46 protein-coding genes and 1 pseudogene are annotated in these 57,671 nt (G+C 43.8%); 22 read left to right on the top strand and 25 right to left on the bottom strand.

Going from position 1 to position 57,671, the window contains the following annotated elements:
* The first annotated feature begins 301 nt into the window (after positions 1-301).
* From L870_RS0106195 to L870_RS0106175, 5 genes are all read left to right on the top strand, one after another.
* Positions 302-3,418 (top strand): carbohydrate binding domain-containing protein, encoded by a 3,117-nt coding sequence (locus L870_RS0106195; RefSeq protein ID WP_028517410.1) that lies wholly within the window; start codon positions 302-304, stop codon positions 3,416-3,418.
* Between the two features lie 156 nt (positions 3,419-3,574).
* Positions 3,575-3,949 (top strand): bleomycin resistance protein, encoded by a 375-nt coding sequence (locus L870_RS0106190; RefSeq protein ID WP_479725128.1) that lies wholly within the window; start codon positions 3,575-3,577, stop codon positions 3,947-3,949.
* A gap of 69 nt (positions 3,950-4,018) precedes the next feature.
* Entirely contained in the window at positions 4,019-4,513 is a 495-nt protein-coding gene (locus L870_RS0106185; RefSeq protein WP_028517408.1) for a CDP-alcohol phosphatidyltransferase family protein, read from the top strand.
* Positions 4,514-4,531: 18 nt separating this feature from the next.
* On the top strand, positions 4,532-4,849 hold the full coding sequence (locus L870_RS0106180) for a TfoX/Sxy family protein (protein WP_028517407.1): 318 nt from the start codon (positions 4,532-4,534) through the stop codon (positions 4,847-4,849).
* A gap of 12 nt (positions 4,850-4,861) precedes the next feature.
* Positions 4,862-7,753 (top strand): family 43 glycosylhydrolase, encoded by a 2,892-nt coding sequence (locus L870_RS0106175; protein WP_028517406.1) that lies wholly within the window; start codon positions 4,862-4,864, stop codon positions 7,751-7,753.
* Between the two features lie 361 nt (positions 7,754-8,114).
* Here the strand turns inward: L870_RS0106175 and L870_RS0106170 are convergent, their stop codons facing one another.
* Positions 8,115-10,190, bottom strand: coding sequence for an Eco57I restriction-modification methylase domain-containing protein (locus L870_RS0106170; RefSeq protein WP_028517405.1), 2,076 nt, complete (start codon positions 10,188-10,190; stop codon positions 8,115-8,117).
* Positions 10,191-10,475: 285 nt separating this feature from the next.
* Between L870_RS0106170 and L870_RS0106165 the strand changes: the two genes are divergently transcribed.
* From L870_RS0106165 to L870_RS16805, 3 genes are all read left to right on the top strand, one after another.
* Positions 10,476-12,431, top strand: a complete 1,956-nt coding sequence (locus tag L870_RS0106165) for a bifunctional diguanylate cyclase/phosphodiesterase (protein WP_028517404.1) — start codon at positions 10,476-10,478, stop codon at positions 12,429-12,431.
* Positions 12,432-12,490: 59 nt separating this feature from the next.
* Positions 12,491-14,977, top strand: a complete 2,487-nt coding sequence (locus L870_RS0106160; protein ID WP_028517403.1) for a DUF4832 domain-containing protein — start codon at positions 12,491-12,493, stop codon at positions 14,975-14,977.
* Between the two features lie 201 nt (positions 14,978-15,178).
* Positions 15,179-16,804, top strand: a complete 1,626-nt coding sequence (locus L870_RS16805) for a cellulase family glycosylhydrolase (protein ID WP_155250150.1) — start codon at positions 15,179-15,181, stop codon at positions 16,802-16,804.
* A 53-nt stretch (positions 16,805-16,857) separates the two neighbouring features.
* Here L870_RS16805 and L870_RS0106150 read toward each other — a convergent pair whose 3' ends face one another.
* Entirely contained in the window at positions 16,858-17,739 is an 882-nt protein-coding gene (locus L870_RS0106150; RefSeq protein ID WP_162148432.1) for a tetratricopeptide repeat protein, read from the bottom strand.
* Between the two features lie 212 nt (positions 17,740-17,951).
* Entirely contained in the window at positions 17,952-19,643 is a 1,692-nt protein-coding gene (locus L870_RS0106140) for a dockerin type I repeat-containing protein (protein WP_028517401.1), read from the bottom strand.
* Between the two features lie 329 nt (positions 19,644-19,972).
* Between L870_RS0106140 and L870_RS0106135 the strand changes: the two genes are divergently transcribed.
* Positions 19,973-21,244, top strand: a complete 1,272-nt coding sequence (locus tag L870_RS0106135) for an aspartate aminotransferase type Ic (protein WP_028517400.1) — start codon at positions 19,973-19,975, stop codon at positions 21,242-21,244.
* Between the two features lie 37 nt (positions 21,245-21,281).
* Here the strand turns inward: L870_RS0106135 and L870_RS18435 are convergent, their stop codons facing one another.
* From L870_RS18435 to L870_RS0106030, 21 genes are all read right to left on the bottom strand, one after another.
* Complete coding sequence (locus tag L870_RS18435; protein WP_051411438.1) at positions 21,282-22,697, bottom strand: LCP family glycopolymer transferase; 1,416 nt, start codon at positions 22,695-22,697, stop codon at positions 21,282-21,284.
* A 68-nt stretch (positions 22,698-22,765) separates the two neighbouring features.
* Positions 22,766-25,297 carry a hypothetical protein gene (locus L870_RS0106125; protein ID WP_028517399.1) on the bottom strand — a complete coding sequence of 844 codons (2,532 nt, stop codon included), beginning with the start codon at positions 25,295-25,297 and terminating at the stop codon, positions 22,766-22,768.
* A 10-nt stretch (positions 25,298-25,307) separates the two neighbouring features.
* Complete coding sequence (gene rlmB / locus L870_RS0106120; protein WP_028517398.1) at positions 25,308-26,069, bottom strand: 23S rRNA (guanosine(2251)-2'-O)-methyltransferase RlmB; 762 nt, start codon at positions 26,067-26,069, stop codon at positions 25,308-25,310.
* A gap of 143 nt (positions 26,070-26,212) precedes the next feature.
* Complete coding sequence (locus tag L870_RS0106115; protein ID WP_051411437.1) at positions 26,213-27,073, bottom strand: metallophosphoesterase; 861 nt, start codon at positions 27,071-27,073, stop codon at positions 26,213-26,215.
* Positions 27,073-27,315 (bottom strand): acyl carrier protein, encoded by a 243-nt coding sequence (locus L870_RS0106110; protein WP_028517396.1) that lies wholly within the window; start codon positions 27,313-27,315, stop codon positions 27,073-27,075. Before L870_RS0106110 ends, L870_RS0106115 begins: the two co-directional genes overlap by 1 nt.
* Positions 27,312-29,108, bottom strand: a complete 1,797-nt coding sequence (locus tag L870_RS0106105) for an HAD-IIIC family phosphatase (RefSeq protein WP_028517395.1) — start codon at positions 29,106-29,108, stop codon at positions 27,312-27,314. The genes L870_RS0106110 and L870_RS0106105 overlap by 4 nt, the downstream gene beginning before the upstream one ends.
* Before the next feature lie 9 nt (positions 29,109-29,117).
* Positions 29,118-30,596 (bottom strand): DHHW family protein, encoded by a 1,479-nt coding sequence (locus tag L870_RS18430; RefSeq protein WP_051411436.1) that lies wholly within the window; start codon positions 30,594-30,596, stop codon positions 29,118-29,120.
* Positions 30,597-30,611: 15 nt separating this feature from the next.
* Positions 30,612-32,012 carry an MBOAT family O-acyltransferase gene (locus tag L870_RS0106095; protein WP_028517394.1) on the bottom strand — a complete coding sequence of 467 codons (1,401 nt, stop codon included), beginning with the start codon at positions 32,010-32,012 and terminating at the stop codon, positions 30,612-30,614.
* Between the two features lie 320 nt (positions 32,013-32,332).
* Positions 32,333-33,526: a hypothetical protein gene (locus L870_RS0106090; protein ID WP_028517393.1), complete on the bottom strand. Its 1,194-nt coding sequence runs from the start codon at positions 33,524-33,526 to the stop codon at positions 32,333-32,335.
* 169 nt (positions 33,527-33,695) lie between these two features.
* Positions 33,696-34,715, bottom strand: a complete 1,020-nt coding sequence (locus L870_RS16790; RefSeq protein ID WP_051411435.1) for an SPFH domain-containing protein — start codon at positions 34,713-34,715, stop codon at positions 33,696-33,698.
* Positions 34,716-34,752: 37 nt separating this feature from the next.
* Complete coding sequence (locus tag L870_RS0106080; protein WP_037271411.1) at positions 34,753-35,190, bottom strand: NfeD family protein; 438 nt, start codon at positions 35,188-35,190, stop codon at positions 34,753-34,755.
* Between the two features lie 125 nt (positions 35,191-35,315).
* On the bottom strand, positions 35,316-36,434 hold the full coding sequence (locus L870_RS0106075) for a glycoside hydrolase family 88/105 protein (protein ID WP_028517391.1): 1,119 nt from the start codon (positions 36,432-36,434) through the stop codon (positions 35,316-35,318).
* Positions 36,431-37,258, bottom strand: coding sequence for a carbohydrate ABC transporter permease (locus tag L870_RS0106070; RefSeq protein WP_028517390.1), 828 nt, complete (start codon positions 37,256-37,258; stop codon positions 36,431-36,433). Before L870_RS0106070 ends, L870_RS0106075 begins: the two co-directional genes overlap by 4 nt.
* 2 nt (positions 37,259-37,260) lie before the next feature.
* Positions 37,261-38,133: a carbohydrate ABC transporter permease gene (locus L870_RS0106065; protein ID WP_028517389.1), complete on the bottom strand. Its 873-nt coding sequence runs from the start codon at positions 38,131-38,133 to the stop codon at positions 37,261-37,263.
* A complete protein-coding gene (locus L870_RS0106060; protein ID WP_028517388.1) occupies positions 38,130-39,440 on the bottom strand; it encodes an ABC transporter substrate-binding protein in 1,311 nt (436 codons plus the stop codon). Before L870_RS0106060 ends, L870_RS0106065 begins: the two co-directional genes overlap by 4 nt.
* A 257-nt stretch (positions 39,441-39,697) precedes the next feature.
* Entirely contained in the window at positions 39,698-40,471 is a 774-nt protein-coding gene (gene sigG, locus L870_RS0106055; protein ID WP_028517387.1) for an RNA polymerase sporulation sigma factor SigG, read from the bottom strand.
* 106 nt (positions 40,472-40,577) lie between these two features.
* Complete coding sequence (locus L870_RS0106050; RefSeq protein ID WP_028517386.1) at positions 40,578-40,976, bottom strand: hypothetical protein; 399 nt, start codon at positions 40,974-40,976, stop codon at positions 40,578-40,580.
* Between the two features lie 2 nt (positions 40,977-40,978).
* The gene (locus tag L870_RS0106045) at positions 40,979-41,818 is read right to left on the bottom strand and encodes a pyridoxamine kinase (protein WP_051411434.1); all 840 of its coding nucleotides are present in this window, start codon (positions 41,816-41,818) and stop codon (positions 40,979-40,981) included.
* A gap of 111 nt (positions 41,819-41,929) precedes the next feature.
* Positions 41,930-42,727 carry a hypothetical protein gene (locus tag L870_RS0106040; protein WP_037271408.1) on the bottom strand — a complete coding sequence of 266 codons (798 nt, stop codon included), beginning with the start codon at positions 42,725-42,727 and terminating at the stop codon, positions 41,930-41,932.
* A 2-nt stretch (positions 42,728-42,729) separates the two neighbouring features.
* Positions 42,730-43,590 (bottom strand): hypothetical protein, encoded by an 861-nt coding sequence (locus tag L870_RS0106035; protein ID WP_028517383.1) that lies wholly within the window; start codon positions 43,588-43,590, stop codon positions 42,730-42,732.
* A gap of 13 nt (positions 43,591-43,603) precedes the next feature.
* Complete coding sequence (locus tag L870_RS0106030; RefSeq protein ID WP_028517382.1) at positions 43,604-44,164, bottom strand: RNA polymerase sigma factor; 561 nt, start codon at positions 44,162-44,164, stop codon at positions 43,604-43,606.
* A gap of 234 nt (positions 44,165-44,398) precedes the next feature.
* On the opposite strand from L870_RS0106030, the gene L870_RS0106025 reads away from it, so the two are divergent.
* Complete coding sequence (locus L870_RS0106025; protein WP_028517381.1) at positions 44,399-45,244, top strand: DUF3737 family protein; 846 nt, start codon at positions 44,399-44,401, stop codon at positions 45,242-45,244.
* Between the two features lie 110 nt (positions 45,245-45,354).
* Here L870_RS0106025 and L870_RS0106020 read toward each other — a convergent pair whose 3' ends face one another.
* The gene (locus L870_RS0106020; protein WP_028517380.1) at positions 45,355-46,554 is read right to left on the bottom strand and encodes an acetate/propionate family kinase; all 1,200 of its coding nucleotides are present in this window, start codon (positions 46,552-46,554) and stop codon (positions 45,355-45,357) included.
* A gap of 231 nt (positions 46,555-46,785) precedes the next feature.
* On the opposite strand from L870_RS0106020, the gene L870_RS0106015 reads away from it, so the two are divergent.
* The 12 genes and pseudogenes from L870_RS0106015 to L870_RS0105965 all read left to right on the top strand — a co-directional run.
* Positions 46,786-47,979 carry a nucleotidyltransferase gene (locus tag L870_RS0106015; RefSeq protein ID WP_028517379.1) on the top strand — a complete coding sequence of 398 codons (1,194 nt, stop codon included), beginning with the start codon at positions 46,786-46,788 and terminating at the stop codon, positions 47,977-47,979.
* 5 nt (positions 47,980-47,984) lie between these two features.
* Complete coding sequence (locus L870_RS18425) at positions 47,985-49,058, top strand: C39 family peptidase (protein WP_051411433.1); 1,074 nt, start codon at positions 47,985-47,987, stop codon at positions 49,056-49,058.
* Between the two features lies 1 nt (position 49,059).
* Positions 49,060-49,707, top strand: coding sequence for an HAD family hydrolase (locus tag L870_RS0106005; RefSeq protein WP_028517378.1), 648 nt, complete (start codon positions 49,060-49,062; stop codon positions 49,705-49,707).
* Positions 49,708-49,751: 44 nt separating this feature from the next.
* The gene (gene mnmA / locus L870_RS0106000) at positions 49,752-50,828 is read left to right on the top strand and encodes a tRNA 2-thiouridine(34) synthase MnmA (protein ID WP_028517377.1); all 1,077 of its coding nucleotides are present in this window, start codon (positions 49,752-49,754) and stop codon (positions 50,826-50,828) included.
* A pseudogene (locus tag L870_RS19240) lies at positions 50,825-51,349 on the top strand (cysteine hydrolase family protein); the annotation flags it as partial. The gene mnmA and the pseudogene L870_RS19240, both read left to right, overlap by 4 nt.
* Positions 51,326-51,835, top strand: coding sequence for a GNAT family N-acetyltransferase (locus tag L870_RS19870; RefSeq protein WP_341349464.1), 510 nt, complete (start codon positions 51,326-51,328; stop codon positions 51,833-51,835). The pseudogene L870_RS19240 and the gene L870_RS19870, both read left to right, overlap by 24 nt.
* An 11-nt stretch (positions 51,836-51,846) precedes the next feature.
* On the top strand, positions 51,847-52,569 hold the full coding sequence (locus L870_RS0105990) for a tRNA1(Val) (adenine(37)-N6)-methyltransferase (RefSeq protein WP_028517376.1): 723 nt from the start codon (positions 51,847-51,849) through the stop codon (positions 52,567-52,569).
* Positions 52,566-53,387 carry a 16S rRNA (cytidine(1402)-2'-O)-methyltransferase gene (gene rsmI / locus L870_RS0105985; RefSeq protein ID WP_028517375.1) on the top strand — a complete coding sequence of 274 codons (822 nt, stop codon included), beginning with the start codon at positions 52,566-52,568 and terminating at the stop codon, positions 53,385-53,387. Before L870_RS0105990 ends, rsmI begins: the two co-directional genes overlap by 4 nt.
* 210 nt (positions 53,388-53,597) lie before the next feature.
* Positions 53,598-54,434 carry a PHP domain-containing protein gene (locus tag L870_RS0105980; protein WP_028517374.1) on the top strand — a complete coding sequence of 279 codons (837 nt, stop codon included), beginning with the start codon at positions 53,598-53,600 and terminating at the stop codon, positions 54,432-54,434.
* Positions 54,435-54,459: 25 nt separating this feature from the next.
* The gene (locus tag L870_RS0105975; protein ID WP_028517373.1) at positions 54,460-55,221 is read left to right on the top strand and encodes a YdcF family protein; all 762 of its coding nucleotides are present in this window, start codon (positions 54,460-54,462) and stop codon (positions 55,219-55,221) included.
* 14 nt (positions 55,222-55,235) lie between these two features.
* Positions 55,236-55,433, top strand: coding sequence for a hypothetical protein (locus tag L870_RS0105970; RefSeq protein WP_028517372.1), 198 nt, complete (start codon positions 55,236-55,238; stop codon positions 55,431-55,433).
* Positions 55,434-55,455: 22 nt separating this feature from the next.
* The coding region (locus tag L870_RS0105965) for an AMP-binding protein (protein ID WP_479725127.1) at positions 55,456-57,671 on the top strand (2,216 nt) is incomplete at its 3' end.

The following is a 57,671-nucleotide window of genomic DNA, read 5'->3' as shown; positions in this document are numbered from 1 at the left end:
TAGCATAAAGGCAGTATTCTGCTCACTTGACAAATATATGTAGATAAGTTATAATAAAGATAGTGCAATATGCTGAAAAATTGTGTATATTACTTAAATTACGCGTTCCAATCGAATTAATCTCGATTTTTGTTTGATTTAAACAATATGTACCTGCACATGATGTGTAATATGCTGAAAATTCTACTTGACCGTCATAAAGTCCACCTTATATGTAAAAAATAGGTTGTTTTATTACAAGCAGTAAAGTATAATTAAATCGGTAATAATAAGTTATGTTTTTATGAAAAGGAGTGATAGCATGAAACATTCAACCTTATTAGGGAAGATGCTCTCTGTTGTGACAGCCTCGGCTTTGCTGTTCGCAGGTGTGAATATTCTTCCCGACGATTACGTAATTGAGGCTTCTGCGGCAGGTGCAGCGGTAATTGATACTACCGATGTATACCAGACTATCAGAGGTTTCGGCGGAATAAATCTTCCTGACTGGATAACACAGGGAGATATGACCGATGCACAGGTACAGAAGGCATTCGGAAACGGTGATGACGAGCTTGGATTTACAATCCTGCGTATTTATGTCAGCGATGACAGCAGCGCGTGGAGCAGAGCAGTTCCTACTGCCAAACGAGCTCAGGCACTCGGCGCTACAGTATTTGCTTCACCGTGGAATCCTCCTGCTGCTATCCGTAATACAGTAAACGGCGGACTTAACGGCGGTAAGTATCAGCTCAAGAAGGATAAGTGGGCTGAATATGCACAGCACCTCAACAGCTATTGTAAGTATATGGAAGGTCAGGGTATTGATCTTTATTCCGTATCTATCCAGAACGAGCCTGACTACGCTTCCGAGTGGACATACTGGAGCGCAAGTGATCTTGCTTCATTCATAGCTCAGTACGGCAAGACCATAAAGGAAGGCACAAATGTCAAACTCATGTCGCCTGAGAGCTTCCAGTATAAGAAGGATATCTACAACGCTATCCTCGGAAACAGTCAGGCAATGGCAAATACAGACCTTTTCGGTACTCATTTCTACGGTACACAGCGCAGCCAGATGGATTTCCCGTCACTTGAAAACTGCGGTAAGGATATCTGGATGACAGAGGTCTATGTACCAAACAGTGAGGCAGACTCAAATGACCGCTGGCCTGAGGGACTCCAGGTAGCCGAGAATATCCACAACGGCCTCGTTGTTGGCAACCTCAATGCTTACGTATGGTGGTATATCAGAAGAAACTACGGTCCTATGAAGGAAAATGGCACTATCAGCAAGCGCGGATACAGCATGGCTCAGTACTCAAAGTGGGTACGTCCCGGCGCACAGCGTATCGGCGTAACAGAGCAGCCCAACACAAACGTTCTCGTATCTGCATATAAGAACACAGACGGAAACGTTGCTGTAGTTGCTATCAATAAAAACAATTCAGCTGTCAATCAGGAATTCTCAATGGGAAGCGGCGAGAGCATACAGTACGTTGACAGCTATACAACCTCGGCTTCCGCAAATATTGCAAAGAAGGAGCTAAGCGCCAACGGAACAAGCTTCTCAGCTTCACTTCCTGCACAAAGCGTTACAACATTCGTTCTCACAACTGAGGGCGAGGCAGTAGATCCTTCCAAGAACCTTGATGAAGACGGCTATTTCTTCCACGATACATATGATTCGGGTACAAACAGCTGGTCGGGAAGAGGAGCTGCAACTGTAGAGTCAACTACATCTGAAAAGCTCAGCGGTAACGGCAGCCTTGCTGTATCGGGCAGAACAGCTACATGGAACGGTGCTGTAAAGTCACTCAGTGCAAGAACTTTCGTACCGGGCAACGCTTACAGCTTCGCTGCAAATGTAAAGTACAACAGCGGACCTTCCGAGCAGACCTTCCAGCTTTCTCTCCAGTACTCGGACGGTACTGAGACAAAGTACGATCATATCGCATCTGTTACCGTACCAAAGGGAGAATGGGTACAGCTGGCAAACAAGAGCTATACTATCCCGGCAGGTGCATCTGACCTTCAGCTCTATGTTGAGACTGACGAGAATGACAGCGACTATATCAGCTTCTTCGTTGATGACGCTGTAGGTGCTCCCGAAGGAACAGAGATAAACGGCGCAGAGCCTCCTAAGCCTGTTATCCTCGGCGATGTAAACTCCGACGGAGCTATCGACTCACTTGATATGATAGCTGCAAGAAAGGCTATTGTAGCAGGCGATTATTCAAAGGCTGCCGATGTTGACCAGAACGGCAAGTTTGAGGTAAATGACCTTGTTGCTATCCAGTCATTTATCCTGGGCAAGATCACAGCATGGCCGGAGCCTGAAACTCCTCCTGCACCACAGATCGACACATCAAAGTGGGACAACTATCAGGAGACAGCTTCTGCTCAGTACATCGACTTCTATAAGAGCTCTATCAAGCACATGGGCAACACTTACAGACTTGCTCAGAAGCTCACAGCAGCTGAAAACGGTGAGTCACTTACAGTAGCTTACCTCGGCGGTTCTATCACAGAGGGCAAGAACTATACAACTCCGTTCTCGAATTACCTCAAGAACACATTCGCTAAGGGCAGCTTTAAGGAAATAAACGCAGGTATGTCAGGTACTTCTTCAGTTGTAGGACTTGTCCGCAGCGAGAAGGATATCGTATCTCAGAATCCTGATATCATATTCCTTGAATTCTCGGTTAACGACCATGAGGATATCATGTATAAGAAGTGCTTCGAGAGCTGTATCAAGAAGTTCCTTGATATGCCTAACGAGCCTGCCGTATGTGTACTTATCACACGTGCAAAGGGCGGTTTCTCAAGCCAGTCACAGATGTATCCTATCGGCAAGAACTTCGATATCCCTGTAATCAGCATGGACGACGCACTTACAAAGGCGTTCAACAGCAAATTCCTCCAGGCAAGCGACTACTACACAGACGAGTATCACCCGCATCAGAAGGGCGGTCAGCTCGTAGCAGACTGTATGGCATACTATGTGCGTCAGGCATTAAAGTCTGAGAACCAGTCAACAGGCTATACACAGCCTACTTCATATGTTTACGGTGCAGAGTATGCATCATGCGTAAACGTTGATCCTAAGACTCTCAATAACTTCAATGCAGGTTCATGGAGAGCAGGTACAGGTTATAATTCACTTCCTTACTCCTACACCCTTAACGGTGGAAATCCTATGACCTTCAAGACTCAGGGTAAGGGACTCATAATCGTATTCAAGGCTAACAGCAGCGGAATGGGCAGCATCAATGTTACTGTAAACGGCAAGACCACAAAGGTCAACGGCAACAAGCAGTACACATGGGGCGGTCCTGATGCAGAGCTCGGCTACTACCAGGAGACTTCGGGAGATCTCGATGTTTCAATCACAGGCAGCGGCAGCTTCACTATCTGGGGCATCGGTCTTGTAAAGTAAAAACTGACGTTAAAAGCTCCGACTTCGTGTCGGAGCTTTTTGTGTCAAAGGATATGAAAAAGTACAAAAAACTATTGATTTTTTGGAGAAAATAGTATAAAATGTTTTTAGAGTCAAATTGATAATTGTGGGGTGAAGCGGTTGAGATTCAATTCCATGATACCTGAACTGACAGTTGCTGATATTGAGCGTACCATAGAGTTTTATGTGGGAGTGCTGCAATTCAGAGTAGAATACGAAAGACCCGAAGATAAATTTATTTTTCTCTCTTATGAGGATATACAGATGATGTTTGAGCAGGAAAACGGTCACTGGAGTGTGGGTGTCCTCGAATATCCATTCGGTCGCGGCATCAATTTTGAAATGACGGTTTCTGATGTGGAGGCTGTTTACAAACGGCTTTCAGACGCAGGTATCAGACCGTTCAGAGAGATGAAGGTCAGCAGCTATAGGAGCGGCAATGAGGAGATAGTTCAGAAGGAGTTTCTGGTGCAGGATCCTGATGGATATTTATTGCGTTTTACGGAATAAAGCAGGGAATAGAATCATAGGAGACGGCGTCCTCGGCGTCCCGTTATATATTATCGGAGAATTAATTAAATGGCAAATATCATAACAGGGATAAGAGTGCTTGCAAGTATTGCACTGCTGTTTTGCACGGCATTCACTCCTGCTTTTTATTTTTGGTATATGGCAGCAGGTATTTCAGATATTGCTGACGGAGCAGTTGCGAGAAAAACGAATACGGTAAGTGAATTCGGTTCAAGTCTGGATACGGCTGCTGATATGATATTTGCAACGATATGCTGTATAAAGCTTCTGCCTTTGCTGAGTATGCCCACATGGGCATATTATTTCGTCGCTATCATTGCAGTGATAAAGCTCGGTAATATCTTATCAGGGTATATGATACATAAAAAACTCACAGCAGTTCATTCTGTCATTAATAAGGCGGCAGGAGGTCTGGGTTTTATTCTTCCGTTTACAGTTTCATTTATTGACATAAGGTATAGTGCAGCTGTCGTATGCTCAGTTGCCGCTGCGGCTGCTATCCATGAAAGCTGCATTGTTTTTAGCAGACGAAACAGCACTTAAAGAAAGGAAAACATCAAAATGTCGTCATCAAAGGATTATCTTGAATTTGTACTGGAACAGCTCTCAGAGCTCAGCGATATATCCTACAGAGCTATGATGGGGGAGTACATTATCTACTATCAGGGCAGAGTTATCGGCGGTATATACGATGACAGATTTCTTGTAAAGAACACGGAAAAAGCAAGAGCACTTATGCCTGATGTCTGCCTTGAAATACCTTATGATGGCGCAAAGGCAATGCTGCTTGTTGAGGATATTGAGAATAAAGCATTTCTGAAGGAGCTTTTTGAGGCAATGGCGGACGAACTGCCGTTGCCTAAGAAAAAACGTAAATAGGAGGTTGGAAAAATGGGAAAATTTAAACGGCTGCTTGCGATCGCTGGCGCAGCTGCAATGGCTTTTACGGCTTATCCTGTTAGTTCTCATGCACAGGTAAAGGCGGACTATGCAGACAGCTACGGCGAAGTCATAAGCGGAGCTGATTACACTATCATGGTGAGGCTCAGCGGCAAGTACATAACAGCAGCAAATGACGGAAATGTTCATCAGTGGGAGAAACTGGGCGACGACTCGCAGGTATGGCATATCGAGAGTGCAGGGGACGGAAAATGCTGCATACTCTCGGGCAGGGACAGAAATCTTGCGCTTACTGTTGAGAACGGCGACTCCACCAACGGAAACAACATCTACCTCTCGGAGTACAAGGACACAGCGGCTCAGCATTTCATACTCCACCGTACAGATGATGCATACTATATCACAGGTGAGTGTTCGGGAAATGCCGCACTTGACGTATACGATATCAGTCACGAAAACGGAGCTAATATCGACCAGTGGGACTACTGGGCAGGTGAAGGACAAAAGTTCTATATCCGACCTGTAGGCGGCGATTTTAAATTTGTCCGCGGCGACCTTAACTTTGACGGTGCAGTTGATATATTCGACCGTATCATCATGCAGAAAGGCGTTATCAGCGGCTTTGACGATACAATGTCGGCAGTTGCCGATATTGACAATAACGGAACTGTGAATACAGCCGATCTTGTACTGCTCACAAGCTTTATTGCAGGAAAAGAAGTGAATATGGAGACTTACAGCACGATTTCCACTGAAAAGCCTGACGTAGCGTATTTGTTTGCATACTTCCTCGGTAACTCTCCCGAGCAGGAACGTCTTTCCTATGCAGTAAGTACTGACGGCTACAATTTCAAGGCACTCAACGGCGGCGGTGCTGTGTGGAAATCAAGCGTAGGTACTGAGTGTCTCCGTGACCCGTATATTTTTAAGGGCGAGGACGGACTGTATTATATGCTGGCTACGGATATGAAGTCCTCACTGGGCTGGAACAGCAACCGAAATCTCCTCAGTGCCAAGTCTACAGACCTTGTTCACTGGTTCGACGAGACAAGCATCGAGATAGCAAATAAGTATCCTATAATGCAGGGGGCAGACCGTGCGTGGGCACCTCAGGCTATCTACGATCCCGAGAAGCAGTCCTATATGATATATTTTGCAGCGAGAGTTCCGGGACGAGACGACAGAACTATCATGTATTACGCGTACAGCAAGGACATGAAACGCCTTGATACAGAGCCGCAGCTGCTGTTTGCTCCTAAGAATGGCAACGACGCTATCGACTCTGATATAATCCATGTTGGAAACAAGTATTATATGTACTACAAGAACGAGACTAACAAGCGTATTTATCTTGCTACAGCCGACCATGCAAGCGGCCCCTACAGCGAGATAAAACAGGTGTCCGAGGGAAATATCGGCGTTGAAGGACCTAATATCTACAAGCTGATCGGTCAGGACAAGTGGCTGATGATGTCAGATGCTTACGGTGACGGTTACTACGTAATGCAGGAGACAAGCGACCTTGTGAACTTCACAACAGTAAGCCGAAACAGCTACAGCTTCAACTTCACGCCTCGTCACGGATATGTTATCCCTATAAATGCAGACCAGTACACAGCTCTGATAAACGCTTATCCCTCAGCAGGGCTTGCTCCAATAAATACGGGAGTAAAGCCTGTGTCAGTAAATGTGGGACTTGGTCAGAGACTTGAAATGCCGAAAACCGTTACTGCTGAGTATACAGGCGGCGGAAATGGCGAGCTTAGTGTTGAGTGGAACAGCTCAGATATTGCTAAAGTTGACACCGCAAAGGCTGGTACTTACAAGGTCAGCGGCACAGTAAAGTCCAGCTCGGAGCTTTATGATAACCCTTTTATAAAGGAAAGAGCCGACCCCTATGTAGTTGACGGCGAGGACGGCTACTACTATTTTACAGCTTCTTATCCTGCATATGGCAGCGTTGACAAGGGCTATGACCGCATAATCCTCAGACGCAGCAACACTGTGGGCGGACTTGCTTCCGCAGAAGAAAAAACTATCTGGAAAGCACACTCAAGCGGCATACTTTCAAAGCATATCTGGGCACCCGAAATGCACAAGATAGGCAATTCGTGGTACATTTTCTTTGCCGCAGGCGCAAGTGACGATATATGGGCTATAAGACCTTATGTGCTGAAATGTGACGGTGATCCGTTCACGGGCAGCTGGACAGAGTGCGGACAGATGCAGGCGTCATCTGGCGATACATCGTCATTTGCGAATTTCTCGCTGGATATGACATATTTCGAGAACAACGGAAAGCACTATGTGATATGGGCTGAAATAAAAGGCGACTCCTCGCTGTTTATGGCGGAGATAGACCCGTCACAGCCGTGGAAGCTCACTTCAAAGCCAATAATGCTCACAAAGCCCGAATACAACTGGGAAAAGGTGAATAACCGCGTAAATGAGGGTGCGGCGGTACTTAAAACTGATAAGAAAGTGTATGTTTTCTTCTCAGCATCGGGTACAGGCTCGGAGTATTGTGTGGGCAGGCTTGAAGCTGATATAAATTCCGACCTTATGGATATTAGCAGCTGGAAAAAGCTGAGCAGTCCTGTACTCCAGACCTCAGACCTGAAAGACCAGTCGGGACCGGGACATAACAGCTTTGTTACCGATGAAAAGGGCAATCTGCTTATCGTGTATCATGCCCGTCCTGCAAGTCATGCATCACAGGGCTGCGGAACATACAATAAAGACCCGCTCTATGACCCTTGCAGACATACCCGTATAAAGCGCGTGTGCTTTGACGGAAACGGTACACCTGTACTCAATCTCAGCGATGATGCAGAGATATCACCGACAAATAAGACTGTAACAGCTACAGTTACGGTAGGATAATGAAAGGGCGGATATTTCCGCCCTTTTTTAAGTGATATAAAGATGATAGTTATGGAAGATGGCATAATAAACTCATGCCATCTTGCTTCCTTGCTATCTTGAACAGTTTAAATTGCTAAAGTATATTGCATAGAATAAAGGTCAAGAAAGCAACCAACCAAGCAAGCAAGCAACCAACCAAGCAACCGAGCAAGAGTTTATGCGTGATTGACGGGCGCACACCAAACGGGCGCACACTGTTCGCCCCTACAGTGTGCCATTTATAGTTTATGTATGATAGGCGGACGACCAATGGTCGTCCCTACAATTCATAATTCCGCATTCCAAATTCCGAATTAAATCCGCGGCTAAAGGCTAACGGCTAAACAAGTGGGTGGCGTTTGAAATCGCGGCTTGTCTCGAAGCTGTCGTACTCGGATTTTGAAATAGCTGTACATTCCTCGGCAAGCTTGTCAACAGCAGCCGATTTTTTGAAAACGAAGGGGAACTTTGCAACTTCACCCGACTGAAAATTCAGCGTAGGGTTGAGCTGACCGAATATATATGCAAAAACCTTTGAATTGAGCAGTGCGCATATGTAGTTCTTTTTATCGCCGAGCTCAAAGATACAGCAGCCGCCGTTATCGAAAATATAGCCTTCACCGAACTGCCTTATGCTGAATTTGCCGCTTGTTAGCGTAGACCATGTAAGCCCGGGCATGGTGAAATACTTATAATTTGCAATGACAGCGGTAGGTATGCTTCTCATCTCCGAGGCATCGTCATACCAGTCGATGAGATAGTCGTTAAAGCCGTACCACTTACGGTAGCCGCCGCCCTTATTGTACGGGAACCAGCGCTTTTCGCGTGTCTCGGCGCGGTCGATATGTTGGCAGTTAAGGTTCATCTTGCTTTTATCCACTTCGTGCCAAAGTCTGAGAAAACGCTCGTTGTCAGAGGTGGAATTGCCCTTGCGCGGAGCAGCTATACTTCCGAGGGGAGGATATTTTGCGTAAAGCTCTGATATCCGAGGACTAAGCCAGTAAGCAGCAGGACAGGAAGGGATATTCTCAAAGGTTTTGGAGTCCGTTTTGTAAACGTAGCCGCAGCTGCGGTCATTAAGAGCATTTAAGAACATCTCACGCTGAACTTCAAGTCCGCCTCTGAAATCTGTCAGGCGGAAGAAGGTACTCTTTTCCTCTGACGGCGAATTCTTAAAAGTGAAAGCGCACAAGGGGACGGTAGCGTCATAGAATGCGGAATATTCATACTGTATCAGGTCATTGATATGCTTCTGAGTAAACAGAAGCTTTCGCAGTTCTTCGTAGCTTTTGATGAACAGCCACACATAAGGTGTAAGCAAGCCGATATAACCGTCCTTTTCTGTCAGCTCGGTACAGCGGACTATGAATGCAGAAAAAAGGTCAGCGGAATAATCTGCATAGTTTGTTTTTATGAAACTGAGCAGGCTGCTGTTCATATTCCTTGTACTCATATAAGGCGGATTAGTGACTACAGCTGAATATTTCCTTGTGAGCAGCTCATAAAGCTTCATAGCTTTTGCATTTTTTTGATCAGGAGAAGAAACTGGTCTGATAAGACTGCCGAAAAGGTCGCTGTTAAAGAACGGGTCATGCTCATCTGTAGTAATATTCTCCATTTCGAAAAGCTGAGGCTTTATACCGGAGCTTATAATTTCGGGACAGTATTCACAAGCCTTCATAAGCAGTGAGAAATGAGCAAGCCTGCGGGCACGGCTGTCGATATCTATCCCGTAAAGATTTTTTGTAAGTATGAGCCTGCAAGCATGTATTTCGGTATATCCCTTTGAGATGTACAGTTTCATAAAAAGCTCGAAGGCGTATAAAAGGATATTGCCGCTGCCCATGCAGGGGTCGATTAAGGATATCTCCTCAGGGGATATATTTTTTTTGCACTTTATTTTTTCCTGAACAAGATATTTGTACTCAGATATATCATATTCGCAGCCTTCGGCGAATATCCTGCCGAGGGTATTTTCGGTCATATAGCGGACTATCCAGTCGGGAGTGAATATCTGTGTAGCCGCAGGAAGGTCGTCTGAGCTTATTTTTATATTTTTTTTCAGTTCATTGAATATCCGGTCTTTCCGTTCACTGTTGAAGTATTGATAGAGCTGGCCGATGAGCTGAGCATTGTTCAGCCATTCTTCATGTGGGATAGCGGAAAGCATATCAAATATCTTTTGTACAATGCATACTTCGTTGCTGTCTGAAAGCGTCCCGAATATATCGGGCATGAGTTTGTTCAGCTCAGAAGGAGATACAGTATCGCCGAACCCGTTTTCGTACATATAACGTGCTGAAACGGCGCAGAAAAAAACTTCAAAAGAGCGTCTGTCGGTATCATCGGAAATGATGCCGTAATTAACAGCGCTTCTTATTGATGCAGCAATATTTTTCAAAATAGTTTTTTTCAATTATCTCCCTCCTTTTCATGATGAAGTATATCACGTATCATGTTTTATTATACTATAAAATCTAAGTTAAAGCAATATCACAGTAAGTTTATTTCGTGCTGCATTATACTTTGAGGAAGAAAAGTTTAACTTGAAACAGGCTTGAATACTAATTTTTATCTGATTTTGTGTACAAAAACGCCAAATTAATATAACTTCTATTGACATGATACGGTTATTATGTTATAATGTCTTAGAATTAAATATTTATTTATTTTTGTGAATTACTTTAAGGGGGGATAATTCATGAAAGTATTGCTGCAGGGACTTGGCTTTGAAAAGCAAAGTAAATATGTCCGTGACTATTTTTACAGGACGAATATGCGTGCGAGCATATATATGTCCATAGTAGTCATTGTTCTTGAGGTATGGATGCTTATCCGAATGACAAGAACCATATTTGAAAAGCATCTTCAGAGTAATTTTGGGCATTATTTTGAAAAGTATTACTCAAATTATCTTGTTCTTCTTGCTTCGGGAATAATAATGCTTGTTTATGCAGTGAGGTATATGAAGGGAAAGAAAACTGACAGAGCAGTTGGCTTTCTCATCAAATGGGTATTTACGTTTGTGTGTATTTCCTTTGGAATAAAAATATCTGTCAACGATTACGCAAAGGGTGAGCAGATACTTACCTTCCTTACTATGGAGCTCTTTTCACTTTGTCTCCTTACATGGAAGCCATGTGCTGCTTTTATCATATCAGGGGCATCATATCTGTATTTCTTTAACAAGATGGACAATATGGCGGCTGTAAATACAGGGCAGTTAGGCGCAACAGATGCTACACGGATCAATTTCTTTATCATGTGGATATCTACCATGATGGTATGTATCGCCAACTATAACAATACCCGTGTGCAGGCACTTAAAGACCAGAATCTTGAAGAGGTGAATACATATCTGTCGAAGATATCTGTTGAGGACGAGCTTACGGGAATACATAATATGGTTTATTTCCGTACAGAAGCAGAAAAGCTACTTAACTACGTTACCACAGACAGAGATAGTATCATTTTCCTGTTCTTTGATATCGAGAATTTCAAGTCATACAATGAAAAATACGGTTTTCATGCAGGCAACGACCTGTTAAAGCGTATCGCTCATATGATATACGCTGCTTTCAGCAGTTCTCTTGTATCAAGATTTTCAGACGATCACTTTGTCGTACTTACCCGTGAGGACGGAGTACAGAATGTTATTGGTGAAATTTCGGGAGAGGTCAAAAAACTTCAGAGGGAAGTACACCTTGAACTGAAATGCGGAGCATACAAGCCCGTAGGCGATGAGGCAGATGTGAGCCTTGCCTGTGACCGCGCCCGTTTTGCCTGCAACAGTATCAAGAAGCATTACGACAGGACTATCCAGCTCTACGATAAATCCCTTGAGGATAAATTCCGCCTTAAACAGTATATTGTCAATAACATTGATACTGCTATTGAGAACGATTATATCAAGGTGTATTATCAGCCTATAGTCTCAACGAAAACAGGCTGTATATGCGGCCTTGAAGCTCTTGCAAGGTGGCAGGATCCGAATTACGGACTTCTTTCACCGGGAATTTTTATCGAGATACTGGAGGAGTACCGCCAGATCTACAAGCTGGATAAGTACATAATAGAGGCGGTATGCAAGGATTATCGTGATTCGGTAGATAACAACAAGCCTTTTGCACCTGTATCCCTCAATTTTTCAAGGCTGGATTTCGAGCTTTGCGATATAGTCGGATATCTTTGTGAAATGGTTGAGAAGTACGATGTACCTAAGGAATTTATCGACATAGAGATAACTGAAAGCGCACTTACGGTACAGCAGGACTTTCTGCCGAATGCTATCAAGGCACTCAGAAATTACGGCTATAAGATATGGCTTGACGATTTCGGAAGCGGTTATTCTTCGCTGAATGTTCTGAAGGATTATCAGTTTGATGTCCTGAAGATAGATATGAAGTTCCTTTCAGGCTTTAAGGATAATAAAAAGACTCGCCCAATACTTGAAAATATCGTTGATCTTACGAAACAGCTCAAAATGGTATCGCTTACAGAGGGAGTTGAGACTATGGAGCAGTTCGATTTTCTCGGTAATATAGGCTGTGAACGTGCACAGGGCTATCTGTTCAGCAAGCCTGTGCCGCTGGAAGAACTAAGAAAGCGTATCGACTCGGGCGAACTTAACGTGTGCAAGGAAATAAAATCAGCTTAAATATATGGTGCTTCTGTTTTTCGGGAGCACCATTGTTATATACGAAGGGAGAGGGAAAGATGTTAAAAAAGACAGCTTCAATAATATTTGCTTCAGTACTGGCACTCGGCACTGTTCAGAGCGGAGCATATGCGGAGGCGGCAGATGAACTTAAAGACAGCGGTATAAATTATACTGAAACTACGGAAACTATTCAGAATCCGGGAGCAGGCTATACCACCACCGTCTGGGCTAACTGTGCCCCCGGCGAAACGAAGGTTTACGATCCTGAAGGCAGTTTAGTTCTTTTCTTTATAAATATAGGACAGTTTTCATCGGGAATAAACGGCACTGCCGACTATGATCTTGATGAGACATTTTTTGATGCATGGCGCAGAACATTTGAAAACTGCCGTAAAAACGGCTGTATGATAGCTGTAAGGTTCAGATATGACGATAAGGGCACGGCTGATCCCGAGCCTGCGACGTTTCAGAAAGTGCTTGATCATGTAAGGCAGATAAAGGAAAGTAATATATTATCCGATAATGAGGATATACTTGCTTTTGTAGAGTGCGGATTTGTTGGTAAATGGGGGGAGCAGCACGGCGGAAAGTATACAGATAATGTTCAAGACAAAGCAAAGCTCCTTGATGCAGTGCTCGATGCAGTCCCCGAAAGTGTGCCTGTATCTGTAAGGACTCCCGATATATTTGCGGAATGGGCAGGTATTGACCGTTCGCAGCTTTATGATAGAGATATTCATCTGCTCAAAGTGCCTGATCTGGATTATTCAAAGATATTTTCACACCGTGTCGGACTTTATGATGACGGATATATGGGGAGTGATACGGATCTCGGTACATATAAAAATCGTGAGATAGAAACAAGCTGGATCGGTGATGAAGAATCGGTGTATTTCGGCGGCGAATTTTCGGGAAATATTGAATACGCCAAGGAGTTTGACACATATCTGCCGCAGAATGCAATACCTGAGATGTACAAAACTCATCTCAGCTACATAAACGGCAATATCTTTAAGCTTTACGAGGATTATACCTTCGGTAAGGAATATGATGTTGATGGTGTTGATAACTCCGCGTATTACGGCGAAAGCGTATTTAAATTCATAAGAGATCATATCGGTTACCGATTTGTTCTGCGCAAATCCGAGTTTTCACCAAAGGTAAAGCAGGGCGGAGTGCTTGATCTGAATTTTGATATTGAAAATACAGGTTTTGCAAATCCCATATTTTATCCAAAATCATATCTTATACTTGAAAAAGACGGTATATTCTATCAGTCAAAAATAGATATCCAACCTCATACATGGAGTTCATGCGAGGTAAATAAAACTGAACTTGAAATGCAGCTCCCTGACTGTATGGAAGAAGGAAAATGGAATATTTATCTGAGGCTTTCCGCAATTGATGACCAATTCGGCGGCGCTTCCTATGACAAAGCGCCGCTACACCCGAAATACGGAATAAAATTTGCAAACGACGGTATCTGGAATCCGACCTATGGTGCAAATTACCTCGGAAACTTTGAGATAACGAAAACAGATAATCACGTTACAAACAATACTCTATATCATAAGTACACAGATATGCGGTATAATAATCTGCCGCTTACGTTTAACGGCTTTATAAATACTGACGGCAAAAGAACCAATGAATATGAATGGAAGGAAAAGGATATCATAGCCGAAAAAGGCAATGATAAGGTTTATTTAAAGGCTGATGACAAGAACCTTTATATAATGACTGAGATGCCTGATACTGCCAAAGCTCCCGTGTACAACATAGAGCTGAACAATAACGGCGAAAAGTACTGGATATATTTTGCCTCAAACGGCTATATATACTTCAATCATGATTCATACGGTGACAGTCAGTGCAAGTGGAGCGGTAAAATGGCAGAGGTAATGATACCTTTTGAGGTAATGGGACTAAAATCAGGCGGCGAGATATCTTCACTCAGGGTATTCTTGCAGGACAGCAGTGACAGCTGGAAGCTACTCAGTGATATTACAGTGAAAAATGCAGTAATACCTTCTGATTTTTCGGTATATTCCGCAAGCTGCAATATGAGGCTCAAAGAGGGAAGTACCCATGATCTTTACGTGAAGACCGATCTTCCCGATCTGAAATTCCAGTGGTATCATAATAATGAGGCTATAGAAAATGCTACAGATCAGAAATTTACCATAGAAAATGCTCAGCAGTCGACTGTGGGACAGTATTCGGTGAGAATAACTACTGCCGAAGGCATAGAGAAAACCTTTGATATAGCTAATGTTCTGGCTGTGACAAACGAAAATGACGCCAATGAAAAGCTGCGCGGTGACGTTAACCTCGACGGAACAGTTGATATGGCAGATGTGGTGCTTATAATGCAGTCATTATCGAATCCGAATAAATACGGTGTAAACGGAAGCGACAGCAGTCATATAACAGCACAGGGCATTAAAAACGGAGATGTTTATAATAATAGAGATGGTATCACAGTAAACGATGCACTTGAGATACAGAAGTATCTTCTCGGTACTATAGAAAATTTTGAATAAAAAATATAGCGGCACAGATCATTTGTGCCGCTGATTTTATGACTTAAGGTGAAAAAAATGAAGATTAGGTGTATTTTATAGTAATATTAATACATAAAACTTTGAAAAATATCAATATTATGTTGCAATGCGTAAAAAAAGGTGTTATAATACAAATGGGTAAAAGGTCTGATCGGGATATTAAGATCTAAGGAGGAAATAATGATGAGAACAAAAAAGTGCAGTTTTGTACTTGCGGCTGTGGTAGTGGCTTCTTATTTCGGAGGCTTTCCGCAGTCAGACGGAAAAGCATATGCTGCTGATAACAGTATGCGCGACATGACGACTATGGAAATAGTCAAGGATATGGGAATAGGAATAAACCTCGGTAATACTATGGAAGCCTGCGGAGACTGGATCGCCGATGTTGATGCACAGTGGGGCGACGGGATCCTTACCGTTAAGGACTATGAGACAGCTTGGGGAAGTCCTGTTATAACAAAAGCCATGATACAGGGAATGGCTGATGAGGGCTTTGGAGTTGTCCGCGTTCCAGTTGCATGGTCAAACCTTATGGGAGAAAATTACAAGATCAGCGATGAACTTGATGCGCGTGTACACGAGATAGTTGACTGGGTAATAGATGCTGATATGTACTGTATCATCAATATCCACTGGGATAACGGCTGGGTAAATACATTCCCTGATAATAAGGACGAGTGCATGAAGCGTTACAAGATAATGTGGGAGCAGATATCTGACAGCTTTAAGGATTACGGTGACAAGCTCATGTTTGAGTCACAGAATGAGGAGCTTGGCTGGGAGAGCGTATGGAATCCGTGGGGAAGTACCGACGGAAAGGCTGAATCCTATGGACTTGTAAACGAGATAAATCAGAAGTTTGTAGATGTTGTAAGGAATTCAGGGGGCAACAATCCTAAGCGTCATTTGCTTATATCAGGCTATAACACCGGCTTTGACCGCACCTGTGATCCGCTTTTCAAAATGCCTGACGATCCCGCAAACCGTATGGCAGTATCCGTGCATTACTATACTCCCGCTGGGTTTGCTATCCTCGAAGATAAGGATGAAACATGGGCAAAGGCTCGTTCTACATGGGGAACAGCTGATGACTACAAGGAACTCAATGACAATATGGAAATGATGAAAAAGGGATACATAGATAAGGGTATACCTGTAATTGTCGGCGAATACGGCTGTCCTACAAAGGGAAAAGATCCTGAGTCTGTAAGACTTTTCCTTAGCTCTGTCTGCAAATCAGCATACGAACACGGACTTTGTCCCGTACTCTGGTCAACTCCGGATTCGACTACAGATGACGGAACTGTTATCAAGGGACATTATGACAGATCTGTCTGCAAGCTTGTAGATCAGGAATTAAAGAAGCTTTTTAACGAGATATCTGGCTTCAAGCCAAAGGAAACAACAACAACAACTACTACTACTACTTCAACGACTACAACAACTGTTACTACCACTACCATAACTTCGACAACTACAGTAACTTCTACACTTGTTACATCAACATCTGAAACGACTGCTTCAACAGTTACAACTTCAGCCGCACCTGAAGCTAAGGCAAATACATGGGGCGATGTCAACTGTGACGGCGATATTGATATGTCAGATATAGTTCTTATCATGCAGAGCCTTGCTAATCCGAACAAATACGGGATCGGCGGAACAGATGCCAACGCCATCACGGCACAGGGTCAGGCAAACGGAGATGTTGATACCGCAAGCAAGGGTATAACATCAAACGATGCTGTCCGTATCCAGGAATTCCTTCTCCATAAGATAGCAACACTTGAGCCTGTAAAATCATAAATACTCCATTCAAAATATAAAAATGAAAGCTCCTGATAATTCAGGAGCTTTCATTATATATTACGTTCAATATCAACTGTTTTTCTGCGCCAGTCGTTTGTAGCCTGTTCATATGCTCTGTCGAAGAAAGCAGCTGCTTCGTCGAGCCTGCCCATTTTTTTCAGGCATCGTGCTTTATCAAGGAAAACACCGAATGAGAGCTGTTCATCTTTAGCATACTTGTTAAGCAGCTTCAAAGCATTGTCATACTGCTCATGTATCATTAGAGATTCAAAATAAGCTGTATCCATAAAATAGTCGGTGATCTCGTTCATTCCACGGTATTTAGCGAAATATCGCTCGCTGTTCCTGAGCTGATCCTCCACCTTTTTCTTATCGTTCCGACCTGCGTAAAGCTGTACCCACAGAACGCAAAGCATTACGATATTATGCTGTGCAGGCAGAGATTCAGGATTTTTAGCCTGTACCTGCATGAAGTCGATATCAGCTATTTCAAGCTTTGCCTCAGCCTTTTCAAACTGTCTCAGAGACATGTAGGCTTCCGCAAGAAACATGGCATACTGATTAGTATAAGCAGTGTATTTCCGCGGCTCAGCTCTGCAAAATGTGAGCTGATCCTCCATTTTGGATATGACCTCGTCAGAGTATCCGCACTCAGCGATCTTCTGGAGTATTTTGCGGAATACCATATACTGTCTGTTAAGACGCGGTAAAATAAACAGTCTTGCAACAAGGTTTGCGATAACGGAACCGATAGCTGCAAAAATAACACGGAAAGTCATAGAATTTGCAGTCTGCCGTCCGCTGAGACCTGATGAAAAAAGGTCGATAAAAGATATAAGGGAGAAGATGATAATAAACATCATCGCCCACCGCATGAAAACAGCGGTAAAGATCATTATGAACTTATTACGCTTTGAATATGGTTCTTTCATATTTTTCATGCTCCCGGAAACGGAGCCCTTTCTTAATGGTCGGTATCGGCATACAGCCGAAAGCATAAACGAATATCTTTATGATGTACACGGCAAGGAACGTACTTATCTTGATATAATACCACAAAGCATGATATTTGTAAAGCTGCATTAACGTACAGAGGCTCCGATATAAGTTCGGAGCCTCTGACGTTTTGAAAATGGAAGAACAATTAATGATTAATAAGCAGTTTTCTTAAGAATATAAGGTCAAAAACATCAGCAAGCCCGTCCTCGTTGCAGTCGCACATAGAACGCAGCCTAACCTTGCCGAGCAGTGAATTCTGCAAGTAAACAAGATCCGCAACATTTACTTCGCCGTCGCGATTGACATCTCCTATAAGCTTTTCGTGGATAACAGTGGTGGTTGTGGTGGTCGTGGTCTGTGATGTGGTAGAGGTCGTGGACGAAGTAGTAGTTGTGGATGTGAAAGGTGCTGCAGTAGTAGTTGTAGTCGTTTTTGTAGTAGTGGTGATAGTCGGTTTTGATGTTGTTGTAGTTGTTTTTGTAGTTGTCGTGGTAGTCGGTTTTGATGTTGTTGTAGTTGTTTTTGTAGTTGTCGTGGTGGTCGGCTTTGATGTAGTCGTTGTTGTTTTTGTAGTTGTCGTAGTGGTTGGTTTTGATGTAGTCGTTGTTGTTTTTGTAGTTGTCGTAGTAGTCGGCTTTGATGTAGTCGTTGTTGTTTTTGTAGTTGTCGTAGTAGTTGGCTTTGATGTTGTCGTTGTTGTGGTGGTAGTCGTAGTAGTAGTGGTGGATGTTGTTGTTACCGGTTTCGTGTATACGTAATCGTTTTCGGATATCTCGGGATAATTCAGCGGAGTAATGGTATAGGCATTTTCAGGAGTATGATTTGTGAAGAAGCGCTTTGAACCCTTCAGGAAATAATCATACTTTACCTGACGACCGCCATTTCCGTCAGTATCGTCCCATGTTACGTCCATAGCGTACCAGTTTCCGTCCTCCATCATTACATAATTCCACATATGTGCAGAATTGTCTTCTTCATTGAGGTTGCCGAAAACACATACACAGGGAATATCAAGTCTGTCACAGATGAGCTTGAAAGCCTCGGAATATCCTTCACATACAACTCCCGGTTCAACAAGAGCACCAAGTGAAGAGCTGCTGAATTTTGCATCCGTATCATAAAATGTAAACTTAGCTATGTAATCATGGATACTTTTCAGCTGTTCATATCTTGTTTCTCCTGAAATGTCAACACTTTCGAGAGCATCTTCAAGCTTTTTGCCATAATCCGCAGCCTCATCGACTGATTCAAAGCAGCTCAGATAAGCAGGATATATGGTAATACTGTATATATATGCAGTATATCCGCTTGATAAAGGCCAGTTTGAAGTAAAAGACGTATCCTTTCCGATGGCAATAGCCCAGTTTGATGGTTCTACCCAGTAAAGCTCAGGCATATCAAAGAATGCGCAGTCCAGTCCGGGTTTACAGTTTTCAATAAATGCGTTCTGAAGCTTTTCAGCGTCTTCGTCCTTGAAGCCTCTTGATGAATAAGGAGAAGATGAAAGCTTTACGCTTACAGGATTCGGGAGTGTTACAGTAAATGCCTGGTCTGTCGGTCCTGTAAAAGCTTTTACGGCATTGTATACTGCAAGATTGTTTTCATCAAGCATATCACCGTAATTATATGAACCGATATTGTAGTTTGAAGCAATTTCAGGATTGTTAAGAGTCTGAGGCGAAAATATATCAATATCCCCGAGATATACCTCGCTCTCCATTTGTTCCGATCCTTGCGATGTCGTATTGCCCTCAGCAAATGCCGAACCTAAGCAGCCGCCGGCGAGCATAGCCATAGATGTCACAACAGAGATCGTCGATGAGATTAATTTTTTCATAAAGATACCTCCTACTGAAGCAATTAATTCCCATCCCCTATGTACTTTTTCTATATACTTATATTATATACAAAATCGCCATAAAAGTCAATAACTTTCGCCTATTTTTCATCAAACATTTACATTTGAAATATATGGAGTTATTGCCATTCCAAAAGAGAATATCGCTATATACAGGCATAATTGCGAAAACAACAAAAAAAAAAGTTTTCCTGCATTATAATTTGTTATATTGTCACTTGAAAATGTCCGAATGCTGTGATATACTTTTATTTGGAGATTTTGTGCTGTTATGCACTTATAAATATTTGAAAGGTGAGATCCTTATAATGAATTTATCCCAGATGACAAAAGATGAGATCGCTTCGTTCAAGAGCGAGAACGAGAAGCTCTATAATGACTTCAAGGGTCAGGGGCTTTGTCTCAATATGGCAAGAGGTAATCCGTGTAAGGAACAGCTTGAGCTGAGTGTAGATATGCTCAGGGTTTTCGATGACGGAAACTTTATGAGCGAGTGCGGAAACGATGTCCGCAATTATGGTATACTTGACGGTATTCCCGAGGCAAAGAAGCTGTTTTCGGATATGCTGGGCGTTGCTTCTGATGAAGTCATCATTTACGGTAATTCAAGTCTTAATGCCATGTTCTTTACAGTACAGTGCGCATTCAATAAGGGCATACTCGGAAGCAAGCCGTGGTCACAGTGCGGAAAGATCAAGTTCCTGTGTCCTGTACCCGGTTATGACAGACATTTCAAGGTAACTGAGTTTTTCGGCGTAGAGATGATAAATGTTCCTATGACTCCTACAGGTCCTGACATGGATATGGTAGAGGAGCTTGTAAAGGACGAAGCTGTAAAGGGTATCTGGTGTGTACCGCAGTATTCAAATCCTGACGGTATCTCATACAGCGACGAGACAGTAAAGCGTTTTGCTGCACTCAAGCCCGCTGCAAAGGACTTCAGAATATTCTGGGATAATGCTTACTGCATACATCATCTTACAGATAAGCCCAAGTATATACTTAATATACTTGACGAGGCTAAGAAGGCAGGCAACGAGAACATTGTTTATATGTTCGGTTCAACATCAAAGGTAACATTCCCCGGTGCAGGCGTTGCAGTAATGGGCGCAAGCAAGGAGAATATCGAAGAGCTTAAAAAGTATCTCGGCATCAGCATAATTGGTTACGATAAAATGAACCAGATGCGCCATGTCAAGTATTTTGGTACATATGAAAATATGGTTGAGCATATGAAGAAGCACATGGCTATCATTGCTCCAAAGTTCAGTCTTGTATGTGAAAAGCTCCAGAGTGAGATCGCACCGCTCGGTATCGGTACATGGACAACACCTGAGGGAGGATACTTCATCTCATTCAATGCTCCGAACGGCTGTGCAAAGAGAATAGTTCAGCTCTGCAAGGACGCAGGCGTAACACTTACAGGTGCAGGCGCTACTTTCCCATACGGAGTTGATCCAGAGGACAAGAACATCAGACTTGCTCCTACATATCCTCCGATAGAGGATCTCGCAAAGGCAATGGAGCTGTTTGTGATATGCGTAAAGATAGCAGCTGCTGAAAAGCTTCTTGCTGAATAAAAAATCAAGCCTCCTGAATATCAGGAGGCTTTTTATGTTATTTTGCAAATACTTCTCTTTCGATAACGTCCATATTTGCGTTAAAGTCTACTTGCAGAACATTTCCCACATCAACATCTGCGCCATAGAATGTACCGTCGTAAGGTATCTGTATCTGCTTCATTTTATATCTTGCTGCGAAAGGCAGTCTAAGAGAGAGCAGATAAGCATCGAGTGTTGACATATTCGTTGAAACATCTGGAATAACGTCAGATGCAAGGTGTTTGAACATTGAAGGTCTGAACGACTTGAGTTTTGCAATGATAAGGGACATAACTCTGCGCTGACGCTCTGTACGTTCAAAGTCGCTGTTGCCGACCTTACGGATACGAGAGTAGGAGAGTGCCTGCTTGCCGTTGAGGTGGAGCTTTCCGCCGTGTTCCAGAAGGTCGGACATTCTGTCATCGCCCATAAGTTCATTTACCTCAGATATGAGGATAACGTTTATTTCTTCTGCTTCTTCGTCACTCACTTCTATATCAATTCCGCCGACAGAGTCAACAACGGATACGAATGAAGCAAAATCAACAGAAACATAATCGTCTATACGTACATCGAAATTATACTCGATAGTATCCATGAGAAGCTCAGGACCGCCGAATGCATAGGCAGCGTTTAGCTTGTTCCAGCCGTTGTTGGGGATCTCAACATAGCAGTCACGCATGAATGAAGTCATAATAAGCTCATTGGTCTTGCTGTTAAGTGAGACGAGTATCATAGAGTCCGAACGTCCGCGGTCATCATTGGTTCTACCGTCAGTACCGATTACAAGCACACTGCGTACATGACCTCTGCCGACATTATCTGAATAGTGAGTACGGTTTCCTGTTTCAACATGGTTCATCTTGTTTATAAGGCTTATGGAAGTACACGAGTATACTCCGAAAAGCACAAGGAATATACCTAAAAGAGACTTTATTATCCTGCCGATTATCTTTCCAGCAAGAGATTTATGCCTGCGCTTTTTCTTTTTGGGCTGATATTCAGGCTCGGGAGCCTGCGAAGTTCTTTTCTGAGAAGCAGGACGCTGGGGCGGCGGTGGAGGCGGTGCTGTCGGAGCAGTCTGCGGAGCCTGTGTATAGCCGCTGTAGTTCTGAGGCGGCTGCTGATTATAGTCGTAATACTGTCCGTCCTGCTGCTGATGCATCGGCGGAGGTGGAGCAGAGCTGTGAGGGAACTGAGGCGGCTGTCCCGACTGGGGGAACTGGGGCGGATCGTTTGAAGTATACACTCTCTCGCCGTTTTTCTGCTGTGGACGGGGGGCATTGCTGCCGACTCTCCTCAGGTGTGGGAGCTCCTGATTTGGCTGCCGATATGCCCTGTAATCATTAAGATCATCAGGGAGCAGCATTGTATCCTCATCGTCAGTATTTTTTATTTCGTCATGGTCTTTGCCATTATATCTGTTTGGCATGGTTGTGTCCTTTCTATGCTTTAAGAACCTGTATCAGCGCTTTCGGAAGATACAGGTTCTTTGATTATTTATGTTTTTTTGATGCTTACGGCTATATATGTAACAGCAGCCCACACTACATTATAAACTATCAGTGCAGTAGCTGACATATATACATAATTGGAGCGGAATGCCTTTGAAAGTAACAGAAGCATACACAGTCCGAAGCCGAGAAGTATTGATGCTGTCTGTAGGATAAGCCCGATAATAGCTGATGCGTGGACTACCTTAGTGCCGATAAGAAGCTCGGCGAGTGATGCAAATTTACCTGTAGTAGCCATTGAAGAGCTTAGGCGGACAGCTTTTTTAGTCTCCTCATAGAAGTCCTCATGGAGCTTTTTGGGAAGTATCCTTGCCATATCCTCGGGTATACCGAAGAGTCTGTTGAGCTTTTTAACTGTGATACATGGATCGATACTCTTTACGAATAAGCATATCTTATTTTTACAGAGCTTCTTTGACCACTTCTTAACATAGCGGTCTGCAACTATATCAACTACGAACATTGCAGCAAGATTGCCCGATATAGAAAGGTACATTGCGTCCTTATTTCCGTCGATCATCTCAGCTTCCTGAGTTTTTGTAGGAACTCCTTCGATATTGTGGCTTGTCATGAGCTCACGGTTTCCGAAGAGGACTCTCTTGTTGTTTATCCATCCACACATACCCATACCTTCCTCGTATGAGTAATTCTCGATAGGGTAAAGTACGCCGTTTCTGCCTGCGATGACATCAGTGAAAAGCTGAGACATTATGCTTCCTGCTGTAGCCGTAAGGCTTGCAGCTTCAAGGAGAGCTTCATCGAGCTTTGTATTTGAGAATACCTTTATACCGTCGAGTCTTACAGTACCCTCAGGGAAAAGAGAGCCTGCATCAACGAGTATTGAATTAGTGTCATAAAAGTCATCAACGCTCTGATATCCAAGCATTATGCCCTTGTTCCTGATAGCGCTGTTTGATACATTTTCCAGCGGTATATTGACTACAAACGGCATAGCGATGCAGGAAGTAGCGCATATGATCATACTGAATATGGAGAAGCCGAATGCAGCTGAGTCAAGGTTGAAGAAAGTGCCCTTACAGAAGAATGTAAGGAAGAATGAAACTATAATTGAAGCAATAAAGCATATTGGAGTAGCCTTTTTGCAGAATTCATCAGTCATATCAGATGAATAGGTATATCTCAGGAAGTCTGTGAGAAAGTCCGTTTTTCTCATGGAAACGAGGATAGGAAAGTCTCCGAGAGTACCTCTTGTTATACGTTCAGCACGTTCCTCATCGGTAACATAGGTCACACCGTGTCTGTCGAAATTCTTTGAAACGAATTTGAAATTCCTTGCCGCACGCCTTATGATAAGGAGTTTGCCAACGGAATTGATAAACAGTGCGAGTATACCTACAGGCATATATATATGTATGTTTTCGGCTGTTACAAGATCAGGTCTGAGAAATGCAGGGATTATGGCAATGAGGCAGGATAATGCTGTCACAGCCGTCATTGAATCGCCGTCTGCTTTAAGAGTGACAAGCTTTTTCACACCCTTTGTGATGACAGCCATTGACGAAAGTATCGAGATAACGCCAAGCAGCAGGTGTGTAGTAAGATATGTCTTTATATGAGACATACTAAGGAAGTCCAGCAGCGGGAGCTGGAACTGGTTTGATACAGTGATGAATAAGCTCAGAAAAGCCGTCATAGCGAGAATTACGACTCTGACGGAAATAGTGCTTTTCAGTTCATATATATCTCGTCCTACATCTTCGACATCGCCGTAGTAATTGAAATCGACGATACGCTTTGTCCTTTTCTGCTTTGAATGGACTGACATATATTCGTCAGCTTCCTGAGTAATGTGGACATCGAGCTGACCTGCGTCTATCTGAGCTTTTTCGCTGAGATTAATACTTGTGAGCTCTGCTCTCGGGGCAGGCTCAACAGGTCTTGCAGCTTCAACAGCAGCAGGGGAAGGAACGATATCGGTTATCTGCTTTCGCCCCTCAGGGCTTTCGGCAGCCTGTATTATCTGTATCCTGCTTCGCTTTTTCTTTTTGAACTCAGGCGGAGAATACATATACTCTCCCTCTGGAGTCTCCTTAGCGTAGGTATAATCGTTATCCTTTCTGCCCTTGCGCTTCTTTTTATATTTTTTTTCGTCAGCTTCCTTGGCGCGTGTTGATTCGCTCATACGCCTTATTTTGGGAGCTTCATCGGGATTCATCTGTACAGGGGTGACTACACCTGACGGTATGACCTTTCGCTGAGGATTTGTACGTATTTCGCTCATTGCATCCGAGCTTACAACGGCTATCTTATGCCTTGAAAGGTCGGCAGGCTTGACAGCGTCCGCAGGCTGTTCGTTGCGGAGTGCGTTATCAAAGAGAGCGGATTTCTCGTGAGAAACGGGAGGTCTCGATTTTGCTTTCTGAACGATGTCGGGTGAGTCTACAGTTGAATTTATGATCTTCTGGGCATCTACTCTGCCCACTTTAGTCTTAGGTTCGTGGTTATCGGGAGAGTACTCGTCCAGAATAGCCTCCAGCGATGGTTTCTGTTCCGACATAATTATCTCCTTAGTTATTGCCTCTGCGCTGACGCAGTACCTCATACATAAAGATACCGGCTGCTACGGAAGCATTGAGTGAATTGATCTTTCCCAGCATGGGGAGTTTTATCATAAAGTCGCATTTTTTCTGGATAAGCTTGCTCATGCCGAAGCCCTCAGAGCCTATAATAAGAGCAACTCCGCCCGTAAAGTCGGTCTCGGAGTAATCAGTGCCCGAGGCATCGGTGCCGTATATCCAAACACCGTTTTCCTTGAGGGTGTCGATACAGCTTGCAAGGTTTGAGACTCTGGCAACAGGTACATAATTTGCTGCACCTGCCGAGGTCTTGAAAACAGTAGCGTTAAGAGAAGCGCTTCTGCGCTTAGGTATGATAACGCCGTCAGCTCCAGATGTTTCGGCAGTACGGATAATAGCACCGAGATTATGAGGGTCTTCGATCTCATCACAGATGATGATGAAAGGCTTGGTGCCCTTTTTCTGTGAAACAGCAAGGATATCCTCAACTGAGACATATTCGCCGCAGGCTCCTTCGGCAACAACGCCCTGATGAGAAGCGCCGCCTGAAAGTCTTGAGAGCTTTTTATCATCGGCATCTTTTACGACGATGCCATTATCTTTTGCAAGTCGGCGGATAACACCGAGGCTTCCGCCGTTACCGTTGATATATATAGTATCAAGGTTAGCACCTGATTTAAGTGCTTCGATAACGGGATTGCGTCCGCATATTATATTTTCGGACGCTTCTGTAATATTTTTCTCTTTTTCCATATCTTACAGAGGGCACAAAAGCTGCCCATGCTCCTTTTGTTCTGTGTTTGTGATAACTGCTTCAAGCGAAATATCATTCCTATTATATCATTAATCGCCTGAAATTACAAGTGTTTTTTATTTTTGTGGAAATACAGCTGTTTTTATCTGTTTATATCTATGATTGAAAGCTCCGGACGATTGAATATTCTTGGTATGAATATCATTCTCAGGGGTCTTGCAAGTCCGCGGCTTATGATGTGGACTGTATCGCCGTACTCATACATACCCGTGGTGTATTTCGGGAACAATCCCTGCTGTGGTGCATATAGTCCCTGATCGAGTATCTTAGGTATTCTCCACTGACCGCCGTGAGCGTGTCCCGAAAGGATAAGGTCAAAAGACTTATCAGTATTGAAGCCCTTGCCGAGGTATGAGTCGATGTCCTCGGGCTGATGAGCGACAAGGATATTGTAGTGGTCGTCATCGAGATTATCGAAGCATTCCTGAAGCTGAGTTGAATACTTATGGCATGCTTCAGCGTTTTCAGCTCCGAAAAGTCGGATATTCTGTCCGTTTACAGTGTAATCGGCATAGTCCTCGCCAATGAGTATAGGACCAAAGGCTTTGGCTTTTTCGTAGAATTCGTCAATATCGCTTCGCATCTCCTCGTGATTTCCTGGGGAGTAAAAGCAGGGATACTCGATATACAGCGCTTTCATAAGTGTGAGAGCGTTTTCGGTGCCGCCCCACATATCAACGATATCTCCGCCGAAAATAACGATATCCGGATCAGCTTTGTGTACTGCGTCCATGATGCGTGACTGATTTTTGTCACCGTAAAAGCAGTTGTGCAGATCGGAGATAAATACAATCCTGAGCCCCTTGTCAAGCTTATCAGATTTTACCTTGTATTTTACAGTCTGCATCATAAATCCCCATGCACTGAGGATAATCAATATAACCAGCAGTATCAGCATGATCTTTAATCTTTTTTTAGCTTTGGGCGATAATTTCTTACCCATTATTTACCTCTTTCTGCGATAATGTTTATCATTTCTCCCACATTCTTCATGCCTGAGACTTCGCGCATCTTGAAGCGCATACCGAATTCTGATTCAACAGCACCGATAAGATTTATATGTTCGATGCTGTCCCAGTCCTCAATGTCGTCAGCTGTAGTGGAAGCTGTTACTGAAATTGAGGAGTCACCGAAAACATCGCGGAAAACCTCGTTAAGTCTTGGGATAATTTCGTTTGTGTTCATTTTATAAGCTCCTTTTCTTTTGTTTTTATGACTTTGTTTTTTTGTTTATAGTCAGTGATATCAAGATGCCATACCGAGTCGCCGTTTTCGTCTTTTTTGATCAGAGTGAAGCCGAAATCACCGTACAGCTCCGATACCATATTGTTCTTTGCAGTTTTATAGTAATAGCCGTTAAGTTCTGTGATATTCTTACTTTTAGCCTGCTTCACAAGCTCGTCCAGCATAGCAAGCTCCATATCACGTTTGAGAACGCGGCAGCTCATGAGCCACAGCTCGATATCCAGCTCATTGCCTTTTATTTTTCCGATAACTACCGAGACTATGCCGTTATCGCCGAATTTGTCACTGAGCTGACCGCAGAGACATATATGGTCACTGCTGGTACTGAGCTGCTGTATCTCGTTTTCGGTATAGCGTCTTGTGGTCAGGTTGAACTGATTGCTCTTGTTGGTGAGCTGAGTCACGCGCTGAATGTATACAGGCTCAAAGCCGCTTATTTCAGCCGTCATATCAAGACTGAGCAGGTAATCGGTATAGTTTACAAACTGCTTCTGCTGAGAGGCTCTTCTGGCATTTGCCGCATACATCTCCGAGCGGTGCATATCATCGGCGGAAAGGGAAGTTATCTCGAAATATCCGCTTCTTGAAAGTGCATACATTGCATCGTGTACGCTTGTCATGGGAACTGTCTGCACCGCAGGCAGCTGTCCCTCTACTATAGCGCATTCCGCAGGATTATCGTCAATAAAGACGAAAGAGTCTATGCCAAGAGACAGCTCATCAGCCGACTCGGCAATATTCTGATCCTTTGGCTGCCAGTTTGCTTTTATGGACACGAAATCATCTGGAGCAAGTATACTGCTTGGGTGCTTTAATCCCAGAAGAGTATTTTCCTCTTCGTTTTTTGAGCATACAGCAAGAAGCACACCGTAGTCCTTATAGCCCTTGAGAAAAGACTGGAACTCACTGAATGACTGGCCTGTGGCAGTTTCGGGACCTATCTCTATGCCCTCCTGACCGTCATCACCGATAACTCCGCCCCATAGTGTATTATCAAGGTCAAGGTCAATGACCTTTTTGTTTTTACCGTATACCGACTTGATGATACAAGCGATGCTGTAGGCAAGCTCGGGGATAACCTCGGTGCTCATAGCGTATTTATATAGATACCAGTCATCGGCATTATGCCATTTTGTAAGTCCGAGGACCGATGAAAGGTAGTTTATATCATTCACGAAAAATCCCTTGTGTGTACGCGCCCAGTCCGACACAAAAACGTTCATGCGCTGTATAAAAGCAGCCTGCCCGCAGGTACTCCAGCCGTCGAAGCTGCCTGAGCGGCGGAACAGCGGAAGCTCAAAATTATTCTGTATAACAGGGCAGTGGAAACGCTTTTCAAGGCTTTCCCATACCTGTTTGAATATATCTTTCTGCTCATTGAGCCTTGACTTAACGCTTTCGGCAGTTTCTGAAGGGCTTTCAGGGGTACAGGTCAGATTTCTCGAAGTTGTATGGATAAAGATCATATCAGGGGAGAAGCTGTCAAGCTCTGGATTGCCGAAAACAGCATCTTCATAGAATTTATTGTATTCAGACTGATAGAATACAGGTTCAATTCCGAAATTCAGGAGAAAAAGCTCAAGCACAGAAACGATATGATCGGTTGTTGAACCGCCGAGTACGGCGATCTTTTTCTTTATGCGGACGCTGCCGTCGCTGAGGAGTTCTTTGCGCAGACCGCGTTTTTTTCTCATTATATATGCAGAGTCAAAAGGAAAAACAAGCTCTTTCATTATGTCTCCTTATCTGATAAGATTGTTGTATATACTGTTTCTGTTCACACCCACAGCCGAGAAGGAACACATTGAGAACAGCAGGTCTGTAGCACCGACATCACGTATGAAATCTATTGCATTAAGCTCAAAATAGCGGATATCGCAGAGGTAGATGTTCTCAAAGGAGCTTGTCAGCATAGGCAGGAGCGCATTTCCGTAGCTGTCCTTGAAGATAACGAGAGTTCTTCCGTTCTTGCATTCTGTATTAACATGGACTATTCTCTCGTCAGAGCCGAATACCATATAATATCCCGAATTCGGCATACCCGAAGGGTCAAACAGCAGATTAGCCACAACAGGGTTCTGAAAACGTGTATCGTACTGAGTTACTGTTACGGGAGTCTTTGGTTTGTAGTATACAAAATCTTCGGGGTTATTGAGGAGAGTTGCGCTCTGGGTGTACATATAAAGCGTACCCACATAGCCGGGAAGTGTGACGGTCTCGTATTCGGAAAGGTCTGCAAAAGGCACACCTGCGGTAAGTGCGAAGATCTGAGCAGCATAATAAGCACCAAGAGGCTGCCAATGATGATCTGTACGGGAGTAGATAGCCTCGTCCTTATGGGCGTTGAGAGCCGAGTATGCGTCAACAGACATAACATTCTGCAAAGCTCCGTTTATATTGTCGAAATCTTCCTTCTCACTATGAGCAAGGTCTTTATAGTTGTCGGGCAGATAGAATGAGCTTGAAGTCGGGAGCACCATAGAATATACATTGACATTCCCGAGCTTTTCCTTGTACTCATTAAGGTAGGAAGCGTATTCATACTCAGTGCCCCATCCGCCGCCGTAAAGCGTAATGCCGCGCTTGTTGACGATGAGGATATTGTTTGTGAGCTCTCCCTCAGCAGGAGCAGGTTCTTCCGTAGCAGGCTCTGTTGTAGCCTGTACAGCAGTAGTCTCGGTGGTAACGATAATCTCGGGCTTTGATGTTGTAGTAACACTGAGAGCCTTCTTTTTTTCAAAACCGCTTCCGTAAAGCTCTGCTCCGTCATCGCCGTTGCCGTATTTTCTGCCTTTGAGCGGCATGAGATTATCTGCGATGAACTCCTTTATATCGGCTCTGTTGTGAACGGTATCATCAAAAAAATCGGCAATGCCTTCGGTAAACTGACCGTTTGCATATGTTTTTGCGGTAAATTTCGGGAATTTTGTGAGCATACGGTTCTCGTCGTCGGCTTTTGTTTCGTGAGGGAGCATTGTCATGTATGCGAAGCCGCCTGCAAGAACAGTGCCCACAAGAATTATATTTGAAAGTGCGATAGCGTTAAGAGTCTTTTTCCTGCGTTCACGGCGGAGCTTTTTAGACTTCACGGGTATATCTATCTCTGTATTTTCACGATCCGAAGCTGCAATTGAGATCACAGGTTCAGGACGTGCGGTGTTTTTTTCAGCGTCCTTTTTTGTATCTTTTTCGGACGATGTATTCTTTTTATTTTCACTCATTTGTTGTTATCCTCTTTAAAATCTGAAGTAAAGGAAGGGATTTGTCGTAGCATCGACGAGCATAACGCTTGTAACTATAAGTATCAGAGCAGAAGCTATAGCAGCGGCAGAAGTAACAGTCGCCTTTGTTACGAAATGCTTGTCCGATACCTTCTTTATGCTGCTGATTATAGGGAAACAGCATATTACAGCCACGATCACAAGGTACATATTGTTCATAAGGGATATCTTATCCTGTACGGCAATGAATCCGTTTTTGCCGAAGCCGAAAGCAGTTTTGAAGAAAGTGCCAAGCTTGTCAAGCTTCTCAAAATAGAATATGCCGAAGCCTACGAATATAACGAATTTGCTGTAGATATGACGAATAACCACAGGTATCTTTTTCATATTTTTCTTGCCTATCTTCATTTCGATGAAAATGAAGATACCGTAATAAAGTCCCCATATTATGAAGTTCCAGCTTGCGCCGTGCCATATACCAGTACAGAGCCATACGAGGAAGAGTCCGCCGTACTTTCTGCGCTTGCCGAAAATAGGGATATAGAGCACATAGTCGCGGAAAAACGTACTGAGAGATATATGCCAGCGCTGCCAGAATTCGGTAATATCCTTACATATGAACGGGTGCTTGAAGTTTTCGTCAAAGTGGAAGCCGAAAACTCTTCCGAGACCGATGGCAATGTCGGAATATCCCGAAAAATCAAAGTATATCTGTAAGCCGTAAGCAATAACACCGTACCATGCTCCAAGCATTGTTGAGCTTCCGATGTTTCCGAGGAAACTGTCTGCAATAATGCTGAGCTGATTTGCCAGCAGTACCTTTTTGCCGAGACCGAGAGCAACTCTGTTAAGACCGTATGAAACATCGCTGAGAGTAATGGTGCGTTCTTCGATCTCTTTTTCGATGGTGCTGTATCTTACGATAGGACCTGCTACAAGCTGCGGGAACAGTGTAAGGAAGAGCAGAAAGTTCTTGAAGCTTTTCTGCGGCTTGACCTTTTCCCAGTGACAGTCTATGATATATGATATGGTCTGGAAGGTATAAAAGCTTATACCTATAGGCAGCCTGATGTTTGGAACAGGTATTGAGGACGAAAAAAGGGCGTTGATATTTTCCACGATAAAACCGCTGTACTTGAAAACTCCAAGCATGAGGAGATCATAGACAACAGCAGACACAGTTGCCGCAGTATCGCCCTTTTGCCCCTGATATTTCCCTATGAGCAGACCTGCTGTATAGTTGACCACAGCAGTTATGAGCATAAGGAAGATATACACGGGTTCTCCCCAAGCATAGAAAACAAGTGAGAAAATAATCAACACCGTATTTTTGGCTTTAGTTCCTCTTGCCACAGCATAGCACAGCAGGCACAGAGGAAGAAAAATATATATAAAGAATAATCTCGAAAAAACCATTGTTCTACCGCCTTGTTGCAAATAATCTTTTTATATCTGTCTGTAGTAATACCGCGTAAAAGCAGGCGGAGCAATGTAAAATAATATAAGTATTATCAAAGTTGAAAACTTGTACAGACCATTGCAAGCCTGCACAGAATATTATACAACAAAAGCTGTCGAATTGCAAGAGAAAATGACACTGATTTTCAAAAATAACCTGCTTTTTATAAAAATCGTATCAAACTACAAAAAAGCCCTTTTTTTATGCGAAGTTTTTGACAGGTAAAAATTCCCCCTTTCCCATTACAGGAAAGGGGGATAAAAGCCATGATGATAAGTCAAACATAGAAAGCTAAATTTATTGTTTGCCATATTTCTGACAGTTGTGTGTAATCCTCATCCCATTCATAAGTCTTAAAACTTATTTCTGCTACGCCGTAATACCATGTGATCTTGGCATTGTCGCCGAATTTATAAACAGGATTATTATCGTTATCAGTTGTTGGTATATAGTCGCAGTTGAATTTATCGCCGTAGCCATAGTCATAAAATTCGCCGCCATAAATGTATGATCCATTGTTATCTATGATGTAAAACATATATTTGCAGTCGTCGTCCATAAAATCATCTTCTTCTACGGTGATATATATATGATGCTTACCGTCAGGAGAATCAAATGTGTGTGCACGGTACTCAGGAACGAATAATTCAAAATCCCATACAAGACCTATACCGTTTGACTGGTCATATATACTTTTCGGAACGGTTGTCCTGAAAAGAATTATCTTATCGGTTTTTGGATAAAGCATAGGGTGTGTATTATACTCCTGATATGTTATGAGCGTGTAAATATTTGAGCTTTTCAGGGTTTCAATATCAACATTTAATAATTCGGCTGCTTGTTCATATTTTGATTCTTCGGTAACTTCAAAAATCTCTGCAAATTTTCCAAACATAAAAGATGCTTCAGGGTATCTGAAATGTATGCCATTGCCGTATTCCTGAACAAGTGTGCCAAAGACAACATCACTGTCCTTAAAGAAATCGTCATCGTAGATATCAAGATATTGCTGTATTTCTTCCTCACTTGTCCCTATGCCGGAAAGATAAGAAGTTATATCCTCAGGCGAACGTATGAAAGCTGCAACATCGGTTGCTTTGTCAGTGGAAGATAAAATATCGACATCACTGACAATTTTAAAGGCTTTTTCGGGGGATATTAAAAGCTTTCTGAGTTCGATAAGGTCAAATATATCGGTTGAAAGGTCAAAATTCAGATCGGAATATCCAAGCTCATCGTAATAATACCTTCTATAATCGTCAGATTTGTTTCCGTGCATAATATGAGTCATGATAACAAGATCGCCTACGCTTATTTCACCATCTTCATTAAGGTCGCCAACTATTCGCGTATGTGTTTTGTGGGTAACAGAATCATCTGAAAAATCAGGGGAACCGTCGGCAAAAGCAGTTAAGGAAGATGCAGAAAAAGCTGTCAGTACTGAGGTGATAATAGAAATGAATTTTTTCATATGCGATACCTCCTTTTAGAACAGGAAGATGTGAATATTACTCCTTATACCATTATATCAGCATTTACCGGGTGAAATCTATGCGATCATATTGACATACAATGAAACTTTCTTTAATTAAGCAATAAAAAATGCTTCCCGAAAAGGGAAGCATTTTGAAAGTTTAAGTTCAGTTTGCCTGATAATCATGGAAATTTGTTTCACTGCTGCTGCCTTTTGCAGGAACAGTATCCTTTTCAACAATAGACTTGAGTCCCATAGCAAGACCTGCAAGCCCCTGTATCTCACTTGGGATAATGATCTTTGTAGCCTTGCCGTCAGCAGCCTTTGCGAAGGATTCAAGAGACTTGAGCTGGATAACTCTCTCGTTAGGATTAGCCTGATTGAGCTTTACGATACTCTCAGCAAGAGCCTGCTGAACCATTTCGATAGCCTTTGATTCACCGGTAGCTTCAAGTATCTTCTGCTCTCTTACAGCGTCAGCCTTGAGGATCATAGCCTGCTTCTGAGCTTCTGCTTCGAGGATCTGAGATTCTTTCTTAGCCTGTGCGCGGAGGATCTGAGATTCCTTTTCACCTTCTGCAACAAGGATCTGAGACTTCTTATCACCTTCAGCCTGAAGGATCTTTTCACGACGCTCACGCTCAGCCTTCATCTGCTTTTCCATAGCGTCCTGAATCTCACGAGGAGGAAGGATATTCTTGAGCTCAACACGGTTTACCTTGATACCCCAGCGGTCAGTAGCCATATCGAGTATAGCAGTGATCTTTGAGTTGATGACATCTCTTGAAGTAAGAGTAGCATCGAGTTCCATTTCACCGATGATGTTACGGAGAGTTGTAGCCGAAAGGTTCTCGATAGCTGCGAGAGGTCTTTCAACACCGTAGATATACTGCTTAGCATCAGTTACCTGATAGAACACGACGGTATCTATCTGCATGGTAACGTTATCTTTTGTGATAACAGGCTGAGGCTTGAAGTCAACGACTTTTTCCTTGAGTGAGACCTTGCCTGCGATCCTGTCGATGAAAGGAACGAGAATGTGAAGACCTGTATCCCATTCAGCATGGAATGAACCGAGACGCTCGATAACGAATACGTGAGCCTGCGGTACGATCCTGAATGATCTTACGATAACGAATAACAGGAATACAATAACTAACAAAACAATAATCTTGAATGGATCCATTTTTAAATACCTCCAAAATAAATGGTGTGATTGATTTTTACTTTTCAGGTGCGACGAGTAATTTTGCGCCCATTACTTTTTTTACGATAACGATCGTACCCTCAGGTATTATCTCGTTCTCGTCTTCAGGAACGGCACTCCAGTTTACCCCATTTAAAGTGACTCGTCCTGTTCCTTTATCGTTGTTGATCGTTTCGATAACGGTTGCGTGCCTGCCTATGTCAAGTTCGGAATTGGTAGCGATAAAGTCTTCTTTCCTTCTGCGGTTTCTGATAAACGGCATACTCAGCAGCAGGAATATTGAAGATGAAATTATAAATATTCCGAGCTGTTCTACAGCAGTCAGTTTATAGAAATAGCTGAACAGGAGCGTGACCAGAGAACCTGCGGCGAACCAGATCGAAACGAGCTGGACTGTGACAACTTCAGCAATAACGAAAGCTACAACAGCACAAGCCCAAAACAGAACACCCATAACGAGACCCCCTTTCACAAAAATATTTGTAGTAATCCCTACAGGAAATATTATATCACGAAAGTGTGAACTTTTCAAGTATAAGCAATGAGAACTGAACAAATATTTTTGTTCGGAGAGTATATTTATTGCATTTTTTTAATTTCTGTAAAAGCCATGATATAGGGAGCTATACCCTTTGCATCATTTTGAGTTATTTTTTCACTGAGGTAGTATTCCGCAGAACCGTCACGTTCATTTTCACCGCCGAGACCACCTACAAGACAAATATTTCCGAGGACGGGAATGTCCTGATCCGTATTTATGAATTTTTCGGTTACGGTATTGAATGCTTTCAGTCCGATCTGACGGATATCATCACCGCATACACCGAGCCTTGCAGCCTTCAAAGCTGCATAAGCCACAAGGAGAGTACCGCTTGTTTCGGGATAATTCCACTCAAGCTCCGGTTTTAACGGGAGCTGATAAAGCATACCGTCATCGCGGCAGTATTTCACCATATCGCCAAGCATCTCGGAAAGAATTCTGCCTGTTGTCATATCCTCAAGTATCTCATATACATCTGCAAGTGCAGCGCAGAGCCAGCCGTTTGAACGCAGCCAGAATTCAGGTGAAAGACCTGTTATGCTGTCAGCCCATATCATAGTTTTTGTATCGTCATAGCCGTGAAAATACAGCCCTGTCTGTGGGTCGCGGGTTATTTTCCTGATATCGTAAAACTGCCTTTCAACATCATCTGTAACTCCGCGGAGATCATGGAGCTTACCGTATTCAGCCATGAACGGCAGAGACATATAAGTGCCGTCCAGCCAGATCTGATCGGGATATATTGCCTTATGCCAAAAGCTGCCGCAGCTTAGTCTCGGTTGACGGAGCACCTGTTCGTTCCATAGCTTTTCAAAAGCGAGGCGGTAATGTTCAGAGCCTGTAAGCTTCCACAGTCTTATGAGATTTTTGCCGCCGTTAAGATTATCAAGGTTATAATCTGCATAGTTCATTGTAGGGATACTTCCGTCCTCGCCCACATATGTATCCGTGAATTTTACTGAGTAATCAAGAAGACGTTCATCTTCGCTGACATCATAAAGCATGAGGATTGCAGCTATCATGCAGTTGTCAATGTAGTTCCATTTGGGCAATTTTTCGCATACTGAGTTCTCGACATTCCATTGAGGTGCAAGTGGATCAGAGGGCAGTATCATTTTTTCAATATAATTATTTACAATCAATTCGGATCTTGTCATCCTGAGAGTCCTCCTGCGGTGATACCGCTTATAAATTTTTTCTGCGCAAGAGCAAAAACTGCAACAGAAGGAATAAGACCTATCACTGCCATAGCGATTATTTTTCTCTGTTCATACCCCTGTCCCGTACTGTCAACAGAGAGCCTGAGAGCAAGTGAAAGAGGGTACTTTTCCACAGATTGTATCATTATGAGAGGTGAGAGGAAATCGTTCATTGTCCACAGGAATGTAAAGACCGCTATGGAAATAACAGCAGGTCTTATACATGGCATAAGCACTAAGAACAAGGTTTTTAAAGTGCCGCAGCCGTCTATACGGGCAGCTTCATCAAACTCTCTCGGCACTTTTTTCAGAAACTGTATAAGAATGAACACAAACATTCCTTCACAGGCAAAGAGAGAGGGGAGAGTCAGCGGTATATATGTATCAAGGAGACCGAGACTGCTCCACATACGATACATTGGCATTACGGTAACTATAGAGGGCATGAGCATACCGCACATAAGCAATGCGAAGAAGAATTTTTTCAGAGGAAAATCAAATCGTGCAAAGCCGTAAGCTACAAGTACTGAGGAAAGTACGGCAAAAACGGTTTTGGGGATTATTATCATAAAGGTATTGATAAAGTAATGTCCCATAGTGTAGGGAGTAACTGTTTCCCACGCATTTTTGTACACATCGGTGTCAATGCTTTTCGGCATAAACCATATAGTAGTGAATATTTCGTCGTTTGATTTGAATGATGCACCGAACAGCCATAGAAGAGGATAAAGCATTATTATACCGATGACTGCAAGCGTGAAATAAAGAAGGAGCTTTCTCATATTCAGTCCCTCCTCAGCTTTTCAGTGAACCTGTACAGCAGTATCACAACAGCGCCTATAAGCGTGAAGAGAAGCCATGAAACGGCATTTGCAGTACCTTCGTCGCCGTATCTGAACATCTCATCGTATATGTACATACCGATAGTGCGTGTACTTCCCAGCGGACCGCCCCCTGTTATCATGTATGGAGCGTTGAATTCCTGCATGGCTGCAATAGTTTGCAGTACAAGATTTATGAAGATGATGTTTTTGAGCTGTGGGAGAGTTATGTGGAAAAAAGCTTTTATGCTGCCGCAGCCGTCAACTTTTGCGGCATAGTACAGTTCATTTGGAATATCACGGAGAGCGGCAAGAAATATGACCATAGTTGAACCGAATTCCCATAATCTCAGCAGAACGATTATAAAAATTGCTTTATCAGGATCTCCGTACCAGCCGACGGGCGCAATGCCTATGACGCCAAGAAGCTGATTTACAAGGCCGTTCGATGTGAACAGATACTGCCACATTATTATAACTGCCAGATTAGAGCCTAATATAGAAGGTATGTAAAAAGCTGTACGGAATATACCTATGCCTTTCAGCTCACAGTTGAGCAGCAGTGCCACAAGGAGTGATACCGCAAGCTTCAGCGGTACAAGGAAAGCAGTGTATTTAAAAGTGACCGCAGCTGTCTGACGGTAATTGCTGTCAGACATAATATTTTTGTAGTTATCAAAGCCAAGATCGCCGCTGCCGTCTTTCAGTCCGACTATAAAAGAGCAGACAAAAGGATAAATTATAAATAATATTGCACCGATAATAAACGGCAGTATCAGTAAAAGTCCTGTGAATCTGCTTACGCCCACAGGATTACGGTAAATTCGGGATTTCATTTTCTTATCTTCTCCAGATAATTATTAACTGAGTCGAACATCTGCTGTGCTGCGCTGTCAACATCGGAAGTTCCGTAGGATACGGCTTCTATGGCAGTATTGTAGAATTCCTTCATACGTGAAAGCTCCATATAAGGACTTATAGTAACAGTATGGGCGTTGCTGAGGATACTTTCGCTTTCCTTTGTTAGACCGTTCAGAGCACCGCTTTTTTGCAGAACAGCTTCTGCCTTGTGTGATGCAGGTATGCCTCGCGTAGTACCGAGTATTTCTGCACATTCCTCATCATTCAGCAAGAAATTGATAAAAGCCGCCGCTTCGTCAGGGTGCTTTGTATTCTTTGAGATAGCGTATAGCAGTGACGGCTTTATCATCCAGCCGTCAGAGCAGCCTTTTTCGTCAGTCAGCAGAGGACCTGCCTCAAGAACTCCCTCAGGCAGTACCGACTCATATTTTCCGACAGCACTGCCCCATTCGAGAACACCTGCAACTCTTCCGCCGATGAATTCGGGGGATTGGTACAGAGCCGCATTTCCGTCCTCATCTGTTCTTGTCCTAACAGTACGTATAACATGACTTTCCTCCAGCTGCTTATAAAAGCTGAGTGCGTTTTTTATATCCTCCACGGTAAAACCAAGTCTGCCGTCAAGGGTAATGAACTGTCTGCCTGTCTGCTGCTGAACGTATACTACTGCCAGATACCATGCAGTACCTCCCGACTGTATATCCAGATCAAGAGGGTAAAGCCCGTCTTCACTGAATCTGTTCCCGAGAGCGATAAGGTCGTTCCACGTTTCAGGGTAATCAGCCCCCATTCTGCTGAAAACCTGAGAATTATAGAAAAGACTCCTTCCGCTTACCGATACCGTGACAGCATTGAGCTTTTCGCCGACTTTTCCGAAAGAAAGTACCTCATCATCAAACTGAGAAAGGTCGAGCTGTGAACTCAGCTCACCGAGGTCATAGAAACCGTTTCCGTCAGGTGACAAGGCTATGAGCCAGTCATAGTTTATCTGCATGATATCTGGTTCGGTACTGCTGCTGACCTGTGAAGTGACTTTTTCCGACCAGCCGTCCCAGCCTCCGTACTCGGGAGTTATGGTGATATCGGGATATTTTTTGTTCCACAGGTCAATGGCTTTAAGAGTAGCTTCGTGTCTGTCGTCACCGCCCCACCATGAAAAGCGCAGACTGCACTTATCAAGTTTCCCATCGGGCTTGGTGACTGAGTCGTTCTTTTTTACTGAGCAGGCAGAGAGTGATATGATGCAGCAGGCAGCTGCGATTTTTAAAAATGTTTTTTTCATACTCTCAGATCCCGGATAAATGATATTACAGTAATTATACATCATTTACGGCGAAAAATCAATAGAAAAGTAGTAAATTCAGACAAAATAAAAAGGGCGGAGTATTATCCGCCCATGTAAATAAACTATTCAAATTACTGTAAATATTATAATACAGCCGTTAGCCGAAAGTGTTCGCATACGCACACATTATTTGAATTATTCGCCGAAGGCGACACATTGACTAATAGCTAACGCCTAAAGGCTGAGTTCCATTATTATATGCTGCTTTTTATTCTTTTGATTGCACTTTTTTCAAGGCGTGAGACCTGAGCCTGAGAAATACCGATCTCGCTTGCCACTTCTACCTGAGTTTTTCCGCGAAAGAACCTGAGATACAGTATGTTCTTCTCACGTTCTCCAAGTTCTTTTATGGCATCGCGGATAGTAAGTTCGTCCATGCAGCTCTCAACGTCATTGAGGTCGCTTATCTGATCCATGATATAAAGATTATCCTCTGAGTCCGAGTAAACAGGCTCATACAGCGATACAGGGTCGCTTATGCTTTCAAGTGCGATGACAACTTCTGAACGTTTGACTCCGACTTCATTGGCTATTTCCTCTGCAGTCGGTTCGCGCTGGAGGGAGAATGTAAGCTTTTCCTTGGCTTGTATAGCCTTATAAGCCAGATCCCGCAGTGAACGGCTCACCTTAACGTGGCTGCTGTCTCTCAGGTAACGCCGCAGCTCACCGCTTATCATTGGTACGCAGTAGGTAGAGAAGCGAACTTCCTTTGTGAGGTCAAAGTTATTGATAGCCTTAATAAGTCCGATAACACCTATCTGGAACAAGTCGTCGATGTCTTCGCCCCGTCCCGTAAAGTGTTGTATAACACTGAGAACAAGGCGCAGATTTCCTTTTATGAGCTTATCCTTTGCAGCCTTGCTGCCTGTGGCGCGTATTTCTTTCAGCAGAGCGATCTTTTCATCTTCCTTCAGGACGGTAAGCTCCGAAGTATTTATCCCCGCGATAACGACTTTATTGTATGCCATTGAAAATATCCTCCGTAAAACAGGTTACGAGGATATTATTGCCTTATTGGTTTATTGTAATCACAGGTAAAAAATGGTATGAAAAAGGAGCAGCTATGCTGCTCCTTCAAATAACTATATCTGGTATGCGGAACGGGTATTTCTGATTAAACGAGCGTATGCGCACCGCGTTGAAATCAAAAACTACATTCCTGTCATTCAGTTTATCCTTGCTGGGCATATCCAGCAGGAGCTCGGCAATATCCTTAGCGATCCAGTAGTGCTGTGCAACGAGGATATCTCTCAGCACCTTTATTGATGTTACCACAAAAGCTGTAGCAACATTGGGGACATCATCATTTATATTGATACTGTATCCGAGTATCGAGGATATGGCTGTAATGGCGGATTTAGAGGTCATACTTCCGTTTATTATACCGTAAAGAGCCTCTGCGCAGCAAAGACTGTTCGGCGATTTGGGATGTTCCTTTATAAATCCTGCGGTTTTTTTAATCACGTCGATCATAATTACTCCTTGACATAGTCGATAAGCTTGCCGAGGCAGAGCTCAAAGCAGCTTCCGTACCATGTTTTCTCCATATGAGGGATAGTAGCTTCTATGCAGTCGAGAGTGAACTTTACAGCGATATCAAGGCATTGCTGGATATTTTTGCCGAGGGCGCAGGCACCTGAGAAAACGCTTGAAAAGATATCACCTGTACCGTGGAAGCGCGAGTTTATATTCTTGCCGAATGAGAAATAGAATTTGTCGTTTTCGGAGTCGTAGGCAGCTGCTCCCTGAAGTTTGTCATCGAAGTGTACTCCCGTAATGATAGGAGTTTTGCAGCCAAGCTGGGAAAGCTTTACGAGAACATCTTTTATATAGTCCTCGTCGTAATCCTCAGTATAAGGAATATCAAGGAGAAAAGACACCTCTGTCATGTTAGGGAGAATAAAATCAGCCTTTGAGCAGAGCCTGCGCATTTCCGCAACGAAAGAGGGCGTAAAGCCTGCATACAGCTTACCTGCGTCACCGAGAACGGGGTCAACGATGATATAGTTGCTGTCAGTGCCGAAGTCGTCAAAGAAGTCCGATACTATCTGCACCTGTTCCTGCGAGCCGAGATAGCCTGTGTACACTGCATCAAACTTTAAGTCCATGCTTTTCCAGTGAGCAGCTATAGCAGGGATATCGCTTGTAAGGTCGCGGAAAGTATAGTTCTTGAACCCCTCGCCCGTATGAGTGGACAGCACAGCCGTAGGTATAACGGCAGTCTCTATACCCATAGCAGAAATTATGGGCAGAGCCACTGTTAGGGAGCATTTTCCGAAGCAGGAAATGTCCTGTATAGAAACGATCTTTTTCATGTTCATCATTCTTTCAGTATGTATTCATCAATTTTTGATTATACCCCAAATAAATGCCTTTGTCAATATGTGGAAAAGAAAAAGCTGCCGTTTTCACAGCTTTTTCATGTTTTACTCTAAGAACCACGGCTTTTCACAGTCGAGAGCCATTACAAGGTCAAATTCGGTCTTATAATCGCCGTTTGGATCTATAGTATTAAGTATATCCGTAGTAAGAGACATATTGGCATTATGCAGGATAGCGGTTATAAGCGGTCTGCCGTAGCCCGGTATCAGAGTCAGATATACGACATTTTCTTTTGATACCTTGTAGTTATCACCGTTTATGACTCTGAATTTCATAATATCGCTGTTATCTGAGATAAATGTCCTGTTGAGATACGGACTGAAATCCTCAAGGTCAAGATACTCTCCCTTTTCATTATGCAGACGTACAACATCATCAAGGGTTATGGTGCCTGCCGTATGAGCAGCCATAATTCCCTCAGTGAGCGACCATTCATTAATTGAATCGAGCACTTGCTGATACTGTGTTACGCGGATATCAACGCTGTTGTGACCAACGTTGTCCACAATGCTGCATACAGCTATACTGCCGTCATAGTTGGCAGATATATTCAGATACCAGTCGTCACGGTCGGAAATATTGAATTTCATATGCGAGTTGTCATAGTAACTTGAATAAGAGCAGTATTTGCGGAAATCCTCCATTTTCAGATAATTACTGTTTTTCGCTATATTCAATACCTCTTCAATGGTAATAACACCTGCATATTCGGGCTTTTCTACAGTTGGCTGCTTAGTTGCAGTCTGTTCGGAGTACAGTTCTTCATGTTTTGCGGTATTTCCATAGATATCGCCGTCGGTACAGGTGATGTGGGTAATGCTCATGTTCTCGGGACAAACCATAACTATGTCATTTCTGCTTCCGCCAACCCAGTATTCAATAAGGTTGACTCCGCTTCCGCCATTGATATCGTAATATGGCTGAACATTTCTGATTTTTTGTATATCTCATCGAAGTTGGAGCTTTCAGCAATGAATTGTTTTACCTGCGCAAGTGTGACACGCGGCGAATCTGCGCTTATCTCGCCGCCGAGTATAGCTCTTTCACGTACCATTAAACAAGCAAAGTGCTTGTCCTCCCATTCCTCTATCTCTGCAAGAGTCATGGTTTTAGTTTTACCGGCCGTAGTACCGCTTGTTTTCGCAGCAGTTGTGGTTTTGGCGGTAGTTTTGGTCGTGCGTTTTGTTGAAGCATTTGCCTTTGTGGTATTGGTCTTTGTTGCGGCTGTAATTTTTATGTTTTCTGCCAGCTTTACGGTAATATCAGCCTTTGTGCTTGTTGTCTGCACCTTTTTGGTGCCCGTATTCTCTGATTTTTTCTCATTTACCGCCGTAGTTTCGGTCGTATCTGCATCATCAGCAGTTACGGTCTCGGTACCTGTCACCGTAGTAGCCGTAGCAATCACAACAGGCTCTTCCACGTTTGGTTTAGGCAAAGGCGCTTTCATTTTTAGGAGTCCGAATACTGCACCGCCTACCACGAACATACAGGCTGCAACTATAAGGACAGGATGAAGTACGGGAGATCGGCTGACCTGCTCGGCAATGAAAGTTTCGCTTTCATCGTTGGAAATATTCATTTTCTCAAGACTTTTCGCATAAATGCGATTTGCAGTTTTCTTATCAGCCGCCGTATAGTTATCGGCTATGTTTTCGATAGTTTTGTCTCCTGCACTGTGCAGGATATCGGAGAGATTCTTTTTCATAGGTTTACCTCCTTTACAAAGTTATATCAAAGTCCGCAAGAAGAACTTTCAGCTTTTTTAAAGCTCGTCGCAGTCTGCTTCTCACGGTTATGGGATTCATTCCGAGAATTTTTGCGGTCTCGGAGGAATTATGTTCATAGAAAAACTTGTGTATTATAATAGAAGCATCAGGCTCGCCGAGGGAGCTTATCCTGCTGAGGAGTATCTCCGACAGCTCTGCATTTTCAGTTTGAGCTTCTACATTGTCAGCGGAGGGGAGCAATGAACTTATATCATCTTCCAGTGGGATATTTTTTGAAGTATGTGAACTGAGTGAACGTTTAACGTCGATAGCCCGTCTTTTTGCGGAAGTCCCGATGTAAGCCTTCAGTGAGCCTTCGTGCATAGAGTTGTAATTCATAGCCACATCACTGAGAACATCGGAAGTACAGTCCTCTATATCGCTCTGAGAACCAAATCCCCGCAGAACACTGAAAACAATGGTGTAGCAGTAGCTCCAGTATTCATCAAACAGAGCCTTGAAGCCTTCCTCGGCAGAGCTTTTCAGCCTCGCCTTTATCTCGTTATCGTTCATATATCCCACCTCCTTGCGTGAAAGCATTTTGCCGTATACGTTTGCTTTCATTATACACATACGGAAGATGAATGTAAAGTGGTGCACTGAAAAAGATTTTTTATAAAAATGTTGATAAGCAGAATACAGTGCCCTAAAAACTGTATTGATATTTTGGTAAAAATTTACTTTTAATGTTGCTTTATTAATAAATTTGTGTTATAATTGTAGAAAAACTCAATAAGGAGTGAGATTATGAAAGAAATACTCAACGAGACTCTGACGGGGGAAAGGGCTCTCTTTCAGGACAATGAACTCAGAATAGGCGGAACTGTCTTTGATGACGGCGAAGCCCCGCTCAAACACACCAGATATATTGAGCTTTCTGACTGTACCTTTAAGTCAAAATATTTTCTCTGGTACAGTAACTTCATAAAGCTGAAGGATTGCAGGATAGACGAAAGCGGCTGTGACGGAATGTGGTATACCTCCGATGTGAACATTTCAGATACAGTGATAGACGCTCATAAGACTTTCCGCCGTTCAAAGGGTATAAGTCTGCGCAATGTCCAGTTTACCAACAGCAACGAGACATTATGGAAATGCAATAATATCCGTTTGTACAATGTCAAGCTGAAAGGCGATTATTTCGGTATGGACTGTGACGGCATGGAGGTATCGGGACTTGAGCTTGAGGGCGATCACTGTTTTGACGGAGCAAGGAACATAACTGTCCGCAATTCCGTACTTAACTCAATGGACGCATTCTGGAACACCGAGAACGTTATAATTTACGATTCCACTATAAAAGGAGATTATTTCGGCTGGAATTCGAGGAATATCGTTCTTGTAAACTGTATCGTCGAGAGCCATCAGGGAATGTGCTATGTTGAAAATCTGAGCATGAGGAACTGCAAGCTGCCGAATACTGATCTTGCCTTTGAGTATTCAACAGTAAATGCAGATATCAGAGGACATATTGAAAGTATCAAAAATCCTACCTGCGGTATAATCCAGGCATCTTCCATAGGCGAGATGATACTGGAAAAGGATAAGGTAGATGTCACAAGAACGAAGATAATCTGCGCCGAAAAGAACTGAACAATACATGGTTGTTTTTCAATAATTCATGTTTAACGTAAAAAGCCTCGGTACATTTATTGTGCCGAGGCTCTGTTATACATTGATTTATTCTTAATTATATGATAGAATTACTTAGAGATAAGAGCAAGTGTATCTCTTGCGATAAGGAGCTCTTCGTTTGTAGGAACGATCCATACCTCGATCTTTGAATCAGGTGTTGAGATCTTTGTGAGCTTGCCGCGGATAGTGCGGTTGAGAGCTTCGTCGATCTTGATTCCGAAGTAGTCCATGTTCTGGCATACAGCTTCTCTTACTTCCCATGAGTTCTCACCGATACCGCCTGTGAAGAGGATAGCGTCAACGCCGTTCATAGCAGCAGCGTAAGCGCCGATGTACTTCTGGATCTCGTATGTGAGCATATCGGAAACGAGCTGAGCCTTCTGGTTGCCGTTGTTAGCAGCTTCCTGAATATCACGGTTATCAGAGCCAACGCCTGAAACGCCGAGGAAGCCTGACTTCTTGTTCATATATTCGCTCATCTGTGAAGGAGTAAAGCCGTGCTTGTCAGCAACGAATGTTACAGCAGACGGGTCAACAGAACCTGTTCTTGTACCCATAACAACACCGTCAAGAGGAGTGAATCCCATGGAAGTATCAACAGACTTGCCTGCATTTACAGCAGTAATGGAAGAACCGTTGCCGAGGTGGCATGAAACGATCTTGAGATCCTTAACGTCCTTGCCCATAGCATCAGCAAGAGCCTTTGATACGAAACGGTGTGATGTGCCGTGGAAGCCGTACTTTCTTACGTGGAGCTTTTCATAATCATCATAGGGGAGACCGAACATATAAGCCTTTGGAGGCATTGTCTGGTGGAATGCTGTATCGAATACAACGACCTGAGGAACATTTGCAGGGATAACGCTCTTGCAGGCTCTGAGAGCGAGAGCGTGTGCGTGGTTATGAACAGGAGCAAGCTCGCGGAGCTCGTCGATCTTGTCGATAACTTCGTCTGTAACGAGAACAGACTTGTCAAAAACGTCAGCACCCTGTACTATTCTGTGACCAACAGCAGAGATAGCGTCCATGCTGTCGATAACCTTTGCATCGCCCTTTGTGAGACAGTCAACAAGCTTCATGAAAGCCTCTGTATGTGTAGGGAATGCACAGTCCTCATCGAGAACTCTGCCGTCAGCAGTCTTGTGATTGATATGTCCGTCAATTCCGATACGGTCGCAGTTACCCTTTGCGATAACGCTCTCATCGCTCATGTCGATGAGCTGATACTTCAGGGAAGAGCTTCCTGCATTAACAACTAAGATGATCATATTATGTAAATTCCTTTCAAAATATATTTTGCATATATTATTATATACTATTTTCTGAAAATTGCAAGTCCTTTTTTCAAATTTAACGTTGTAAAAAGGACGAATTGCTTGCAAAAGCGCATTATTTGGTACTGCAAAATGCCGAAAAACCCCACAACATTGAATAAATATTCTGTAAAGTTGATTGAAAATTGATGAAAAACATTGAAATTTATGAAAAGAGGTAGTAAAATGAAAGTCAGCGGTATAATATGTGAGTATAATCCTTTCCATAACGGACATCTTTACCACATAAAAAAGACACGCGAAAACGGAGCTACACATATCGTGGCGGTAATGAGCGGAAACTTTGTACAGCGCGGAGATGCTGCTGTCATAGACAAGCTCGAAAGAGCGCGGCTTGCTGTGCGTTCGGGAGCTGATCTTGTTATCGAGCTGCCTGTGCAGTACAGTATAGCGTCTGCTGAAGCGTTTGCAATGGGAGCTGTATATCTCCTTGATGCACTCGGAGCAGTTGACGAGATATCCTTCGGAAGTGAATGCGGTGATACGGACAAGCTCCTGAAAGCTATGGAGACCGTTAATACCATAGCGGTGTCACATTCCGATGAGATAAGGGGAATAATGGAAAAGGGCTATACTTACCCTCGGGCACTCAGTTCAGTGGTCAACGGTATTGACAGTGAAGCGGCTTCCATAATTTCCGAGCCGAACAATCTCCTTGCCATCGAGTATCTCAGGGCACTGAAAAAACTTGAAAGCGGCATAACGCCTTTTACAGTAAAGCGCAAAAATTCCGTCCATGACGGTATGGAGACTGAGAACGGCTTTGCAAGTGCATCTTATCTGCGTGAAAGGATACAGAAGAGAGCAAATATATCGGAATATACTACTTCCGAGTGGGCATCTGCCATATCCTCGGCAATGTCCAAGGGAGAGACCGCATCAATGAGCAGGCTTGAAAGAGTGATACTCTATAAGCTGCGAAGCTGTACCCCCGATGAGATTGCGCGTATACCCGATGTGGGACAGGGGCTCGAACACCGCATCTACGGCGCAAGAATGGCAGGCTCGCTTGATGAGCTGCTGTTTACTGTCAAGACAAAAAGGTACACAATGGCAAGGATAAGACGAATAATCCTTGCATTACTGATAGGGATAACAAAAGAGGATATGAGAAAGCTTCCGCCATACGGCAGGATACTTGCTTTCAACGAGCGCGGCAGGGAAATACTTGCCCGTGCAAAGGGCGCTACAAGGATCCCCTTTGCCTCGTCCATAGCAAAGTTATCACAGCTTGGGGAAACTGCCGAGAGATTTGCGGAGCTTGAGATCAGGGCATCGGATATATACGGCCTTGCTCTTGAGACTGTGACCTCTGCGCAGAAGGATTACAGGGCGAAAATTATGATAGATATGGAGTAAGAAAAATGAAAGTTGGCTTTTCTGCTGTTGCTGCTGTTCTGGCAGCTGTTTCTCTTACACTTGCATCATGCGGACAGATGACACAACTTGCACATGATAATTCTCTGGAATTTTCAAAAAAAGCCGAGGACAGGACAAATGACAGGGAGAAAATTGTCAGATACCAGAACGATCAGGTTTTCAGCCTTGATATAAGCATAAAGGAAGGCGAAGCTTTCCCGAACAAATATGAGAATCCCGGCTATAAAGCGCTCATGCAGAATCCTGAGCTTCCTACGGGCTGTGAAGTGACTTCACTGTGCAGTCTGCTGAATTATCTTGGCTTTGACATAGACAAGGAAACACTTGCCGATGAATTCATGCCAATGGACAATGTCGGTGTATCTACCATGATGCACGCATATATAGGTGATCCGAAATCGGAAGAGGGCTTCGGCTGTTCTGCACCTGTAATAGTACAGACGGCAGATGATTATTTTGAGTCTATACTTTCTCCCTGCTATGCGGTGAATATGACAGGGCGCTCCTTAAAGGAGCTGCTTTATCAGGTGGCGCAGGGCAGACCCGTTATAGTGTGGAGCACTATTGACCTTATGGTAATGCCGACGGAGTATTACTGGGACACAATTGACGGCGAGGAAATGTGGTTCAATGGCTTGCAGCACTGTATGGTTATTTACGGATACGATCTTGACGAAAGAACGCTTTCAGTAGCCGATCCTCTTGCAGGAAACGTGAAATACGAAATGGAAAAGTTTAACGAAGTATATCAGCTTATGGGAAATCAGGCTGTACTTATATGCGGAAATTCCGAAACAAAGGGCAAATTCGTTGTGCGTGAAAGAGAAAAGTCACCGATACTCAGCCGTAATGCAGCTCAGCGAAAAGCGGATGAGGAAGAGGCAGCAAGGAGAATGGCAGAAGAGGAAGCACGACGCAAGGCAGAGGAAGAAGCCAAGCGTATTGCCGAGGCAGAGTCTGTGGCCGAGCCTGCGCCCGATGAACAGGTTCCCGAAGAAGCTGAACAGTCTCCACAGCCTGATGAAGAAGAAATACCTGCCGAGGAGGAACAGGAGTAATTTGATAAAAGGCGTAATATTTGACCTTGACGGAACACTGCTGGATTCCATGACTGTATGGAGCAGTATCGACAGGGAATTTCTTGAAGAGAACGGCGTGAAAGACATTCCGTCTGATATATCCGATATTGTCAAGAAGATGACTGTTGACACATCGTCGCAGTATTTTATAGACCGCTTTGGACTGAGCTGTACAAAGGAATATGTCATACACCGCATTGAGGAAATGGTGCGGGACAGGTACGAAAACAAGATACCGCTGAAACCTCATGCGGCTGAGGTAATGGATTTCCTTGACAGCCGCAGTATTCCCTACGGCGTAGCAACAGCTACTTATAAAGGGCTTGCCGAAGCTGCACTCAGACGCTGCGGAGTATATGACAGGATAGGTTTTCTGCTTACGGACAGGGAATATCCTCAGGGCAAGAATTACCCTGATATATTTCTCGGAGCTGCAAAGCTTCTGAACGCACAGCCCCGTGATGTACTTGTTGTGGAGGATTCTCTTCACTGTATAGAGACTGCCAAAGGCGCAGGCTTTTTAACAGTGGGAGTGTACGATCCTGTTTCCGAAGCTGACGGTGATGATATAAAGAAGATCTCCGATCACTATGTAAGATCGCTTGATGAGATAATAAATATAATTTAGGGGCGGACTTGGTTCGCCCATGCTGTTTTAAAAGGAGCATACAGATGAAGAAAGTAATGGTTGGCATGAGCGGAGGAGTTGACAGCTCCGTAGCCGCAATGCTGCTCAGAGATAAAGGCTATGAAGTCATGGGAGTCACCCTCAAGCTCTTTTCGGACGAGGATATCTCCGAGGCTAAGAAAGAGGGAAAGACCTGCTGTGCGCTCTCTGATGTGGAGGATGCAAGAAGCGTAGCAAGAAGACTTGGCTTTGAGCATCTCGTATTCAATTTCAAGGATAATTTCCGTGAGCATGTTATGCAGCAGTTCGCTGACAGCTACCTCAGCGGACGAACACCAAATCCATGTATAGAGTGCAACCGCCATGTTAAATTCGACAAGATGCTCCGCAGAGCATTGGAGCTTGATTATGACTACATAGCCACAGGACATTATGCGGTAAATGAATACGACGAGAGCCGCGGACGCTGGCTGCTGAAACGCCCTAAAGACCGCAGTAAGGATCAGACCTATGTACTTTATGCACTTACTCAGGAGCAGCTCTCACATACACTTTTTCCGCTGGGAGAGCTTGAAAAGACTCAGGTCAGGGAGCTTGCTGAGTCCGCAGGGCTTGTAAACTCCAACAAGCCTGACAGTCAGGATATATGTTTTGTTCCAGACGGTGACTACGCCTCATTTATAAAGCGTTTTACGGGCTGTGATACGCCATGCGGCAGCTTTATAGACACAGACGGCAAGGTTCTCGGTGAGCACAAGGGTATTATAAATTACACTATCGGACAGCGCAAGGGACTTGGCATAGCCCTCGGACACCCTGCATATGTAGTCCGAAAGGATATGGACGCAAACACAGTAACGATCGGACTTGAAAGCGATCTATACACAAAGAGCCTTGTAGCTGACGATTTCAACCTTATTTCCGTAGAAAAGCTTGATGCTCCCATGCGTGTGACTGCAAAGACCCGCTACAGTCAGAAGGAGCAGCCTGCGGTAGTGTCTTACCTCGGAAACGGCGAGTACATGGTGGAGTTCGATGAGCCGCAAAGAGCCGTAACGAGCGGTCAGGCTGTGGTACTGTATGACGGAGATATAGTTGTAGGCGGAGGTACCATAAAATGAGCGACACTGCACTTCTTGTTGTTGATGTACAGGAACTCATAACAGTTAAAACGCTGTATAACTTCACAGTTTTCAGAGACAGCCTTAAAAAACTCATATCCGAGTCAAGGAAAAACAATGTCGAAGTCATATATGTCCGCCACGATGACGGAGCAGGCAAGCCGCTTTCAAAGGGAACAGACGGCTTTGATGTAGCCCGCGAATTTGCACCGAAAGCAGGCGAGAAGATATTCGATAAGACCGTAAACAGTCCTTTCCGTGACAGCGGTCTCCTTGAATATTTGCAGAAAAAAGGCATGAAAAGGCTCATAGTAACGGGTTTGCAGACGGATTACTGCATAGATGCCACAGTGAAGTGCGGCTTTGAGCACGGCTTTGAAATGATAGTTCCCGAGTACTGCAATTCAACCTTTGATAATGAGTTTATGACAGGGGCGCAGGCATACCGTTACTATAATGAGTTCATGTGGAAGAACAGGTACGCAAAATGCGTAAAAATGGCGGAAGCACTTGATATGATACATGATAACAATGATATGCATAAATTCAGCAATGGGAATGAGGCACATATCAGAAGGGCTACAGAAGAAGACGTTTCGAGAATCGCGGAGATCCTTGTGTTTGCAAAACGAATGAAGTATCGCCCGATATTTAATGACGACGCATATTCATTTGGAGAATTACAGGTGATTCCTGTTGCCAAAAAGTACATTGAAAACGGCTTTCTTGACAATATGTTCCTGTATGATGACGGGATCGTAAAAGGGCTTATCCGCATAGAGAAAGAAGAGATCATTGAATTATATGTTGATCATTTCTTTCAAGGTCAGGGAATCGGTTCGGAATTGATCGAATATGCCAAAGGAAACTATTCAGTCAAATATCTATGGACAATAGAAAAGAACATTGATGCTGTACGCTTCTATGAATCACATGGTTTTCATCTTACAGACACAAGGAAGTTGGAAAATGGAACAACAGAATATATTGTGATGATGAAAAGATAAAAAGGAAAAATATGGAATACAAATACGAAAAGCTAACTGATAAAATATATGTCTGTGCCAGCAGCGACCACCGCTTCGGCACTGACGCCTTTCTGCTGGCGGACTTCTCACAGTACCGTGCAAAGGACAAAGCCTGCGATCTGGGAACAGGCTGCGGAATTATACCGCTGATTATGCAGAAAAAGCTGCCGCCTCAGGTGACATATGCAGTTGACATACAGGAGGGCGCAATAGAGCAGCTCCGTCTCGGACTTGAAAAAAGCGAAACTAATGGGATAGTACCAATATGTGCTGATCTGAAAGAGCTATGGGAGGGCGCACCTCTCGGGCAGCTTGATCTTGTTACCTGCAATCCGCCGTATAAGGTGAATAACGCAGGCTTTCAGAGCGTTATAACTGCCCAGAAAATAGCAAGACATGAGATACTGTGCACTATAGACGATGTGTGTGCGGCAGCTCAGAAGCTGCTGAAATTCGGCGGCAGGCTCTGCGTCTGCAACCGCCCCGAACGTCTGAGCGATGTTATATATGCCATGAAGTGCCGTGACATAGAACCCAAAAGACTGCGTTTTGTGTCGAAAAATGCAGAGGAAGCACCGTGGCTCTTTCTTATAGAAGGTAAAAAAGGCTCGAAGCCGTTTATGAAAGTCGAGCCTCAGCTCTATATACGAAGCGAAAACGGCTTCACGGAAGAGCTTCAGAAAATATATGACACAGGAAAGGAGCAGGCATGAGCGGAACATTTTACGTAATAGGCACACCTATAGGCAATCTTGAGGACATTACTCTCAGGCAGCTGGATACACTTGCAAAGGTGGATTTTTTGTGTGCAGAGGATACAAGAGTCACACTAAAGCTTCTTAACCGTTATGAGATAAAGAAGCCCCTTGTGAGCTTCCACGAGCACAGCTCAAAAGCCGATGCACAGCATATTATCGACCGCCTGCTTGCTGGGGAGAGCTGCGGCATAGTCACAGACGCAGGAATGCCCTGTATCTCCGATCCCGGTGAGGTACTTGTGAAGATGTGCGCCGAGAGCGGCATAGATATAAAGGTAGTTCCCGGACCTAGTGCGGTAGTATCCGCAGTAGCTGTTTCAGGGCTGAGCACAAGAAGATTTACTTTTGAGGGATTCCTTCCCGTTCCGAAAAAGGAGAGAGCCGAGCGGCTTGAAAAGCTTCGCGGCGAGACAGCTGTCATGGTATTTTACGAAGCTCCTCACAAATTAAAAACAACACTTTCCGACCTTGCGGAGTTCTTTGGCGGTGAACGCAGGATATCGCTGTGCAGGGAGCTTACAAAGATACACGAAGAAGTCCTGAGGCTTACACTTTCCGAGGCTGTATCCTATTATAATGTGAACGAGCCGCGTGGAGAGTATGTACTTGTGCTTGAAGGGGCAAAGGAGAACAGCGGCGGAGAGCTTACCATAGAAGAAGCTGTGGAACAGGTGAAAAAGCTCATAGATATGGGCGAAAAACCCACTGATGCCTGCAAGGCAGTAGCAAAGGAAACAGGCTTCCGAAAGAGCGAGCTTTACGCATTGCTTTAGTTAGAATACTTTATTGCGATAGTGCAGAAAAGTGATAAGAATGTGAAAATTAGACTAAAATACTTGAAATTTGCATAGTATTGTGATATAATTATTAGCGTTATTATTACTGTTAGAATTTTTTGTAACCATGTTATAAAAATAAGCGCCTTATCAATACAAAAATAAAAAAATATTCTGCCGCAGAAATACGGCGAAAGAAGGTTATGTATGATTTGCGATCTGCACTGTCACACCACCCTTTCCGACGGTTCGCTTGGCATTGAAGATGTAATTGCACAGGCGAAACGCATGAATATCGAATGGCTTTCGATAACCGATCATGATACAATGGCTTCTTTTTCAAGAGCAGATGTATTGGGCGAGCGTGCGGGGATAAAAATACTCCACGGCGTCGAGCTATCGGCATGGGATAAGGAAAGAAACAGCAAGGTACATATATTGTGCTATGCCCCATCAAAGCCCAACAGACTTGAAGGGCTTTGCATGAAGTCCTGTGAGATAAGAAAGGAATGCTCAAGGGAAATGATCGAAAAGGTCATGGAGAAATTCCCTATAACACAGGAAAGCATATTAAAGCGTACCACAGCTTCAAAGAGCATATTCAAACAGCATATAATGCGTGCTCTGATCGACTATGGCTATGCACTGGAATTTTACGGGGATCTTGACAGAGAGTTGTTCAATCCCGAGGTCGGAACCTGCTATGTTGAGCGTGAGTACCCCGACGTTAATTTTGTAATAGACCTTATACATACTGCAAAGGGCGTTGCCGTAATGGCTCACCCTGCTCAGTACAATAATATCGAGCTTCTTGAAGAGCTTGCCAAGAAGGGTAAGATAGACGGCGTAGAGGTAGGACATTTCTCAGCCGACAAGAAGACACGCAAGCAGCTTTCTGCGATTGCTAAAAAGTACGATCTTATCGAAACAGGCGGCTCTGATTTCCACGGATTGTACAATAAAGTACCGACACATCTTGGTAGTGAAACTACAACAAAGGAAAACCTTGATAGGATCCTCAAGCTCGCTGCAAGCATGAAATAAGCGGCAGCCTGCAGGAGGTAAAGCAATGGAGATCAAAGTTATTCCTGCACTTCTGTGTCTGGGAGTTTTTATGATATTCGCCATGCCATTGAGCATAGGTATTATAAATCTCGGAAACTGCGCAGGCATGGGCATCAGCGGTGCAATGCTGCTGATATTCATATTCTGGGGCAGATTCAGTTCTTTCATTGGAAAGTGCTGGGAAAAGCCTCTGGGAAAAGTTATCCTCTCTCTGCTGGGAGCTGTCACGGCGTTCAGTATCATCCTTGCTGTTGCCATAAGCGTATTTATGGTAAAAGCTTCCGATGATCCGCCTAAGGACGAGAACACCACAGTAGTAGTTCTCGGCTGCAAGGTCAAGGACGGCGTACCGAGCCGTATGCTCAGACGCAGGCTTGATGCAGCATATGAATATCTTTCACAGCACGAAAGTGTATATGCAATAGTTTCGGGCGGCAAAGGCGATGACGAGACTATAAGCGAAGCGCAGTGCATGAAGGAGTGGCTCGTTGATAAGGGCATAGCTCCCGAAAGAATATATGCGGAGGACAGATCTGTGAACACTGAGGAAAATCTTCGTTTTTCCAAGGAGATAATAACAGCAAACGGACTTCCTGAGAAGATAACACTTATAACTGACGTTTATCATCAGCTTCGGGCTGAAATGATAGCTGAAAAGCAGGACATCAAGGCGTATAACATCTCTGGTTCGACATCATGGTATCTCGTTCCCACTTACTGGGTAAGAGAGTGGTTTGGTGTTGTTTATTATAAAATATTCGGATAGGAGACAGTAACGCTGTGAAATGGGTAATAAAGCATATTACTGACGGAATGTACGCAGTATCTCCGCGTTTTTTCGTATATCATGCAGAGTTTGCCCGACGTTTCACAACGCGGAAGCTTGCAGAAGCGTATATGGTCTCTTCGGGCTTCGATAAAAAGAAGTTCAGAGCCGAAGTTTTAGAAACAGCCAGAACTGAGTCACATAAGACATAAAGCGATTTTATAATGTAAAGGAATGGTTATTTTGAAAATCGGATTTTCAACCCTGGCTTGTCCGGAATGGTCATGGACAGACATTTATTCAATGGCAAAGGATTTCAGATTTGACGGAATTGAGATCAGAGGACTCGGCAACGAGATCTTTTCTGTAAAAGCTCAGCCTTTCACTGAAGCACAGCTGCCTAATACCATTTCTAAACTAAAATCATTAGGTCTTGAGATCCCCTGCCTTTCATCAGGCGCCTGCCTTAAATTCAAGGATAAGTATCAGGCAGCAGAGGACGAGATCAAGGCATATGCGCAGCTTGCTCAGAAGCTCAATGCATCTTATATCAGAATACTTGCGGATCTTGATCCCGCTCCTGTTGATGAAATAGACGATGATTATATCGTGGAAGCTCTTCAGAAACTTGTACCTATCGCAGAGGAGTACAATGTTACTCTCCTCGTTGAAACAAACGGCGTATATTCGGATACAGCCCGTCTTGCAGCTGTACTTGACAGAGTAAAGAGCCGCAAGGTAGCTGCACTCTGGGATATGCACCACCCATATCGCTATCACAATGAAGCTCCCGAGACTACAGTTGCGAATCTCGGTGAGTACATAAAGTATATACAGGTAAAGGACAGTGTCATGCGTGAGGACGGTACAGTTGAGTACCGCATCATGGGCACAGGTGATATTCCAGTAAAAGCAATGATCGAAGCCCTTGACACTATCAACTACAACGGCTATATCTCACTTGAATGGGTAAAACGCTGGGCAAGAGACCTTAGTGACGCAGGTATCGTTATACCTCAGTTTGCTGAGTATATGGCTCCTTACAAAAAAGCCCACAAGCACTCTCTCCAGACCAACATGAGAGGTGACGGACAGTATCCGTGGCCGAAGGAGCGCATCATAAACTATACGTTCCCTGATATACTCGACCGTATCTGTGAGCAGTTCCCGAATCAGTATGCATTCCGCTATACTGAGCTTGACTATACAAGAACATATCCCGAATTCCGTGACGATGTTGATACATTTGCACGTGCACTTCTCGCAATGGGCGTAAAGAAGGGCGATCATGTTGCAATATGGGCAACAAATGTACCGCAGTGGTACATCACCTTCTGGGCAACTACAAAGATAGGTGCTGTACTTGTCACTATGAATACCGAGTACCGTATCCACGAGACTGAATATCTGCTGAGACAGTCTGATACCATGACTCTTGTAATGATCGACGGTATCAAGAACATAAACTACGTTGATATCATCAAGGAGCTCTGTCCCGAGCTGGATAACTGCCAACCCGGTCAGCTTCACTCCGCAAGACTTCCTTACCTCAAGAACGTTATCACAGTTGATTCAAAGAACAAGGGCTGTTTCACATGGGAAGAAGCAGTTGCACAGTCAAAGAACGTTCCGTACAGCGAGGTTGAGCGCGTAAGAAAGACCATTGATATCCACGATGTAGCCAATATGCAGTACACCTCGGGAACAACAGGTTTCCCAAAGGGCGTAATGCTCACTCACTATAACGTAGTTAATAACGGTAAGGCCATCGGAGACTGCATGGATCTTTCCACAGCTGACAGAATGATGATACAGGTGCCTATGTTCCACTGTTTCGGTATGGTGCTTGCTATGACAGCTTCAATGACTCACGGTACAACTATGTCACCGATAACGCGTTTCTCGCCGAGAAAAGGTCTTAACTGCATAAATCAGGAGAAGATCACCTGCTTCCACGGTGTACCTACAATGTTTATTGCTATGCTGGGACATGAGGACTTTGATAAGACAGATTTCTCATACATGAGAACAGGTATCATGGCTGGTTCTCCTTGCCCTATCAAGACAATGGAGGAAGTTGTCGAGAAGATGCACATGAGTGAGATATGCATCACTTACGGACAGACCGAGGCTTCTCCTGCAACTACCATGAGCAAAACTACAGATACTCTCGAACAGCGCGTAAATACAGTCGGCGGACCTATCTTCGGCGTTGAGTGCCGTATCGTAGATCCTGAGACAAATCAGGAAGTTCCTGATGATGTAGACGGTGAGTTCGTGGCAAGAGGCTACAACATCATGAAGGGCTATTACAAGATGCCCGAGGCTACAGCAGCAGCCATCGACTCAGAGGGCTGGCTGCATACAGGCGACCTCGCAAGAAGACGTTCTTCTGATGGATATTTCAAGATAACAGGCCGTATCAAGGACATGATAATCCGCGGCGGTGA

The organism is Ruminococcus flavefaciens ATCC 19208 (genome assembly GCF_000518765.1).
GTDB classification, from domain to species: Bacteria; Bacillota; Clostridia; order Oscillospirales; family Ruminococcaceae; genus Ruminococcus; species Ruminococcus flavefaciens.
The sequence above is the reverse complement of the archived record's forward strand: the minus strand, read 5'-3'. Positions and strand labels throughout refer to the sequence as shown.

What these genes read in the sequence shown, in the direction of transcription:
- L870_RS0106195 (WP_028517410.1), top strand. Translation starts at nt 302, where the DNA reads ATGAAACATTCAACCTTATTAGGGAAGATGCTCTCTGTTGTGACAGCC.
- L870_RS0106190 (WP_479725128.1), top strand. Translation starts at nt 3,575, where the DNA reads ATGATACCTGAACTGACAGTTGCTGATATTGAGCGTACCATAGAGTTT.
- L870_RS0106185 (WP_028517408.1), top strand. Translation starts at nt 4,019, where the DNA reads ATGGCAAATATCATAACAGGGATAAGAGTGCTTGCAAGTATTGCACTG.
- L870_RS0106180 (WP_028517407.1), top strand. Translation starts at nt 4,532, where the DNA reads ATGTCGTCATCAAAGGATTATCTTGAATTTGTACTGGAACAGCTCTCA.
- L870_RS0106175 (WP_028517406.1), top strand. Translation starts at nt 4,862, where the DNA reads ATGGGAAAATTTAAACGGCTGCTTGCGATCGCTGGCGCAGCTGCAATG.
- L870_RS0106165 (WP_028517404.1), top strand. Translation starts at nt 10,476, where the DNA reads ATGAAAGTATTGCTGCAGGGACTTGGCTTTGAAAAGCAAAGTAAATAT.
- L870_RS0106160 (WP_028517403.1), top strand. Translation starts at nt 12,491, where the DNA reads ATGTTAAAAAAGACAGCTTCAATAATATTTGCTTCAGTACTGGCACTC.
- L870_RS16805 (WP_155250150.1), top strand. Translation starts at nt 15,179, where the DNA reads ATGATGAGAACAAAAAAGTGCAGTTTTGTACTTGCGGCTGTGGTAGTG.
- L870_RS0106150 (WP_162148432.1), bottom strand. Translation starts at nt 17,739, where the DNA reads ATGAAAGAACCATATTCAAAGCGTAATAAGTTCATAATGATCTTTACC.
- L870_RS0106140 (WP_028517401.1), bottom strand. Translation starts at nt 19,643, where the DNA reads ATGAAAAAATTAATCTCATCGACGATCTCTGTTGTGACATCTATGGCT.
- L870_RS0106135 (WP_028517400.1), top strand. Translation starts at nt 19,973, where the DNA reads ATGAATTTATCCCAGATGACAAAAGATGAGATCGCTTCGTTCAAGAGC.
- L870_RS18435 (WP_051411438.1), bottom strand. Translation starts at nt 22,697, where the DNA reads ATGCCAAACAGATATAATGGCAAAGACCATGACGAAATAAAAAATACT.
- L870_RS0106125 (WP_028517399.1), bottom strand. Translation starts at nt 25,297, where the DNA reads ATGTCGGAACAGAAACCATCGCTGGAGGCTATTCTGGACGAGTACTCT.
- rlmB (WP_028517398.1), bottom strand. Translation starts at nt 26,069, where the DNA reads ATGGAAAAAGAGAAAAATATTACAGAAGCGTCCGAAAATATAATATGC.
- L870_RS0106115 (WP_051411437.1), bottom strand. Translation starts at nt 27,073, where the DNA reads ATGGGTAAGAAATTATCGCCCAAAGCTAAAAAAAGATTAAAGATCATG.
- L870_RS0106110 (WP_028517396.1), bottom strand. Translation starts at nt 27,315, where the DNA reads ATGAACACAAACGAAATTATCCCAAGACTTAACGAGGTTTTCCGCGAT.
- L870_RS0106105 (WP_028517395.1), bottom strand. Translation starts at nt 29,108, where the DNA reads ATGAAAGAGCTTGTTTTTCCTTTTGACTCTGCATATATAATGAGAAAA.
- L870_RS18430 (WP_051411436.1), bottom strand. Translation starts at nt 30,596, where the DNA reads ATGAGTGAAAATAAAAAGAATACATCGTCCGAAAAAGATACAAAAAAG.
- L870_RS0106095 (WP_028517394.1), bottom strand. Translation starts at nt 32,012, where the DNA reads ATGGTTTTTTCGAGATTATTCTTTATATATATTTTTCTTCCTCTGTGC.
- L870_RS0106090 (WP_028517393.1), bottom strand. Translation starts at nt 33,526, where the DNA reads ATGAAAAAATTCATTTCTATTATCACCTCAGTACTGACAGCTTTTTCT.
- L870_RS16790 (WP_051411435.1), bottom strand. Translation starts at nt 34,715, where the DNA reads ATGGATCCATTCAAGATTATTGTTTTGTTAGTTATTGTATTCCTGTTA.
- L870_RS0106080 (WP_037271411.1), bottom strand. Translation starts at nt 35,190, where the DNA reads ATGGGTGTTCTGTTTTGGGCTTGTGCTGTTGTAGCTTTCGTTATTGCT.
- L870_RS0106075 (WP_028517391.1), bottom strand. Translation starts at nt 36,434, where the DNA reads ATGACAAGATCCGAATTGATTGTAAATAATTATATTGAAAAAATGATA.
- L870_RS0106070 (WP_028517390.1), bottom strand. Translation starts at nt 37,258, where the DNA reads ATGAGAAAGCTCCTTCTTTATTTCACGCTTGCAGTCATCGGTATAATA.
- L870_RS0106065 (WP_028517389.1), bottom strand. Translation starts at nt 38,133, where the DNA reads ATGAAATCCCGAATTTACCGTAATCCTGTGGGCGTAAGCAGATTCACA.
- L870_RS0106060 (WP_028517388.1), bottom strand. Translation starts at nt 39,440, where the DNA reads ATGAAAAAAACATTTTTAAAAATCGCAGCTGCCTGCTGCATCATATCA.
- sigG (WP_028517387.1), bottom strand. Translation starts at nt 40,471, where the DNA reads ATGGCATACAATAAAGTCGTTATCGCGGGGATAAATACTTCGGAGCTT.
- L870_RS0106050 (WP_028517386.1), bottom strand. Translation starts at nt 40,976, where the DNA reads ATGATCGACGTGATTAAAAAAACCGCAGGATTTATAAAGGAACATCCC.
- L870_RS0106045 (WP_051411434.1), bottom strand. Translation starts at nt 41,818, where the DNA reads ATGAAAAAGATCGTTTCTATACAGGACATTTCCTGCTTCGGAAAATGC.
- L870_RS0106040 (WP_037271408.1), bottom strand. Translation starts at nt 42,727, where the DNA reads ATGGTTTGTCCCGAGAACATGAGCATTACCCACATCACCTGTACCGAC.
- L870_RS0106035 (WP_028517383.1), bottom strand. Translation starts at nt 43,590, where the DNA reads ATGAAAAAGAATCTCTCCGATATCCTGCACAGTGCAGGAGACAAAACT.
- L870_RS0106030 (WP_028517382.1), bottom strand. Translation starts at nt 44,164, where the DNA reads ATGAACGATAACGAGATAAAGGCGAGGCTGAAAAGCTCTGCCGAGGAA.
- L870_RS0106025 (WP_028517381.1), top strand. Translation starts at nt 44,399, where the DNA reads ATGAAAGAAATACTCAACGAGACTCTGACGGGGGAAAGGGCTCTCTTT.
- L870_RS0106020 (WP_028517380.1), bottom strand. Translation starts at nt 46,554, where the DNA reads ATGATCATCTTAGTTGTTAATGCAGGAAGCTCTTCCCTGAAGTATCAG.
- L870_RS0106015 (WP_028517379.1), top strand. Translation starts at nt 46,786, where the DNA reads ATGAAAGTCAGCGGTATAATATGTGAGTATAATCCTTTCCATAACGGA.
- L870_RS18425 (WP_051411433.1), top strand. Translation starts at nt 47,985, where the DNA reads ATGAAAGTTGGCTTTTCTGCTGTTGCTGCTGTTCTGGCAGCTGTTTCT.
- mnmA (WP_028517377.1), top strand. Translation starts at nt 49,752, where the DNA reads ATGAAGAAAGTAATGGTTGGCATGAGCGGAGGAGTTGACAGCTCCGTA.
- L870_RS19870 (WP_341349464.1), top strand. Translation starts at nt 51,326, where the DNA reads ATGGCGGAAGCACTTGATATGATACATGATAACAATGATATGCATAAA.
- L870_RS0105990 (WP_028517376.1), top strand. Translation starts at nt 51,847, where the DNA reads ATGGAATACAAATACGAAAAGCTAACTGATAAAATATATGTCTGTGCC.
- rsmI (WP_028517375.1), top strand. Translation starts at nt 52,566, where the DNA reads ATGAGCGGAACATTTTACGTAATAGGCACACCTATAGGCAATCTTGAG.
- L870_RS0105980 (WP_028517374.1), top strand. Translation starts at nt 53,598, where the DNA reads ATGATTTGCGATCTGCACTGTCACACCACCCTTTCCGACGGTTCGCTT.
- L870_RS0105975 (WP_028517373.1), top strand. Translation starts at nt 54,460, where the DNA reads ATGGAGATCAAAGTTATTCCTGCACTTCTGTGTCTGGGAGTTTTTATG.